55 protein-coding genes (2 of these 55 running past the window's edge) are annotated in these 57671 nt (G+C 53.3%); 11 read left to right on the top strand and 44 right to left on the bottom strand.

Annotated elements, in window-relative coordinates; all coding sequences use genetic code 11:
• Nucleotides 1-609, top strand: partial view of a hypothetical protein gene (locus tag EIO64_RS04830; protein ID WP_249390807.1) — the 3' portion only. 486 nt of this gene lie to the left of the window's left edge; only the last 609 of its 1095 coding nucleotides appear in the window; the start codon falls outside the window, past its left edge; it ends in the stop codon at nt 607-609.
• Nucleotides 610-904: 295 nt separating this feature from the next.
• On the opposite strand, the gene EIO64_RS04825 is transcribed toward EIO64_RS04830, so the two are convergent.
• The 8 genes from EIO64_RS04825 to EIO64_RS04790 all read right to left on the bottom strand — a co-directional run bounded on the left by EIO64_RS04825 (nt 905) and on the right by EIO64_RS04790 (nt 6404).
• Entirely contained in the window at nt 905-2401 is a 1497-nt protein-coding gene (locus tag EIO64_RS04825) for a tyrosine-type recombinase/integrase (RefSeq protein ID WP_136890903.1), read from the bottom strand.
• On the bottom strand, nt 2365-3567 hold the full coding sequence (locus tag EIO64_RS04820) for a tyrosine-type recombinase/integrase (protein WP_136890902.1): 1203 nt from the start codon (nt 3565-3567) through the stop codon (nt 2365-2367). Before EIO64_RS04820 ends, EIO64_RS04825 begins: the two co-directional genes overlap by 37 nt.
• Nucleotides 3568-3663: 96 nt before the next feature.
• Nucleotides 3664-4635: a relaxase/mobilization nuclease domain-containing protein gene (locus tag EIO64_RS04815; protein WP_136890901.1), complete on the bottom strand. Its 972-nt coding sequence runs from the start codon at nt 4633-4635 to the stop codon at nt 3664-3666.
• Nucleotides 4596-4904, bottom strand: a complete 309-nt coding sequence (locus EIO64_RS04810) for a plasmid mobilization protein (protein WP_136890900.1) — start codon at nt 4902-4904, stop codon at nt 4596-4598. Before EIO64_RS04810 ends, EIO64_RS04815 begins: the two co-directional genes overlap by 40 nt.
• Complete coding sequence (locus EIO64_RS04805) at nt 4897-5202, bottom strand: hypothetical protein (protein ID WP_136890899.1); 306 nt, start codon at nt 5200-5202, stop codon at nt 4897-4899. Before EIO64_RS04805 ends, EIO64_RS04810 begins: the two co-directional genes overlap by 8 nt.
• Before the next feature lie 193 nt (nt 5203-5395).
• Nucleotides 5396-5758 (bottom strand): hypothetical protein, encoded by a 363-nt coding sequence (locus tag EIO64_RS04800; RefSeq protein WP_136890898.1) that lies wholly within the window; start codon nt 5756-5758, stop codon nt 5396-5398.
• Nucleotides 5755-6195 (bottom strand): helix-turn-helix domain-containing protein, encoded by a 441-nt coding sequence (locus EIO64_RS04795; RefSeq protein WP_249390806.1) that lies wholly within the window; start codon nt 6193-6195, stop codon nt 5755-5757. The genes EIO64_RS04800 and EIO64_RS04795 overlap by 4 nt, the downstream gene beginning before the upstream one ends.
• Complete coding sequence (locus EIO64_RS04790) at nt 6195-6404, bottom strand: helix-turn-helix domain-containing protein (protein WP_136890896.1); 210 nt, start codon at nt 6402-6404, stop codon at nt 6195-6197. The genes EIO64_RS04795 and EIO64_RS04790 overlap by 1 nt, the downstream gene beginning before the upstream one ends.
• A gap of 127 nt (nt 6405-6531) precedes the next feature.
• Here EIO64_RS04790 and EIO64_RS04785 point away from each other — a divergent pair, with 127 nt between their 5' ends.
• Together EIO64_RS04785 and EIO64_RS04780 are read left to right on the top strand one after the other, a co-directional pair.
• Nucleotides 6532-9612 (top strand): RNA dependent RNA polymerase, encoded by a 3081-nt coding sequence (locus EIO64_RS04785; RefSeq protein WP_249390805.1) that lies wholly within the window; start codon nt 6532-6534, stop codon nt 9610-9612.
• Nucleotides 9605-10474 carry a hypothetical protein gene (locus tag EIO64_RS04780; RefSeq protein WP_136890895.1) on the top strand — a complete coding sequence of 290 codons (870 nt, stop codon included), beginning with the start codon at nt 9605-9607 and terminating at the stop codon, nt 10472-10474. The genes EIO64_RS04785 and EIO64_RS04780 overlap by 8 nt, the downstream gene beginning before the upstream one ends.
• Nucleotides 10475-10585: 111 nt before the next feature.
• On the opposite strand, the gene EIO64_RS04775 is transcribed toward EIO64_RS04780, so the two are convergent.
• The 12 genes from EIO64_RS04775 to EIO64_RS04720 form a co-directional block, all read right to left on the bottom strand.
• Nucleotides 10586-10762 carry a hypothetical protein gene (locus EIO64_RS04775; protein WP_170180087.1) on the bottom strand — a complete coding sequence of 59 codons (177 nt, stop codon included), beginning with the start codon at nt 10760-10762 and terminating at the stop codon, nt 10586-10588.
• Between the two features lie 17 nt (nt 10763-10779).
• On the bottom strand, nt 10780-11001 hold the full coding sequence (locus EIO64_RS04770; protein ID WP_136890894.1) for a hypothetical protein: 222 nt from the start codon (nt 10999-11001) through the stop codon (nt 10780-10782).
• Nucleotides 11002-11367: 366 nt separating this feature from the next.
• Nucleotides 11368-11583, bottom strand: a complete 216-nt coding sequence (locus tag EIO64_RS04765; RefSeq protein WP_136890893.1) for a hypothetical protein — start codon at nt 11581-11583, stop codon at nt 11368-11370.
• A gap of 30 nt (nt 11584-11613) precedes the next feature.
• Nucleotides 11614-11892 (bottom strand): DUF6550 family protein, encoded by a 279-nt coding sequence (locus EIO64_RS04760; protein ID WP_207754068.1) that lies wholly within the window; start codon nt 11890-11892, stop codon nt 11614-11616.
• Between the two features lie 134 nt (nt 11893-12026).
• Nucleotides 12027-12350 (bottom strand): DUF6809 family protein, encoded by a 324-nt coding sequence (locus tag EIO64_RS04755; RefSeq protein ID WP_249390804.1) that lies wholly within the window; start codon nt 12348-12350, stop codon nt 12027-12029.
• A gap of 279 nt (nt 12351-12629) precedes the next feature.
• The gene (locus tag EIO64_RS04750) at nt 12630-13013 is read right to left on the bottom strand and encodes a very short patch repair endonuclease (protein WP_333635469.1); all 384 of its coding nucleotides are present in this window, start codon (nt 13011-13013) and stop codon (nt 12630-12632) included.
• 31 nt (nt 13014-13044) lie between these two features.
• Nucleotides 13045-14661 (bottom strand): DNA cytosine methyltransferase, encoded by a 1617-nt coding sequence (locus EIO64_RS04745; RefSeq protein WP_136890891.1) that lies wholly within the window; start codon nt 14659-14661, stop codon nt 13045-13047.
• 3 nt (nt 14662-14664) lie between these two features.
• Nucleotides 14665-16437, bottom strand: a complete 1773-nt coding sequence (locus EIO64_RS04740; RefSeq protein WP_136890890.1) for an AIPR family protein — start codon at nt 16435-16437, stop codon at nt 14665-14667.
• Nucleotides 16427-17446, bottom strand: coding sequence for a PD-(D/E)XK motif protein (locus EIO64_RS04735; RefSeq protein ID WP_136890889.1), 1020 nt, complete (start codon nt 17444-17446; stop codon nt 16427-16429). The genes EIO64_RS04740 and EIO64_RS04735 overlap by 11 nt, the downstream gene beginning before the upstream one ends.
• The gene (locus EIO64_RS04730) at nt 17430-20249 is read right to left on the bottom strand and encodes a Z1 domain-containing protein (protein WP_136890888.1); all 2820 of its coding nucleotides are present in this window, start codon (nt 20247-20249) and stop codon (nt 17430-17432) included. The genes EIO64_RS04735 and EIO64_RS04730 overlap by 17 nt, the downstream gene beginning before the upstream one ends.
• Nucleotides 20246-21718: an ATP-binding protein gene (locus tag EIO64_RS04725; protein WP_136890887.1), complete on the bottom strand. Its 1473-nt coding sequence runs from the start codon at nt 21716-21718 to the stop codon at nt 20246-20248. Before EIO64_RS04725 ends, EIO64_RS04730 begins: the two co-directional genes overlap by 4 nt.
• A gap of 34 nt (nt 21719-21752) precedes the next feature.
• Nucleotides 21753-21971 carry a helix-turn-helix domain-containing protein gene (locus EIO64_RS04720; RefSeq protein WP_136890886.1) on the bottom strand — a complete coding sequence of 73 codons (219 nt, stop codon included), beginning with the start codon at nt 21969-21971 and terminating at the stop codon, nt 21753-21755.
• Nucleotides 21972-22247: 276 nt separating this feature from the next.
• Here EIO64_RS04720 and EIO64_RS04715 point away from each other — a divergent pair, with 276 nt between their 5' ends.
• A complete protein-coding gene (locus EIO64_RS04715; RefSeq protein WP_136890885.1) occupies nt 22248-22865 on the top strand; it encodes an LIM domain-containing protein in 618 nt (205 codons plus the stop codon).
• Nucleotides 22866-23011: 146 nt separating this feature from the next.
• Here the strand turns inward: EIO64_RS04715 and EIO64_RS04710 are convergent, their stop codons facing one another.
• Complete coding sequence (locus EIO64_RS04710) at nt 23012-24058, bottom strand: Fic family protein (RefSeq protein WP_136890884.1); 1047 nt, start codon at nt 24056-24058, stop codon at nt 23012-23014.
• A gap of 1123 nt (nt 24059-25181) precedes the next feature.
• Here EIO64_RS04710 and EIO64_RS04705 point away from each other — a divergent pair.
• From EIO64_RS04705 to EIO64_RS04700, 3 genes are read left to right on the top strand one after another with little or no spacing between them, the layout of a single operon-like run.
• Nucleotides 25182-25970 carry a CaiB/BaiF CoA transferase family protein gene (locus tag EIO64_RS04705; RefSeq protein WP_346730078.1) on the top strand — a complete coding sequence of 263 codons (789 nt, stop codon included), beginning with the start codon at nt 25182-25184 and terminating at the stop codon, nt 25968-25970.
• Nucleotides 25895-26380 (top strand): CoA transferase, encoded by a 486-nt coding sequence (locus tag EIO64_RS18980; RefSeq protein WP_346730077.1) that lies wholly within the window; start codon nt 25895-25897, stop codon nt 26378-26380. Before EIO64_RS04705 ends, EIO64_RS18980 begins: the two co-directional genes overlap by 76 nt.
• Nucleotides 26381-26402: 22 nt before the next feature.
• Nucleotides 26403-27317 (top strand): hydroxymethylglutaryl-CoA lyase, encoded by a 915-nt coding sequence (locus tag EIO64_RS04700; protein ID WP_119311485.1) that lies wholly within the window; start codon nt 26403-26405, stop codon nt 27315-27317.
• A 404-nt stretch (nt 27318-27721) separates the two neighbouring features.
• Here EIO64_RS04700 and EIO64_RS04695 read toward each other — a convergent pair whose 3' ends face one another.
• From EIO64_RS04695 to EIO64_RS04675, 5 genes are all read right to left on the bottom strand, one after another.
• Entirely contained in the window at nt 27722-29167 is a 1446-nt protein-coding gene (locus tag EIO64_RS04695; RefSeq protein WP_119311484.1) for an SLC13 family permease, read from the bottom strand.
• Nucleotides 29168-29483: 316 nt separating this feature from the next.
• A complete protein-coding gene (locus tag EIO64_RS04690) occupies nt 29484-31337 on the bottom strand; it encodes a sigma 54-interacting transcriptional regulator (protein WP_158629701.1) in 1854 nt (617 codons plus the stop codon).
• Nucleotides 31338-31631: 294 nt separating this feature from the next.
• The gene (locus EIO64_RS04685) at nt 31632-32546 is read right to left on the bottom strand and encodes a hydroxymethylglutaryl-CoA lyase (RefSeq protein ID WP_158629700.1); all 915 of its coding nucleotides are present in this window, start codon (nt 32544-32546) and stop codon (nt 31632-31634) included.
• A 150-nt stretch (nt 32547-32696) separates the two neighbouring features.
• Nucleotides 32697-33695: an AEC family transporter gene (locus EIO64_RS04680; protein WP_207754067.1), complete on the bottom strand. Its 999-nt coding sequence runs from the start codon at nt 33693-33695 to the stop codon at nt 32697-32699.
• A gap of 17 nt (nt 33696-33712) precedes the next feature.
• Nucleotides 33713-35122, bottom strand: a complete 1410-nt coding sequence (locus EIO64_RS04675; protein ID WP_158629698.1) for a sigma-54 interaction domain-containing protein — start codon at nt 35120-35122, stop codon at nt 33713-33715.
• A gap of 309 nt (nt 35123-35431) precedes the next feature.
• Here EIO64_RS04675 and EIO64_RS04670 point away from each other — a divergent pair, with 309 nt between their 5' ends.
• Genes EIO64_RS04670 through EIO64_RS04655 form a run of 4 tightly spaced genes read left to right on the top strand, consistent with a single transcriptional unit; the run spans nt 35432 to nt 38232 of the window.
• On the top strand, nt 35432-35788 hold the full coding sequence (locus EIO64_RS04670) for a DUF997 family protein (RefSeq protein WP_025543856.1): 357 nt from the start codon (nt 35432-35434) through the stop codon (nt 35786-35788).
• 47 nt (nt 35789-35835) lie between these two features.
• A complete protein-coding gene (locus EIO64_RS04665) occupies nt 35836-37368 on the top strand; it encodes a sodium:solute symporter family transporter (RefSeq protein WP_249390803.1) in 1533 nt (510 codons plus the stop codon).
• Between the two features lie 16 nt (nt 37369-37384).
• A complete protein-coding gene (locus tag EIO64_RS04660; protein WP_136890879.1) occupies nt 37385-38116 on the top strand; it encodes an alpha/beta fold hydrolase in 732 nt (243 codons plus the stop codon).
• Nucleotides 38117-38142: 26 nt separating this feature from the next.
• On the top strand, nt 38143-38232 hold the full coding sequence (locus EIO64_RS04655; protein WP_207754066.1) for an alpha/beta hydrolase: 90 nt from the start codon (nt 38143-38145) through the stop codon (nt 38230-38232).
• 101 nt (nt 38233-38333) lie between these two features.
• On the opposite strand, the gene EIO64_RS04650 is transcribed toward EIO64_RS04655, so the two are convergent.
• The 18 genes from EIO64_RS04650 to EIO64_RS04560 form a co-directional block, all read right to left on the bottom strand.
• On the bottom strand, nt 38334-40124 hold the full coding sequence (locus EIO64_RS04650) for an aconitase/3-isopropylmalate dehydratase large subunit family protein (RefSeq protein ID WP_158629697.1): 1791 nt from the start codon (nt 40122-40124) through the stop codon (nt 38334-38336).
• A 13-nt stretch (nt 40125-40137) separates the two neighbouring features.
• Nucleotides 40138-41238, bottom strand: a complete 1101-nt coding sequence (locus tag EIO64_RS04640) for an aconitase family protein (protein ID WP_136890876.1) — start codon at nt 41236-41238, stop codon at nt 40138-40140.
• Nucleotides 41239-41293: 55 nt separating this feature from the next.
• Entirely contained in the window at nt 41294-41914 is a 621-nt protein-coding gene (locus tag EIO64_RS04635; protein WP_136890875.1) for an RraA family protein, read from the bottom strand.
• Between the two features lie 170 nt (nt 41915-42084).
• Entirely contained in the window at nt 42085-42387 is a 303-nt protein-coding gene (locus tag EIO64_RS04630) for a hypothetical protein (protein WP_136890874.1), read from the bottom strand.
• 15 nt (nt 42388-42402) lie between these two features.
• Nucleotides 42403-42783 carry a hypothetical protein gene (locus EIO64_RS04625; RefSeq protein ID WP_136890873.1) on the bottom strand — a complete coding sequence of 127 codons (381 nt, stop codon included), beginning with the start codon at nt 42781-42783 and terminating at the stop codon, nt 42403-42405.
• Nucleotides 42780-43235, bottom strand: a complete 456-nt coding sequence (locus tag EIO64_RS04620) for a hypothetical protein (RefSeq protein ID WP_136890872.1) — start codon at nt 43233-43235, stop codon at nt 42780-42782. Before EIO64_RS04620 ends, EIO64_RS04625 begins: the two co-directional genes overlap by 4 nt.
• Nucleotides 43236-43255: 20 nt before the next feature.
• On the bottom strand, nt 43256-43396 hold the full coding sequence (locus EIO64_RS04615; RefSeq protein WP_170180085.1) for a hypothetical protein: 141 nt from the start codon (nt 43394-43396) through the stop codon (nt 43256-43258).
• 22 nt (nt 43397-43418) lie between these two features.
• Nucleotides 43419-43796 (bottom strand): hypothetical protein, encoded by a 378-nt coding sequence (locus tag EIO64_RS04610; protein ID WP_136890871.1) that lies wholly within the window; start codon nt 43794-43796, stop codon nt 43419-43421.
• Between the two features lie 15 nt (nt 43797-43811).
• Nucleotides 43812-44987 carry an RNA-dependent RNA polymerase family protein gene (locus EIO64_RS04605; RefSeq protein ID WP_136890870.1) on the bottom strand — a complete coding sequence of 392 codons (1176 nt, stop codon included), beginning with the start codon at nt 44985-44987 and terminating at the stop codon, nt 43812-43814.
• Nucleotides 44988-45448: 461 nt separating this feature from the next.
• A complete protein-coding gene (locus tag EIO64_RS04600; protein WP_136890869.1) occupies nt 45449-48178 on the bottom strand; it encodes a bacterial Ig-like domain-containing protein in 2730 nt (909 codons plus the stop codon).
• Nucleotides 48171-48557 (bottom strand): hypothetical protein, encoded by a 387-nt coding sequence (locus tag EIO64_RS04595; RefSeq protein WP_136890868.1) that lies wholly within the window; start codon nt 48555-48557, stop codon nt 48171-48173. The genes EIO64_RS04600 and EIO64_RS04595 overlap by 8 nt, the downstream gene beginning before the upstream one ends.
• A 71-nt stretch (nt 48558-48628) precedes the next feature.
• Nucleotides 48629-49459, bottom strand: a complete 831-nt coding sequence (locus EIO64_RS04590) for a hypothetical protein (protein WP_136890867.1) — start codon at nt 49457-49459, stop codon at nt 48629-48631.
• A 28-nt stretch (nt 49460-49487) separates the two neighbouring features.
• Nucleotides 49488-50087 carry a hypothetical protein gene (locus EIO64_RS04585; protein ID WP_136890866.1) on the bottom strand — a complete coding sequence of 200 codons (600 nt, stop codon included), beginning with the start codon at nt 50085-50087 and terminating at the stop codon, nt 49488-49490.
• A gap of 1 nt (nt 50088) precedes the next feature.
• A complete protein-coding gene (locus EIO64_RS04580; RefSeq protein ID WP_136890865.1) occupies nt 50089-51381 on the bottom strand; it encodes a cell envelope integrity TolA family protein in 1293 nt (430 codons plus the stop codon).
• Between the two features lie 16 nt (nt 51382-51397).
• Nucleotides 51398-51775, bottom strand: a complete 378-nt coding sequence (locus tag EIO64_RS04575) for a hypothetical protein (RefSeq protein ID WP_158629696.1) — start codon at nt 51773-51775, stop codon at nt 51398-51400.
• A gap of 2 nt (nt 51776-51777) precedes the next feature.
• The gene (locus tag EIO64_RS04570; RefSeq protein ID WP_136890863.1) at nt 51778-54435 is read right to left on the bottom strand and encodes a phage tail protein; all 2658 of its coding nucleotides are present in this window, start codon (nt 54433-54435) and stop codon (nt 51778-51780) included.
• A 3-nt stretch (nt 54436-54438) separates the two neighbouring features.
• Nucleotides 54439-55200, bottom strand: a complete 762-nt coding sequence (locus EIO64_RS04565; RefSeq protein WP_136890862.1) for a phage tail family protein — start codon at nt 55198-55200, stop codon at nt 54439-54441.
• A gap of 1 nt (nt 55201) precedes the next feature.
• Nucleotides 55202-57671, bottom strand: partial view of a tape measure protein gene (locus EIO64_RS04560; protein WP_136890861.1) — the end only. The gene runs 4718 nt beyond the window's last position; 2470 of the gene's 7188 nt are visible here — the last part of the coding sequence; its start codon lies off the right edge, out of view — the gene reads right to left on this strand; its stop codon occupies nt 55202-55204.

Here is a 57671-nt window from a genome sequence, read left to right as displayed (position 1 = left end):
AATGATGATGGGCATTTTCAAAAAGAGAGTTTTCTCCATAATATCATTTATCCAATGAGAACAACCTCTGCGGATACTCCTTATAGCAATCATAATTTGTGGTTGCTGGATGAGAAGCTCGCCTATTGCAGTTATATTTCCTCCGATATTCCGTTTAATAACAATCCGAAAGAAGACCGAACAGACATAATGATCTTGGATTCTCCAGTCGCTGTTTCTGATGAAGAAAATGACGGTCGAGAATACGAGAATATTGTCTTGTTTGAACTCAAACGTCCGATGCGAGATGACTATAATAGCAGTAATAATCCTGTCAATCAGTTATATGAATATGTTTCACAGTTGAGGAGCAACAAAAAAAGGGATAAAGATGGACGTGTAATCAGAGTCGGACAAAACACCAAATTCTACTTATATGCCGTGTGTGACATCACAACCACATTAGAGCAGATTTTGGATTTCCACGATTTTTCACAAACACCTGATAAACTTGGGTATTATAAGTATAATGATAAGATGAATGCATATATCGAAATCTTATCTTATGACAAAATTATAAATGACGCAAAGAAGCGCAATAGAATCCTCTTTGATAAACTGGGGATATAATTTTCTGTAATTCTGTCATACATGAAATACCAATTCACAGTCATATTCCGCAACCAAAGTGGTTGCGGAATACGCTCTTTGCTCATGCCGAGCTGAAACCAGCGTCCCCCCATTATTTCCGAAGTGCCCTAACACACAATCAAGTGTGTTAGGGCACTTGTTTATCAGTTAGGTCGTATTCATAACCAGAATCATAAACAGTTCTCTATCATTGTTTTATTGCGGTGTAGAATTTGAGACATTGTGTTGTAAAGTAAATAGTGTACCAATCACTTCACACTCTTACCGGTGTTTTTTATGTCTTCTTTCCCCGCTTTTTCTGCTCTTCTGGCGGACTTCCATTACCTTCGTCTATATCCCTCAGCCGCTGTGCTTCCGCAATTTCCGTTTTCATCTCCACGATCAACACCTTCAACTTCTCTTCACATTCCTCGCGGGTACGGGCGTAGATGTTGCGGGCGTGTTTCTTGCCGTCGGGCCATTTGGGGGAATAGCGTCCCTCGAAGAGGTGGTCGTTGATCTCGCTGACGCAGCCGGTGCCGGACCTGCGCTTGCGGCCCACGTAGGGCTTAAAATCGGTCATACTCGGCTTTTCCGCCTGGGCCGGGGCAGTTTCCTCCCCCGACTCTGAAGCGTCCTCCTGCGGCGCTGCTTTGCCGATGCCACGGTCAATGTTGGCGGCAGCCGTGAGCCGCATATCGTCGGTGATGTGGGTGTAGATGTCCAGCGTGGTGGCCGCCGACACATGACCCAGCATAGCGGAGAGCGTTTTCACATCCATGCCGTTCTCCAGCGCCAAGGTCGCGAACGTATGGCGCAGATCATGAAAGCGTACATGCTTGCACCCAGCGTGTTCCAGGATGAGCTGCAACCTGCGCCGCACCACGCCGGGCGTGATGGGACAGTCCTCCTTCACCGGCGACGGGAACATCCAGCGGGAGTTCACCGTCTTTTTGTACTCCCGCAGCACCGCCACCACAGCAGGCGGCAGGACGATCTTGCGGACGGAGTTCTTCGTCTTGGGCGTGCTGATCTGAAGCTGGCCACGCACATCGTAGACCTGCTTATTCACATTCAACACACCGGTTTTGAAGTTCAGGTCGTCCCATTGCAGCGCCATCAGCTCACCCCGGCGCAGGCCGGTGGCTAAGTCCAGGAGGAACACTTCATAGTAGCCCTCAAACTTCGCTTGGATGAGAAACCGTTGCAACTCCTCCCGCGTCAGCACCTGCATCTCCCTCGCCTTCTTCGGCGGCAGCTTGCAGCCGAGGGCCGGGTTCACACGGATCAGCCCATCCTGCACCGCTTTCTCCAGCGCCGAGCGGCAGGTGGCGTGGCACATACGCACCATTCGGTCGGACAGCCCTTCGCCGTACTTGTCGGTGAAGCGCTTCCGGCCACTTTTCTTGAGCCGACCGTAGAACTGCTGCAGGTCGTTCTGCGTCAGCTTATTCAGCGGGATGTCCCCAATCTCCGGAATGATATGCAGGCGGATGCGGCTCTCGTAGGTCTCCTGCGTAGTTGGGCGGATCTTAGGCTTGGAGTGATTCTCATACCAGTATGTCAGCCAGTCCCCGAAGGGCATCTCAGACCGTACTTTTTCGGGCTTCAGCCCGCCGCAATCCACCTTGAGCTTCTGGAGCTTCTCGACGCATTCCTTCTTCGTTTTGGCAAGGACATTTTTCGTCTTGGGATAGCCGTTATCGTCATAGCCGATGACGATGCGGCCTTCCCACCGACCGTCCTTGCGCTGCCTTACTGTTCCGTCTCCGGCTTTTCGTTTTCTTGCCACGGTTTCAACTCCTTTCCGAAAATATCCTCCATGAAGCCGCCTACGATGCCGCAAGCCTGCTTTTGCATATCTGAGGTGACATGGGTGTAGGTATCCAGCGTGAAGGAGGCGTTGGTGTGGCCCAGGATACCGGACAGTGTCTTGGCGTCCACGCCGCTGGTGAGGGCATGGGTGGCGAAGGTGTGGCGCAGATCGTGGAAGCGAATACTGGGCAGCCCCGTCCGCTGGAGCAGCGTCTTCATGTGGCGATACGCCGCGTTGGGATCGACGGGATCTTCCGGCTTCACCGGATCAGGGAATATCCATTGGCTGATGGCATCCGCTTTTCGCCGCCGCAGGATGTCCACCACGCTGTGCGGCAGAATGATGGTACGCATACCTTGATTGGTCTTTGTCTCACCGACGGTATACTCGCCCTTCCGCTGGCTGTGGAGAGTGCGGCCCACCTTCAGCGTACCGGTATTCCCATCGAAGTCGCTCCATTGTAGGCCGCAGATCTCGCCGCGGCGCAGGCCGGTCATCAGCTCCGTCTGGAAGAAGTCCCGCCACACCTCGTCCCGCTCCACCACCGCGCGGAAGGCATCCAGCTCCTCGCCGGTCAGGATGCGCTTGGGCTTGTAGTTGGGTTTGGGCGCCGTTGTACCTTCGGTGGGATTTCTGGGAATGACATGCGCCTGCACCGCGTCTTTCAGTGCGGCGTGAAGCGTGGAGTGGATGTGGCGCACCATGGAGTCGGAGAGCTGATGCCCCATCTCGGGATGCTCGTGGATGCGCCCCTCCGTTTTCAGGCGGCGGTACATCCGCTGGATGTCCTGCTGGGAGAGGAGGGAGATCTGCTTGTCGCCCAGCTGCGGCTTGATGTAGTATTCGATGTAGCGGCGGTAGCCCTCGAGGGTACCGGGGCGCACCGTACCCGCCTTGTACTCTGTGAGCCAGCGATCCAGCCACTGGCTCAGCGTCATGCGGCTGTCCTCGGTCAGCTCCACATCACGGTAGCACTCGATGTTCTGATGGAGTTTGTCCAGCAGCGCCTTTTGCGTCTTGGCGTAGATGTGACGGAACAGCGGTTCGCCATTTTCCTTGTGGCCGATGACGATGCGGCCCTCCCAGCGGCCGTCGTCACGCCTTCGCACCATGCCGTCGCCGGCCGGTCTTCGTTTTGCCATGCATTTCACTTCCTTTGAATTCGTTTTCTTTTTGCAACACAAACAACTACCACACTTTTGCGGAAATAGCTATCAGAACTTTGGAATTGTTCGTCATTACATCCGCATAGAAAACCCGTGGTACTGCTCGTATTGTTCCTCTTCATTATCTACAGCGTATTCCACCGTGCGGTCGATCTTGCCGCCGCGTTCCAGAATACGCCGGATCTCCTGCTTGCTGTGATGCAGTGTTTCCAGATGGAAGCGGTCATTGTCGCCGGTGTTCATCGCATCCAGAATGGAGATCAAACCGCAGACGGCATCGTCCACCGTAGGCAGGAGTTCACCGTACTCGGTGGCATCGATGCGGCTTTCCAGATACTCACAGCCGCCCATATCGAAGTAGGCTTCCATGCTGCTGCGCAGAAGCGTCTGGTCGAAGAGCTTATTGTCTCTGCATCGGACATTCTCCGGTGTGGTGTAGGTGATGTATTTTTGATTCGGCTCCCATCGCACCTTGTAGCCGTACTCCGCCATGAATGCGATGAACTCCTTACGGGTAGCACAGTTCTCCATAGCTTCCTTAATGGTACGGCACAGCCGTTTCTTCCAAGCAGGAATACGGAACGGATCCGCCTTGCTCTCGGTGAAGGACAAGCCATACTCCCGGCAGAGTTGGTTGCTGTACTCCTTTGCCTGCTGCATCTCCCTGGCGCTCTGATGAAACTTCTGACCGGTTTCAAAATTTACCGAGTTCATGATGATGTGATTGTGGATGTGCGCTGTATTCATATGCGTGACCACCACGCACTGGTAGCCCTTGAAGTATTCCGCAAACTTCAACCCGATCTCATGCGCTGTATCAAAATCCAGCGGATCGTCCGGGGCGAAGGCTTGGACGATGTGGTAGTAGCTGCGGCCATCTGTTTTGCGGAACTGTTTCTTTACCGCTTCGAATTCATCCTGAGCTGTTTGAGCCATGCAGTTGACACCGGATATGAGACGCTCCACCGTTTTCTCACGGTTTGTAACATAGTCCAGGATACCGCTCAGACTGCGTGAGACAGCAATGAATTTAATGTTTGCCATGCGTTCCGGTACACCTCCGTAAAGGGTTCATAGTTCACCTGCGTGATACGCCCCTGCCGAGCCATGACCGTGAGCTGGTTCAGGTTATTTCCCTGATAGCGCAGCTCCCGCAGAAGTTCATCCATACCTTCAATGACCGTGACCTCACGATCCATAGCCGCCCGGCGCACAAACTCGCTCTCGGTCATATGAGCTGCATCCGCCTTACGGCGGATGCAGTCCTTTTCCCACCCGGCAACGCGGGCGCGGATAAATTGATTCTTAGCCATGGTGCTCGTTACCTCTGCTTGCCAGCATAGTCATCGTCTCGATCTGCTTAGCCAGAGTCTCGTCCCGCGCATGCACATAATAGAACTCCAGCATCTTTTCGACTGCAAAGCACTGCTGCCACTCCGCACAGCCAGATAGTGCGGCTTTGCCCTTGCCGGTGAAAAAGTGATTCAACTCTTCACAGGAGACATCCACGCCGAGTTGATAGAGCATGGCTTCCCGTACATCGCTGAGCATCTCTTCCTTATCGTACTTGTCCATCATAATTTCATAGGGATTATAGGTGTTCTTCGTCATAATCTTTATCTCCTTTAAATTCATTTTTCTTTGTGTTGATAGGGGTGTGGGCTTAGCCCGCCTGCCGAAGGGGTCGGAACGGGGCAATCGCCCCGTTCCGTACCACGAAGGCGAAACTTGTCATTCTCGAAGCGAGAATTTTCGGCGCTGACGCGCACTTCAGCCGCTCTGCGGCGCTTTGCGGAAAAGGCAGTCATCCCGCTTGGTCAAGCATCCATGGCGCATCACCCCCTTCCGGGCAAAACACGCTGCGGTAGGTACCGCTGTCCGGCACCATGCCACGCTCCAGCATGATCTCACTTTGCAGCAAGCGCACACACAGCTCCGCATAGACACTTCGCATCTCGTCCCGGCTCCGACGGGCAACGGCTTTTTGCTCATCGGTCAGATCACCGTAGTGCTCATCGCAGAGGAACAGGCGAAGCTCTTCTTCGTCGATGGGGTCGGCATGATCCTTGTTCCACGCCCACCGAATGTAGTGCATCGTGTCGTGCGTGCGACGGAGAACCATCATCGGGTCATGGTCTACAATGAAGTTCGCAAGTTGCTGCATCATGCGCTTTCCTCCTTTTTGTTCTGCTGATTCAACTCGACCAGCCGCTTCTCTGCCTGTGCCCGCTCCATATCACGCTCCGCCTGCAGAAATTGCCGCTGGTAGTTCAGCTCCAGCGCTTCCTGAATGGGACGGATGGTATAGATGAGACTGCCGTTGCGCACGCGGCCGTCCTTCGTGGTGATGGTGCTGGGCTCCGTGCGGATGAGGCCCTTCTCTTCCAGCCCGGCCACATATTTTCGCACGGTGTTTTCGCTCAGCTGCACCGACCGACCGATGGTGCGGTAGCTGGGATGGCACTGATAGGTCCTGCGATCCTCGCAGCGCAGAAGGTAATTGTAGACGGCAATCTCGTGAGAAGTGAGACCGAGATTGAAGACTTCGTTTGGGACGAGATAGTAGTGCTTGTTCGGATCCCGCTTAGGCCAGCGCTGGAACATCAGGCATCACCTCCTGTCTGCGCATCGACCCATCGGCGGAATTTTTCTTTTGGTACCACGATGCGGCTGCCGATCCGCAGTGCGGGGAAGCCCGTCTCGTGCATGAGTTCGTAGGCGCTGGAGATGGACACGCCCAGCACCTGCGCCACCGTGTTCGCGTTGAGGAACAGCGGCAGCTGGTCATAGTTGGTGAATGTGGATTCTTGCATTGGATTCCTCCTTTATAATTTTTATTGAGAGCTGCAAGCAAAAAGCTCCCACTGAAAAAGTGGGAGCAGTATCCATATTGCAAATTTGGAACCTCATGATAGAATAGAAGCATCAGGAGGTGAGCCGATGCCGTTGATGAAATACAGGATCTACGAGCTGTCCGCCAGAGCCGTGATCAGCTATGGCAGGCAGCAGGACGGGACATATACCTTCCATCTCAGCGCCGCCGAGACAGAGAAATGCAAATCACTTTCCGCGCCCCATGAGCAGGACGATAACGCACTGTTCTATCAGACCATGTGCGTGCTGCACGGCGACGCTTTCACCGGAGCACCTGAAGGGCAGCTGGTGACCGACCTTTCGGATGTCATTTTCTATATGGACTTCTCCGGCATATTCGACCGGAGCGGTGCCAGAAAGAAACACCTGATTCGACAGGAGAAGGCCAAGGCCCTGTTCCGTCCCGAGGGCGTGAGCCTTGATTTTGGCTCCGACCCGCATCGATATCTCGCCTTTGAGCGGTCAGGCAGCATGAGCCGGCAGGCGCGGCTGTCCTTCATTCGGGAAGATTTTTTTGACGCCGTGCGTCGACGCATCATGATGGATATGACCATCGGTGACTGTCAGCTCAGCAAACTCTACGCCTACAACGGACTGATGCTGTCCAGCGGTATCCGCATTGACGGCATCGGCATTGACCGGCCCCACCGGGTGGTGGTCATCGACAATCCTACGCGCACAGAGCGGAATGTCAGCGTCATCACCGTAGAGGACGACGGAACGCAGAGCAGTACCCGCAAATATCACCGGGTGGAGAAAAAAGAGGACATCGAAATCACCTGCTTCGACGGCGAGGGGCTGATCTCAAAAGAATATGCCCGCGTCGTGGACGAGAAGCTGTGCGGGAAGAAAGTCCACACCTCATTCCAGATCCGTATGCCCTATGTCAAGGGTATGCTGCACGAGGTGGACTTCAAAGACTTCCTGACCCTCTGCGGGACGGACACCATCACCGATCTGTGGGGCATGGAGCATTCCGTCCGGGATGTGGACGTCATCCTCACCAAGAGCATGTTCAAGGGATACGGCTGGCTCACTGCCAGTGGCATGAACTGGGAGGACTACCGGGCGGTGTTTCGCAAGTACCGCCATGCGCTGTACATCACCAATGTGAGCAAGGAGAAACCGGAACAGACCACCGAGCTGAACTATCAGTTTCTGACCACCGTTTCCATTCAGGGTGACGAGTTCCGCCCCGCCGATCTGCCGGACGGCTGGGATCACAGCCCGGAGACGGACGAGCGAAATTGGCTCACCAAGCAGACGGAGCTACGGTACTATAACCTCTGCGCAAACCCGCAATTTCGGCAGAACTACTTTCTGGAGAAAGCGGATTGGATCAGCTGGTGGGAACGGCATCAGGGCAAAGACCAGATTCTTGCCGCCGTGCTGAAAAAGAATCCGCATTTCATCAACGAACCGGTCTATGCCAGGCGGCTGGAGGACGAAGCGGACAAGATCGTGGAGCAGTACGCCGTCGGCCGCCTGATCGTGGCGGGAGACAACCGTTATCTTTCCGGTGATCTTCTGGACTTTCTGGCATTTCTGCTCCCGACTGTTCCGCCGCGCAAACGCAGGCAACGGATGTTTTACAGCACCGTCATGACCGACCACTTCCCGGAGAGTTCCTTCTATGCACCCCAAGCGGCCTATGCCCATGACGACGCCTGCACGCTGCTACGCAATCCGCACATTGCCCGCAACGAGGAGCTACAGCTTTCCTTCTACGACGCGAAGGAAGAGAGAAAGCAGATGCGGCATTACTATTTCGGGCACCTGACGGATGTGGTGATGGTGGATTCCAATATGCTGGCTGCGGAGCGGCTGGGCGGCGCTGACTACGACGGTGATATGATCAAGACCATATCTGATCCAATCCTGAATGCCTGCGTCCGCCGCAACTACAACCTCTACCGCTACGAGAAACACAAATCCCTCACCAACACAGAGAACATTCCTCTGCTGATGATCCCTACGGCCCAGCCCCAGATCCGCAGTGCCGACGACTGGGAGGCACGCTTTGAGACCGTTCGCAGCACCTTTTCCTCCCGCGTCGGTCAGATCTGCAATGCCGCGCTGGATCGCAGCATCATTGCCTACAACGAAAACTCCGACGCCGAGGAGCGGGAGCGCTGCCGGGAGGAGACGGAAACATTAGCCATCCTTACCGGGCTGGAGATCGACTCGGCTAAGAGCGGCATCCGCCCCGATCTGGATGAGTACCTGACCCACAAGACCGTCAAGCGCAGTGCCTTCCTCAAATATAAGACGCTGGTAGAGGAGGCGGAGACCCGGCGCGCCTGGTACGAGCCTACCCATGCGGCCAAGGTAAAGGCGTTTTTCAAAAAGGTGGATTGGGACGAGGTGGACTCCAATGTGGAGCGCCTGCCGTATCTGGCACAGCAGCTGAAAAAGAACACGCCGCGCATCAAGGCAAAGCCCGCCAAGGACGAAGAATTGTTTTCCTTCGCTCGGCAGCCGGACTGGAAGGAACAGTTAAACTCCGATAAGCTGGCGGCAGTGGATGCGCTGCTGCGGGATTACGATGCCTGCCTCTCCCGCATCCGGGCCTGCCGCGTTCCGTTGAAGGAGAAAAAGCGGAAGAGCGATGTGGAGCGCATTCTATATGCCAGAGGGCAGGAGGATGCATACGATCCTGACGAGCTGTACGCTCTGTTCGGCAGCCTGCCGCCGGAAAAGGTGTCCGCCCTGCTGTATGCCATGCGGGAGCAGGCCTGGCACCTCATGGACGAGGATGCACGGGAGCGTTTCCTGCGGGAATGGCTGCCGGTGCCGGAGTTTGAGGATATTTACGATCTGCTGACCGATTTCCGCTTCGGCGGCTACCGCATCCTCGGAGACATTGTCTGTGATATAGAGGAAGAGAACACCGGCAGGGAGAAAAAGCAGCTGTTCCGCGAAAGCGACTCGAAAGCCTTCACCGCCATGATGAGCGCCTTCGCGGACAAATCCGCCTCCCAGAGCTACCGTGATGCGGTGACGGCTAAGTGCCGGGAGTTATTGACCGCGATTGTAAGACCGGCTCTGGCCGTGCGCTATGTGGTCGCTCTCGGCAGACGTGACCTGCTGTGGGATCTACTGCCGGAGTATATCGAGAAAAATGTTCTGGAGGTGCGGGATGATTAACGAACGGGAGGAATTCTGCGCATATACCGGAACGGTTTCCTATACCGCCAGCAGGAAGAGCGATACGACATGGCTGGGCCGTTTCACCTTTGCCACGATCCTGGAGTTTGAGGGAATGGCTCGGATTCTGACCATCCTGGCCCGCGGATACCTGTTCCACGGGGAGGATGGAGCAATCCTTTCGGGTGATTCGCATAATCGGATCGACCACGCCCGCCGTGCGCTCTGCGCCTGGTGCAGTGTGCCAGAGGACGGAAAGCGTGTGCAGGACAAGGAGTGGCAGTTCCAGACGGACTTTTCGGAGCTGCATACAGAGTTCCCGGAGCTGGTGGATGCGGATGGGGTCGGCTGGTTCCTCCGTCATGTTCTCCGTGCGGCGGACTTCATGCTGACGCACCCGGAAAAGGTGCGCAGCACCTCGCTCAAGTATGTGGAGGTCATTCGCTCAAAGTTTGCCGCCGCATGGCGAAGCAAGGTGATGCAATATCAGATCCCGATTTTTGCGTCCCAAACCAAGGGCGCCTGGACACTGCGCTTTGATGATGTCCTTGCCGATGCGTTGGAGCTGGGACCGCTGCGCAGAGAGGAGCCGGAGCTGCCGCCTGAACTGACAGAGAAAGTGAAAGCGGCGCTTCCGAAGGAAATTCCAGCCGAGGTCGTCTGTACGCTGATCCGCTATTACCTCGCCAACCGTCAGGATGATAGCGAATGGGTCGTCCTGCCGGTGGCAAGCTTTGACGCCTACTTCGGGGACACCAGCTTCAGCAAGAAATATCTGCCCAAGATCCCGCCGGAGATCGTGGAGCGGAGCAGCGCCTTCGGCATGAGCCGGTATCGGATCACAGAAGAATATCTGCCATAGGATACAGACAGCGGGACAAGCCTTTACGGCCTGTCCCGCTGCTTTCTCTGCCCGGATTGAAAGTGTTTTCCTTGTCTATGGCGGCTCAATCGCTGAGCTGCCGCCTATGCTCTACTCCTCGTCATCATCGGGCCACGAGGAGATCATGTGAATATCCCCGGTGTCCATGTCCATCGCCATGTGATCTCCCATGCGCATCATGAGATTCCCATCGGAGTCCATCGCCATGCTGTCAGAAATGCTCATGGCGAAGTCGCCGTCATCGTAGTCGAAAATGTACTTTGACATACCGTGCACCTCCAATTTTAATCATCGTATTCCGGATAGTCAGGCGCCCACTCGGGCATCCAATGCGCTTTGTTTCTGCGGTTTGCATTGTGAGTTCTCTGGTACGATCTGTGGTTCGGATTCATCTGATTGGCCCGATTGTCAGCGTCAGCTTGATATGCCTTGTTATTGGGATTATGCAGATTTGCCCAGTGATCCAGTTGTGCTTTGGTATGTGTTTTTCCTGATACCTTTCCCATAATCAGCCTCCTTTCTGAACCGAAAAAAGCCCACGCACTTTGCTTCGTGCGTGGACTGCGATCATCCGGAAGACCGCTTTGCACGCAACAAAACAAACCCGACGAAAGAACACTTTCTCCGGTTCGATTTTGTGGTGCAAAGCATCGAAACAACAGGGGGACAACGACAGTCAACCAGCAAACTGCTTTCTCAATTCCATAATGAGAATTTGATTGGAATCAATAGTTTCGAGGATTTACTCATTTGTCCGCTAAATTGTCTATATCACTACATAGGTTCAATATGATTCGTACTCTCATGATACGAATGGTTGAAGCTTAGGATAGTCCAACAATTCAGCATTAACATGGTAACATAAATCGAAATCAAATGCAATAGGCAACTGCAAATTGAGAAACGATACTGCCGATTTCCGCGGTTTCTATTACAAATCCCCACACTATCGCCCCGCAAGCAGGTGCGCACATGAGTTCTTTCATCGTGCGCCGGATGGCGCTTTTCAATTCCACACCGACAAAAAAAGTGGTTGGTATCACATTTTGATACCAACCACTTTTCGGTGCAGCAACTTTCGTAATCAAGCAGCTTAACCGCTCCCAGCAGCTCCTGTTTCAGCCCATGCTCCCGATTTTATTGCCATTTTCGTACATATCCGCGGCATACTCGCGGTGATTCGGCCCCTCGTATGGTACCCAACCAAAGCCCGGAATATAGACCTCGTCGCCGGGCTGCAGCTCTATGGTCGGCTGCGGTGCGGGAGGCGCAGGCTCCGGCTGCGGCGTTTCGACCGCAGGTGTCGGCTCTGCCGGTGTGGGGACAGGAACGGCGCCAAGCTCCTCGTCCGGCTCTGCCCGCGGCGTTTCCGTATTTTTCCTTTCTGCCGTTGTCACAGCATCCGTTTTCGGAGCAGCTGCGGCGTGCGTTGGTATTGGGGCGGGTCGTTCCTCCCGTGTGTCTGGCTGCGGCCACACAGCGGCACACAGGGCCAAGCAAGCGGTAATCACAGCTGTCACGATGCGCTTCTTCATTGTTCATCATCCTCCTTTTTGAACGTAAAACGAGCGCCCGGTTTCTCTGCCGCTTGGCAGCGCGCCGGACGCTCATCGTCATAGTGATTCAATTCTGCGGACAGCCGCCACGCCAGCCGAAATCCGGAGATGAAGCTGTCGAGCGAAGTGTCCTCCGAAATATGATCCTTGGCATCGATGATCTTCAGCACCAATCGGCGCTCCGGCTTGCCCAGCGCCTCAATGAGCGCGCGGTGGCATTCTTCGATTTCCCGCTTCGTCGCCGCCAGCTCCGGCGGGGTGTAGAAGCAGTCGTACAGATCCTTCAGCAGTTTGTTCATGTGCTCGCCTCCTTGCAGCACAAACATATACCACAGGTCAGCAGGAATAGCTACTGAAATTTTTAAGAAAAATAGCGACTGAAGCATTGCATTTCAGTCGCTATTTGGGATGTGGGGTACTCATGATGCGGGCTCCCATCTGAGCTATACCCCCATATGGAAGAGAATGTAAATATTGAGTTTTAAGTGCGGGGGTTGTTTACCGCTTCAACCGGGCTCGCAGGTTAACTATGCCCCTTCAAGAAGCAAGATTTCAGAATCAAAACATTTCTCTGTTTGTTAGCTTTTACTCTGTTGGATTTTTGTTATAAGCAGATTTAAGTTTTCTTCTCGCACAGCTCTTTTCAGTTCACATTCCCAAACTGTAATGACATTCCACCCTAAGGCCTTCAATTCTTCGGTATTCTTTTTATCGCGCTCAACATTCCGCAGGATTTTAGGTCTCCAGTAGTCTTGATTTGAACTCGGCCACACAAATCTGGAGCAATCATGTCTATGCCAAAAGCACCCGTTAACAAAAATGACAGTATGATATTTAGGCAGCACTATATCCGGACACCCTGGGAGCTTCTTCACATTTTTTCGATATCTGAGCCCTTGTGAAAAAAGATATTTCCTCACAATTTCTTCCGGTTTTGAATTTGTGCTGCGAATATGGGACATATTCATGCTCCGGACTTCTTTAGAGTGATTATCAGCCATTTCTTTCACGACCAGCTAAATTCTTTTCCAAAATCTGAGCGAGTTTTTCTGCTATCGACTTAGCCATAATTGGAGGAACAGCGTTGCCAACTTGTTGATACTGCTTATCCTTTGACCCACAGAACACAAAACTATCTGGGAATGTCTGCAATCGCGCGGCTTCTCTAACACTTATCGCCCGATCCTGCGTTGGATGAATCCACATTGACTTTCTAACGTTGACCACTGTCCCGCTTGGTTCATCATAATTTAGTCTAAGGTAGATTGTATTCTGAGTCCGTGCAGCATCTGTATAGGTATTCGTTTTCATAGAGTCTTTAAGTGAATGAAAATTCTGCCCTTGTTTAAGAGCACGAAAGCGCTCCATCGCAGTATCAGTTGTTTTCGTGACCATGTGATTTCTTAGGATTAAGGAGTTACGCAAAGATGAAGCAAGTTCACTAAGGTTTTCCTTGGGCTGTAGTACAATGCCATTTTGGTCATCAGCAAGATCAATAACCGGCTTGACATCTTCCAGGTCGCTAATTGCATCCCTTACTGTACGATATTCATCTGCGTCAAAATGCCCCTTGGGCAAAGCAATTTTTGCAGAAATACTACGTTTTATTCCTATAACAACAAAACGCATTCTTTTTTGAGGTGCACCATAATCAGCAGCGCAAAGAACATCGCTATAAATCACGTAATCATTTTCTGGAGCTTCGAGGATTTTTTTCAGGTAATCATAAACTGCGAATGAACGTATTTGGGCGGCTAAGCCATTATCTTGAACATATTTGTCTACAACAATGTTATTCTCAAATATTTCTTGAGCCTTGCTCAGCATTCGCTGGATCATTATGGACGGTTCAATCTTATCTTTTATTCTATCAATAGCCAGTCTTCCCTCATAGAAGTCCACTACCGCCTGAAATGCTGTTTTTGCTTCTGCAAAAACATGATCATTCTCTGCAATCGTTAAATACCGCTCTGCTCTTTTAAGTAATTTTTTCTTATGTTTATCCAATGCTTTTTGCATTTTAGCGGCGCTTCTTGATGCCTTGTAAATAACATTCAACAGGTAATAATCTTCTTCTGCCCAAAGATACTTCGAAATTTCTTTTTCCGACTGCACAATAGTCAGTGCTTTTTCGAACATAAACTTCGCATCCAGCAAATGCAGAAGAGTATCCTTTACTGGGATGTTGCAGCGCTCAATGGTCTCTTCATCGCGCTTTTCCATATAAAATCGATGTACTTCGGAACTCAACATGCTTACATTTTCCATAACAAAAGCCTTTGGTTGCAGTTCCAAAATTGCACGTAAATATTGCTTCACAAGCATATTATTTTGGCTAATCGCATGGTTTTTCTGGCGATTAGCATTGGAAAATCCCTGACATGGAGGGCCACCAATTACAACATCAATAGCGCCATATTTGCGCATAATGTCACTATAGTTGGCCGAGCATACATCACCTAAAACTTCTACGCCTGGATGATTCAAGCGATATGTATCTTGCATATAGGGACTATTCTCAAAAGCCACTTTAATATCATATTTTCCTGTTTGCATGAACCCAAGACTGAGTCCCCCCGCTCCGGCAAACAGATCTACCGCTGTGTACATATCTTATCTTGCTCCTGCTTTATCTTTTTGTGCTTCAAAGCGCTTTTGCAGCAGTTCCCAACAATCCTCTTTTTTACACCATTGACCGATATTCACACCGGGTACACTGGGATTTTGGAAATGCTCCCATACAAAATAAGCCAAGGTTTCGATTATCTTCGCTGTTTCTGCATTAATATCTTGATTGTTCCAAATTTCCTGAGGATTTATAAGATCCGAATAGTATTTCCCGATAAGCGCAACAGTATAGTAATCTTGCTGAGCCTTGAAACCACCGAATTTCAAGCTTTTTATAATATCATCACATCGATTAAATAAAATCACTCTTGAAATCATTTCGATGTAACTCTGTTCAGACGGTTCTGGAAATTCGCCTTTGGAAACCATATCTGAGAAAAACACAAAGTTTGTTTCCAGCCCTTTGCTTACGATATATGGATATCCAGACCACGCCATGACGCACTTTGCGGCAACAGTTTTTGAAATACAGCGATTCTTGGGGCATCGACTTTTGAATTGATCTTTTGCCGCTTTGGTTGGCTGTCTGCTCAGTTCAACAAGGTACTGACCTCGGGCACGCTCATAAAACCACTGATCGGTAGGCTTACCTTTTGCTACTGGAATATAGGTACTTCTGGACAGCCGTTCCATTTTCACATGATAGACATCATTTGCATTAAAGTCAGACATATTGATTTTATTCTGACTATTGGCATATTTAGATATATTCTGAATAATACCATCCGCTTGCTCTTTCTGTTTAATGACAGATAGCTTTATTTGAACATGCACTTTTTCCAGAGGCAGTTTTGCTTGAAATGCATTATAAATAGACGCCGTTGTTTGTCCGCCGTTTACTATCTGCCACCCAGTAATTTCGGTGATGGTCACTAAATCGTCATGGCTGCTTGCTTCGTCAATAACAATACTATCTGCAACTGTAGAAATACCGTTGTTATATGCCATAAACATTTCGGGACTACTTGCCAAGGACATTTTAATACCCTTATTGACCTTGCCAGTTGCTTGCAGAAACGAACGAACATTCTTTTGAATTAGTTCTTGCCCTTCATCCTTGTAAATGCGAGCCAGTAGTTCCCCGGAAATGACACCAATATAGCAGTCATAGATATCATTGCTCCCATTTACTTTAATTAGATGCAACGGAGCAGCATACTTCTTCTTTAGCTTTATAACAAGCTGACGTTCTACTGCTGTTCCGCTGAATATACTCTGATAAAGGCGTTCAATATCCCAGACATCAAACTTAATGGAAATCTTTCCGTAAGAAATATCCTCTGGAACGAATTGTACCACTTCGTCATTCGTCAGAAAAATAATATTCACTGTCTCAATATCCGCTCTATGTGCCTTAATAAACTCATAGGCTTGATACCCATCACTGGACTCTTCTAATTCCTCGAAATAATTCGTTTGGCAGGTCTTATAGAATTTTACTGCTTTTCGCATCAGTTTATCAAGCTCTGTTTTTTTGATTTTATCTGGTATGGCTTTAGCCTGATACTTGCTGACGAGTAGCGTCAATGAACGAAAATACTCACTGAAGGCATAACCGTCCAAACGCATATTCTCAGAATCTTTTTTGAAATCAACGAGAGTGCAGTCCGAAACAAGTGTTTCTCCGGTTTCAGTCAGATATGACAAGAAAAGTGTCTTAAACGCTGTGTTAACAGAGACGGGGCCGTTGGTTTTCACATAATCTTGCACTTCCTCGCGCAGTTCGCTGTAAAACTCCAATATTTTATCATTCAACATTGTTAACCCCTCCCTTCAACTTTGCAAACACGCTATTTTTGTTGACCGCAAATGGCATGCACTGAGCAACACTAATCGTATAAGTTAGATCTGTTACACCTGTGGGCACCGCAGCTTTTGTGATTCGTGCAAATCCATCTTTAACAGTAAAATAGTATTGATCACGGACAAAATAACCGGCACCATAATAATCCGCAGCCGCATCATAGTACCCATACTTTTGAATTTTTTCTGTGAAGGTCTGTGCTGTCTGTGGAATATGTGAAATTGCCCGACGGATCCGCTCTATAATGTCTGGCAGCTTATCCCCTGCACTTTGACTTTTTCGAAACGCATAAAAACGCAGGAATAACTTTCCGGGAATATCATTGTTGTCAAGTTGATATTCACTGCTGATATGTGCATAGTACGGAGCCTGAGAAGAAGTTGTTTTCACCTCAACCGCATTAGACGAGAAGTAGAAATCATGAGTCTCGTCATTACTGCCAGCCCATTGAGAAACAGCCATTGGTCCAAATACTTCAAGGCATTCTTCTAAAAACAGCAGTTCTCCATACAGCCCTTGCTGGCGTTCTTCAGACATAATAAGATCTTTATCTGTCTTGAAGAATTCTCTCCATTTGGTCAAAACCGCAGCAATAACTGCAAAGGAGTCTTCTGCAACGGAGCATTTCTCCAGTTCGCTTCGCAAGTTCTCAATGACAATTTCGAAAATATCAGTTGCACTTCCTGGTAACTGCATTACATTTACATACTCCTGATCAGTACCATAGGCAGGAAGTTTAGCGATGACGATGTCAACGCCTTTCCAGCGAGGGAATTGATTTGCCGTTGCTTTAGCGTCAACTGAGAAAAACGCTCCCCGCATGTATGTAAGTGTATTAATAGAGAATGCAATATTAATTCCGTTGGAGAGTTTCAACATTCTCATGGCGTAAACAGAATTAGGCCGAGAGTTTTTTGCAATATCCGTACATATTTCTTTATAGATGTCAGCCGTAAAACTCATCGTTATCTTTCTCCAGTGCTATATCGTTCATCCGATAAGACTTTAGATTACCTTTTCCTTTTCTATCAGGAAACACAGCTGCGAAGCCAAATGGGGTATTGTGATCTTCTTTCTGAGCAGTTAGTTTTCCTGCATCTGCAATTGGATAGAGGATTAACAATCCTTGATCAAAAGACCGCGTTTCCTTTCGAATTTTTTCGTTGACCCGATTAATGGATGGATCAGCCGAGTACATTTCTCGGAGCTCATGTTCCTTGTCGAGCTGTGCCTGACTGTAATCAAAATACTCGTGCCCAGCGGATGTCATGGTGTGTATTGAACAGGTTGTCTCAAAAGAAGATACACCAGCACCTTCTTTTCTGAGAATACCCGCACCAACATCAAGTCCCGCAATAGAAAATGGCTCTCCGTTTCCGCTGACATTTATAAGGCAGACGGTCCAATTTTTTACTCCGCCAAGACCATCTACATTCATCGCACGCACATAGTCTGCCATATACTTACTATTGGCGCGAGTAGCCGTTTTCGATGTTTCATAGCCTTCGAAGAAATTAGCAACATCATAAGCCGATACATCCATCCAAAAATAATGATCACCTGGGTGCGTTCTCTTAAGACGAGCTTCATACTGTTCACTTGAAACTCTGCATCCCGCTATGGAATACAGCAGATTCTCAACTGTTGCAAAATTGCGGTCATATTGGGAACCGTCAATATCGAAAACGCGTGTCTGGCTAAGCTTGCAGCTGAAGTCTCTTTTTACCTCAAGACCCGTCTTTAGTTTGTTTTTACTTGTAATCTCTAAAGAGGGATGACTTGCGACACGCAGGCCAAAATCTGCTGGAGTCTGATCTACATCATTCATAAAATCAAACTGTCCAGCCAAGTCCTCGGTTGCCATAGAAATGTGAGAAAAAAGTCCTCTTAGCCCTGGCGTTGTATATAGGCGACACGCATCCAAATAGCCAGGACGGAAGCCAAACCAGCGCCCCATTTGCATAAGAGTATCATAAGTATTAGAGCTTCTCGTGAAGTAACTGATAGTTAATCCCTCAAGCGTCAGGCCTCGGGACAGTTTGTCCCCGCCAATGACAATAACATTAAATGGCTTTCCTTCGTTGTTTTTGTATAGCAGAGCATCCTCGCTTTTTCCGTTGACACTGTATATTTTAATTTCTTTCTTTGCTACGATTCTCCTAATTTCATCCCAAATATCATCCCATTCAATATCTGCACAATCAGACATATATTTACTGAATTGAGAACGTAATGCAGCTGTTGTCTCAAGGTAATCATTTTCCCAAATCGTCTTCAGTTCATCATAGATACCTGAGTCGCCATATCGGATGAAGTTGGCAAGTTCATCTTGGTAGTATGCAGCAACTTTCTTTTTTACTGCATTTTGCTGAGAAACGAAACGCACAATGTGAATCAACATCGTATTGGGTTTATTAATTTGTCCTCTGCAATTACGAAGCGCGGTGGATATCAAGAAACATTTCACTGCTTTTTTTAGCTCTTCTGGTATGTTGCCAACAGGATCTCCTGCTTTAGTACCCTTACCAAGGTAAGAAGCTCCCGCGATAATATCTCTGCACAAAGGCATTACCGGCGTATTTTCATCGCCGCTTAATCCAAAAAACTCTCGGGCACCGATATACTGATCCGCCCGCGGTGTTCTGAAAACAAAGTTGCGAGGGAAGAGATCTGTTCCATATCGCTCAGAGTTAATATGCGGTGGTATAAAAATGTTGGCGAACGGAGTAGCTGTATATCCAACATAAGATCTGCACTCAAATGTTTTAAGAATTTCTCGAATCAGTCCATTTATTGTTGTAGGATTATAATCATCAAGAAGATTACCCTTCTCATCATAACTATCGTTTGTATTAATGGAGGCCTGGTCTGCTTCATCATCAATTATGAGCGCCGGATATTTAGCTGTTATAATTTTTTTGCCGTCAATTACTTCGGCACATTGGTTTTTTCGGAAAAAGCGCAGGATACGACGCAAAACCGTTGCATTTTTCTTTGTAACAATAATAAACGGCGGAACCATGGAGACGCCTTCTGTAGTTTTATTTACATCGCCTTTTTCATCACGGGTTGTAATGGACTGCACTATCGTTTTCACGCGGTTGTGCGCACCTATCCCAACACCAATAACATTCGGTTCCCTAATCATATCGGCCAAGTTTTCCAAGCTTGTCTCATAGCCCAAAACTTCTTCATCAATACGTGATTGCGTCTGGCTGCGTAGGCTATTATGAATGCCAGTCAACACTACTACAATTCTATACCCCGCATCAACCGCTTTATTGATCAGCCCAATGTAATGTGCGGTCTTACCAGATTGTATATAACCAAAGACCATGCCCATGCGATCACATGCTCTACCACTTCGTGGGTTTGCAAGTGCGTTCATTATCTCGTCAGTGGACGAATCAATATCCTGCACTGCAGTTAAACTCCAAGAAGGTTTTCTATTTAAGTAGTCATAATATCGCTGCCAATACTCAGGTATGAATTTTTCCGTTTTTTTAAGTTTACTCCACCAAGTTTTATCATCAAGTTCTGGGGACACAACACCTATTGATGGCTCGGTATATGCAGTGATTTCTCTAAAAAGAAACTGTGCAAATAACTCTTTATCCGAAATAATAAAGCTGTATTTCTCCGTTGTCTCTGTTACTGCAGCGCCAATATCAGTATTCTGTTCCTGAATTAACTTTTCGCAAAACTTGAAGGCACTTATGTAAAGATCAACTTCATGCGGGGCTAAGCCCTTAGGCACGTTTATCATTCGGCTTCCTCCAACAACTCAATAATCTCATTACGGAGATGACGGTAATTCACCATATCCAGTAAGGTGGACCTTGTTTCTTCTTTTGTAAATCCTTGAGACAGAAACAACGCGATGTATTCTTTTAATTCGGATATCTCCACTTGATATTCAAGTGAGGCTTTATTTACTGCAGTTTCAGTCGATTTTTGCAGCGAGTCTGTTACACCAGACAGCATAAACGGTGCAAAATTTTCTACCAGAGTTAAATACGCTGACAACGCAGCTGCGCCATCTGTGTCAAGATGCTTTTTGACCTCGGTGAGCAAGGCATGTTTACGGTTAATATGGAAGGAATAGCGCCCATTCTTTTTTCGCTGTTCCCAAACATAACTTAGGTTCGGTGCACTTATATTAGATTTTGAGTATGTCCCACGGGAGTTATAGACACGAGCGGACGCCTCCGTACAAATATCAATAGCCCGTTCCACAGTGTCTCGAACATACCCAGGTAAAGAGGCTGTTGATTTTTTAATGTCAATTTTCCACTCTTCATCACTAACAGAAGATATATCAACTTTAATCCTTGCAAGATTGTATGCTGGCTCTTTCTTGATATAATCAAACCATGTACCACAAATTATAAGTCTACGATTTCTATAGACATACACACCCTGATGATAGTTCCACCCTTTTGCACCGCCCGCAGCTTGATAGTCATCATCCGAGGCAAACTTGGTTCTATGGGGAAGAACATATGGCTGAATTACAACTTCAGATGCACCATCGTCTGACCATATAGTTTCATCTGCAAGCTCTTGAGTGGCATTATTATTGATAACGAACGGGTTCCATGGTTGAATCTCTGTTCCATTGATGCGAATAACAAGGCCATCTTCCTCAATGAACCGATGAAAAATAAGGGCGAGATGCTTTTCAACTTTTTCCGCTGTTTTGCAAAACTTCTTTTTGGCCTTCGCTTCATCTAAAGAACCGATTACTCGATCAAGATTCTCAATACAAACAACAGTACCTTGCGCTCCAAGCCTGGATGAAATCTCGGCTATTGAGTCACTTTCCTCGATAATAAGATTCCACCCAATATCAGGTATTTTGTCTAAATCCCATGCAGCGTTACTGGTAGATTCCTCAAATCTGGTTACAACAGTAAGCCTTTTCCCCAATGAAAAGGCGGCAGTTTTCATGCCCATACCAAATCGCCCAAGATCAGTATCATCCCGCTGTTTCGACGGATCAGAAGACCCAATTCTCATATTCTCTATTAGGGCTTGTGCTGTCATACCAATACCATCATCAAGAATTAGAATTCGCATTTTCTCAGTCTCAAAGATAATATCAATATGCTTGGCTTTAGCAGAAATACAATTATCAACAATATCCGCAATTGCGGTTTCCTCTGTATATCCAACGGAGCGTAAAGAGGCCAATAGAAGCTTTGCTTCCGGAATCGACTGAATGATGTTTCCCATATGTATCCCTTTGTTATCAAGAATATTCTACTATTTAACGACTCTTATCAGGATCCGGCACAATCTCCACGATATCTTCTATCCGGCAATCCAGCGCAGCGCAAATCTTCGCAAGAATCTCCGTGGTAACATGCCCGTTCCGCCCCATCTTAGTGACGGATGCTGGGCTGATACCCGCCTTTTCATATAAGTCTTTTTTCTTCATGTCCTTATCGATGAGCAGTTTCCAGAGTTTTTTATAACTCACAGACATAAATATCTCCTCCGTACCGATATGCGAAAAATGCTCTGCCACTTGGCAGAGCATTCGGTCTATTGCAGCCATACTGCCAAGGCCTATTCCAACACTTGACAGCGTTGTTTATAATGATAGCACATTTGGGCAGGAAAAGCAAGAAAATGATAAATCCGCACGAATTCCGACCCTATTGGATTTCTTTTCGAGCTGCAAAAGAAACGGTTGAACCTCCGGGCAGTCAGAGCTACAATGCCAACACCTCATCGTGAGGACAAACTGATTGGAGGTTAAATGATGAATTATGAAGTAAACCCGTTTCAGGACTACGAATCGATCACCATTGATGAGCTGAAGGATCAAGCTAACAGTCTACTGAATCTGGTAACGGAAGAACAGCGGCCGCTGCGCGTATGCATGAATAATGGCAAGGAGTTTCTGCTGTTCCCTCAGGATCTGCTCGCCCCAATCTGCGACTCTGACTTTCGCTTGATTCTGCTGTCGGCAATGCGGTATGCGATGGGCAGGAATACTTGTATGCCCATGGTAGTCGCTGATTATATCAAGCGTCACACTCAGCTTCTGGATGATAAGTTTCTCGTACTGGCTGCCGATGAGATTAGGCGGCATCTTGAAGATTACGCAGAACACGAGCCGAATCCGAATCTTTGGCATGACCTTTTAGATGCACTTGAGACAGAACAGAGAGAGCGTGCCACTCGTAAGGCAAGGAAAATCAGACTATGTCCAGCCTGCGGAAAACCATTGGAGATCATGAGCATTACCGACAACTGGCATTCACCCGGCGGCTTCGATGTGATTGCTCACTGCCGAAATTGTCTCTCTAATTATGAATGGTTCTGCGATAAGGATGGCGCTGTCTCAGATATGAAGCAGTATTTCTTCGGGTAAGGCAAGTGTGTGTTCCGGCAGGAGACTTTGGTGTATTCCTTGTTTATAGCGGCTCAACCCTTAAACTGTGCGCCAACTACTATAAAGCGACTAAAAGGGCCGCACCTGCTCGTATGAACAGGTGCGGCCCTCTAATTGACGGAAATTTAATTCAGTCTGAAATAGCAGGTGTTTTTACCTTTTCCTTCTTTTTTCAGTTCACCAACGGCGACTAACTTCCGCAGAGCACCCTCAATGGAACTGTCGCTGAGCGTCGGGCAGAGCTCCCGGATGTCCTGCTTATTAAACCGCCCGATTCTATTCTTGCTTGCTCTGCGCACCATTTCCAGTGCGGGCAGCTTGGTTTCCACAAGCGCCATGCGATCCTCAAAGTCCTTATACGCCGCAAGAATTGTCCCGAGCAGATACTTGATGAAAGGCACTACATCCTCTGTGCCTTCGTGCCAGCCGGTTTGCGCCTGTGCAAGCGCATCATAGTACAAATCCTTGTTTTTGGCGATTTTGGCTTCAAGTGAGATATACTTGCCGACATAAAATCCGCTCCGGTACAAAAGCAGCGTTGTGAGCAATCTGCTCATTCTTCCGTTGCCGTCATTAAACGGATGAATGCACAGGAAGTCATGGATGAAAACCGGGATTGCAATCAACGGCTCCAGCTCCATATTTCCAATCACACGGTTGTATTCCTCGCAGATTCTGTCCAGCGCTTCCGGCGTTTCATAAGGGGCAAGCGGCGTGAACAGCGTTTTCACATGACCGTCCGGATAGGTGGCAGTGATATAATTCTGCACGCTTTTTGTGCGGCCCGCAAGCGGGTTATTCATGTGGCTGTACAGGATTTTGTGAAGCTGCAGGATATAGTTCTGCGTAATTGGTATCGCGTCAAAGCTCTCATGAATGATACTCAGCACATCGCGGTATCCAGCGATCTCCTGCTCATCTCGGTTCCTCGGCGTGGTTTTCTCCTCGACGAGCTGCCGGATTCGGGTACTCGTGGTGACGATGCCCTCGATGGCATTCGATGCCTCAGTGCTCTGTATCTTGGCAATCTCCACGAGCTTTTCAAGTTCCTCCGGACGCTGCTTCAAATACAATTCTTGCTTTCCGGCTTCCTTGTATATGGCCGCAATTAGGCCAAGAACATCCGAGTCCCACTTCTGTTCCTTAATTGCAGAGTAATTGAAGGTTCTCATTCCCTCACCTCCATTCGCTTTCCCTTAAATAGTAATACGAAATAAGGGAATAGTCAATAGACTGTGCCATAAATCCCTTACTATTATGCCTGTATTAAGGAATTTATACTCAGGGAGCACGAAAAGTACCTCGCTTATCTTCCTGCCTATTCTTTGTCTATAGCGGCTCAACCTTTGAGCCGCACCCTTGCAGAAACCACTTGCATAACACCCTCCGCAGAGTTACAATGCAGACGATTTGAAACACAAAACGCTTCCCGTCCGGCCCCGGTGACAGTTCACCGGAAACCGGGCGGGAAGCGTTTTTGACCACATAGATTACCACATACGGCTCCGGAACACTCGGAAACAGCGGAGATAAGAGCGTCAAAGAGTAAGTGAAACAAATTAAAAAGCGCCGAAAACCGCTATAAACGAGCGGAAAAAGTATTCCCGATAAGTTTGGGAAATGAGGGCAAGGGCTCGCCCATCTCAGCGGGAAAAGTTTGTCAAAAATGCAGTTGTATGTTGCCGGCAGCAGGCTGCAAATTGAGAGGAGCTGTGTGAAGAACCTGTCGACACTGATAGCTCATTCAGCCAGAGAGATCAATGTCTGGCACCACATAATTCCAGGAATGATCAAGGAAGAGCCGCAGGTTGGTGGGGGAGAAGGCGGATGAGGCGCTATTTTCTTCATTTCAATATCTACTGTAAAATAAAGGAGCAGCATTCTATCGACCGGAACATTGCTCAGATATCGGCATGACTGCCAATAGAACCAGATGGGAGCGAATGTGGCATTTCCCAGGCGCATGAACGCCATGCTCTCAGGAGTTGAAAGCTGCGGACGATAGGCGCATCCGACCGGAAAATTTGGCTCCGCAGTAGGTCTTCTTGAAGTGTTACGGGATGTAACAATATGTTACGGTACATTTAATACTTACTGATACAAATTAGCAGCTTGATAGCGGACGGTTCAAAAAAACAGACCGATATCTGTGGTATTACGACGTCTGGGCTGCTCCAAAATGTTGGCACAAAAATTGCTTAATATCCCGATAGGATAAGGCCCTCCTCTGGTCTCGCCCCCAGAGCGATAGGCCAATTCTGAAGGCATATTATTGACGGAAAAGGAAGGTTTATCATGGAGCACGAAAAAGGCCTGCTGGAAGGCATTGTTATTCTGGATCTGACCCGCGTGTTGGCAGGGCCCTACTGCGGTGCGCTGCTGGCGGATATGGGCGCTACGGTTATCAAGGTCGAGCAGCCTGGCAAGGGTGATGACAGTCGGAGCATGGGCCCCTTTATCAATGATCAAAGCGTTTACTTTGCCAACTTTAACCGCAGTAAGATGGGCGTCACCCTGAACCTGAAAGCCCCCGAGGCCAAGGAGATCTTCAAGGAGATGGTGAAGAAGGCCGACGTGGTGATCGAGAACTACCGTCCCGGCACCATGGAGAAGCTGGGCCTGGGATATGATGTGCTGAAGGAGATCAACCCCGGCATCATCTATGGCGCTTGCTCCGGCTTCGGCCACACAGGCCCATACAGCAAGCGTGCGGGTTATGATATTGTAGGTCAGGCCATGGGCGGACTGATGAGCACCACCGGCTGGCCTGGCGGCCCTGCCACCCGCTGCGGCACCCCCATGGGCGACGTGCTGGGAGGGCTGAACCTGACCGTCGGCGTGCTGGCGGCCCTGGTGAACAAGCAGAGGACAGGTCTGGGTGAAAAGGTCGACGTGGCACTGGTGGACTCTGTGGCCTCCGCTATGGAGAATATCACCATGATCTATCAGTCTACCGGCCGTATCCCCAGCGGATCGGCAACCGTTATGAGTCCACCTATCCCTATGATGTGTTCCCGGCCAGTGACGGCGACGTGGTCATCGCCGCCGGAAACGCCAAGCTTTGGAAGATCCTGTGCAGTGTGATGGGCAGCCCCGAGCTGGCTGATGCCCCCAAGTTTGCAGGCATCCAGGAGCGCATCGCAAATCACGAGGAGCTGCGGGAGATCATCAGCAGTTGGACCAGAAACCATACCATTGACGAAATCGACAAGATGCTCAATGACGCCGGCTGCCCGGCCTGTCCGGTGAACACTATTGACCGTCTGGTGAAGGACCCCCAGATCGCCGGCGACCGCGGAATGTTCCCGGAGATCGACCAGCCCGGCATGGGCAAGCTGCAGATCACGGCCATGGCCCAGAAGCTGACCCGCACCAAGTCCTGCCCCAGAAAGGGGGCGCCCCTGCTTGGCGAGGACAATGCCGCGATCTACGGTGAGATGCTGGACTTCGACGAGGCCAAACTGACCGAGCTGAAGGAGAAAGGCGTTATCTGATTTTAGAGGAGGATTTCCTGTCATGAGCAAGCAAGTTGAAGTCATCGAAGTGGGGCCCCGGGACGGATTCCAGAGTGTCAAATGCACCCCGATCACCACGGAGCAGAAGCTGACCGTCATCGATCAACTGGTGGCTGCCGGAGTGAAGCACATCGAGTATACCTCCTTCGTCAGCCCCAAGGCCATTCCCCAGCTGGCAGACGCGGCTGACGTGACCCGGGTGGTGCTGGAGAAATATCCAGACATGGATCTGTTCGCACTGATCCCCAACCTGCGGGGCGCACAGAACGCCTATGAGCTGGGCTTGCGGCGGGTGTGCTATGTGGTCTCTCTCAGCAAGAGCCATAACAAGGCCAACATCAACCGCACCCACGAGCAGTCTCTGGAGGCGTACAAGGAAATCCGGGCTGCCTATCCCGACCTGGACATCATCGTGGATCTGGCCACCACCTTTGGCTGTCCCTTTGAGGGGAAATACGACAATCCCTCCGCCGCGGTAAATTTTCTGAAAGACTATGTGGACGCCGGTATGAAGACCTGCTGCCTGTGCGATACTATCGGCATTGCCGATCCCGCCCAGGTGCGCGCAGTGATCGGCGCCGTGAAGAACGCATATCCCGGTCTGGATCTGATGGTCCACTTCCATGATACCCGCGGCCTGGGCATGGCCAACACCCTGGCGGCCATGGATATGGGGGTTACCAAGGTGCAGGCTGCTCTGGGTGGTCTGGGAGGCTGCCCCTTTGCCCCCGGTGCCTCTGGAAATCTGTCCACAGAGGATGTGGTGTGGACTCTCAATGAGATGGGCTGCGACACTGGCATTTCCTTCTCCAAGCTGCTGGCTGCTGCGAAGGCCCAGATGCAGGCCATCCCTGGTACATACAGCGGCCACCATATCCATGTAGAAAAAGAGACTCCCTGCAAGCCTGAGCGATAAGTCATCTAACACACACTCCTTCCCGCCCCCTTCCCAAATGGAAGGGGGCGGGGTTTTTCTGCAGGGCTGGGCGAAGAAGATGCAGGCGGGGATTCTGCGGCGGCTTACGCAGAGCCCGTACAGAGAGAAGAACACAGGGGGATCGCACGAGAAAGGGCTGACGCACAGGGCTTTGGACGGGCTGGCCCTGGGGATTACAGACTCTGTACTCGGGGTGTATGTACCCTATGATTCTCCTGAGGCCGCCTGTGAGACAGCTGGAAGAGACGGTGTGGATCGGTCCGCACACCTGTGCTGTGCCTGTGAACTCCAGCAGCTGGATCGCTGGAGCGGAGGAGCGGGGGGACAGGAAAGGGCTCCGCACATACTGTGCGGAGCCCTTGTGACAGATGTACCAGGGACGGTCAAACCGTGCCGACACCGAAGATGCCCATGGTGATGAAATACAGAACGATGGGGAAGATGATCAGAGCGATGAGCTTCAGGCCAAGGCCGCATTTCAACATATCTTTCAGCTCGATTTCGCCGGAGCCATAAGCAATGGCGTTGGGGGGCGTTCCGGGAGGCAGCATGAAAGCAAAGTTGCAGGCCAACATGCAGGCGATCATCATGGCAAAGGGACTGACTCCGATAGCCTCGCCCACACCGGCCAGGACCGGGATAAAGGCGGCCACGACCACGGCGTTGGTAGTCAGTTCAGTGAGAACAGCGGTGACAATACCAACCAGAATTACAATCAGGATGGAGTTCATGCCCGCCAAGCCGGAGAGCATATTGGCGATCCACTCCGCGCAACCGGCATCCCGGAAGGCGTTGCCCATGACCATGGAGCCGCCCAGCAGAATAACGGCGTTCCAGGGGATGTCATTGAAGCCGGTCTTCCAGTCGCAGACGTACTCACCTTTCTTATAATCCATAGGTGCAATCATAACCAAGATTGCACCGAACATGGCGATAGTTTCATCCGTGGCATAGGGGAACCAGTCACCCCAGACCAGAGAACGGGTGACCCACAGGATGACACACAGAACGAAGATGGCGGCAACCCACTTCTCGCCCTTGTTCATGGGCCCCAGTTCCTCATACTGCCTGCGGGCGATGGAGATGTCAGTAGGGGGCATCTTGTCGACCTTGAAGAACTTCACCATATAGAGCCAGAAGAAGGGGATCAGGATGACGGTGAAAGGCAGGCCGATCTTCATCCAGTCCAGAAAGTCGATGTCGATGCCAATGGTCTCACGGATCAGGCCGATGCCGGTGGGGTTGGTGGTGGTGCCGATGACAGTTGCCATGCCGCCGATGGTGGCGGCGTAGGGGATGGCCAGGACCATGGCTTTCTTTAGACCGGCGGCATTATCGCCCAAGGTGCTGGAAATAGCCAGAGCTACAGGCAGCATCATGACAGTGGCGGTCGTGTTGGACATCCACATGGACACAAAGCCTACGGCAATGATGAATCCCAGGATCAGAGTGGTGGGCTTCTTGCCGACCTTGCTGACGATGCCCAGAGCAATACGCTTGTGCAGGCCGTGCTTCACCATGGCGCCGGACAGGAAGCCCACGCCCACCAGCAGGTAGCAGGTGGAGTAGGCATAGTGCGCGAACAGCGTGATGTCATTCTGTCCCTTGGAGCCGGTGATTTGCATTACCGGGAACAGGAAGATCGGCAACAGCGCTGTGAACGGGATCGGCATGGCCTCAGTGATCCAAAAGACCACCATCAGTACGGTGACGGCCAGCACCCGCTGCCCCACCAGCGACAGCCCTTCAGGCGTCGGCATGAAGCCGATGACCAGCATGGCAACGATGCCGACAAGGAAGCCGATCTTTTGGACTTTTGTTTTACCCATGGAATCTCCTCCTAAAAGATAGTAGAGTCTTGCCACAGGATCCCCTGTGACCTGCCCAGACGCAGCTCGCCCACGACGTCAAAAGCTATTATTACAGATATAGCAAAAAATGTGCCAATCCTTCGGGGAAAATTCATATATTTGACTAAATGTTTGAAAAAGCTGTAGAAAATTTACAAAAAGGGGGTAAAAATGCACAAAAAACGCCTTGCCCGCGAATGAAAATAGGCAGACAAGGCGTTTGGCCGGGGGAGTGTAACGCGATTTGTTAAACGTGTGTTGCAAACGGTTAAAGGCGCAGCAGAAAATGAAACGATCACCGTTGGATGCCGTATTTTTTCATCTTCCGCCATAGAGTTTGTCGACTGCAGCCAAGGCTTCTGGCGGCATCCGCCATAGAGCCGGGGTGGTTGTGCAGAGCGGCCTCGATGGCGCGGCGGTCACGTGATTCCGTTTCCTGGCAGGGTTCCGGCGCAGGCTCAGCGCGGCGGCGCAGAATATCCGACACCGTCACGGAGGAGGCTCCGGCGTTCCTCATCAGAATATTGGCCCGCTCCACAAAGTTTTGTAGCTCCCGGATATTGCCGTACCACTGATAGGGACCGGCCTGTTCAAGCAGATACAAGAACTGGCTCTGCATGATGGGGTCCTTGCCGCCGGGCAGCTGGCGGAACAGATGGAGGCCTAAGATCTTCACATCGTCACCCCGCTCCCGCAGAGGCGGGAGCTTCAGGTCCAGCACGTCCAGACGGTAATACAGGTCCTCCCGGAAGCGGCCTTCCACGGTCTCCTGCAGCAGATCCTTGTTGGTGGCGGCGATGATGCGCACGTCCACAGGGATCACCCGGCTTCCGCCCACCCGGCGGATCTCTTTTTCCTGCAGGACCCGCAGCAGCTCCACCTGGGTCTCCCGGGGGATCTCGCCGATCTCGTCCAGAAACAGGGTACCGCCGTGGGCCAGTTCAAACACGCCCTCCCGGCCGCCCCGGGAGGCGCCGGTAAAGGACCCGGCCTCATAGCCGAACAGCTCGCTCTCCAGCAGGCTGTTGCTGATAGCGGCGCAGTTGATGGCCACAAAGGGGCCGTCCCGGCGGTCACTGGCGTTGTGGATGGACTGGGCGAACAGCTCCTTGCCGGTGCCGGTCTCCCCCAGAATCAGCACGGAGGCACGGGAGGCGGCATAGCTCCGGGCAATCTGGATGGTGCTGCGGATGGCTGGGGAGTCCCCCAGGATATCGTTGAAGGCGTACTTGGCCACCAAGCCCTTTTCGTGCAACTTGAGGCGGATCTTCTGTTCGCTGTTCTGCAGCTGCTTCACGTCCTGAAAGGTGGCCACTACGCCCCGGCGCTGGCCGTCCACCAGGATAGGGATCCGGTTGGTGTTGCACAGGGTCTGGTGGATCTGCATGATCTGGTCCAGCTGCTTCTCGCCGCTCTCCAGCACATCCGGCAGAAGGGTATTGGGCAGGACCGCCTCCACCGGCTGTCCCACGGAATCCGCGGCCCGGCAGCCCATGATCCGCTCTGCCGGAGGATTGAGGACCTGAATCCGGCCGTTTTCATCAATGGCCAGGATGGCGTCATGCGTGAAGTCCAGTACTGCCTGATACATCTCTGATTGAGTCTTAAAGAGGCACTGTTTTTCTGCTTCCTCCACCTGGACACGGCGCAACTGAGTGGCACTCTCCAGTGCATTGAGAATGGTCTCCACGGAATTTTCCACGATCACATGGGGAAGTCCCAACCTTTTGGCCCACGGATCGGTCCAGGCACCGCCCACACTAAACACCGCGCCGTCTTTCAGGGCACGCTCCACGCAGCCCCGGCAGTCGGCAAAGCTTTTGAAGATGTAGTTCTTTGTCTGCACCTCCAGCATCTCACACATCTGCAGAATATCAGAACTCATGGGATCATAGGAAAAAAAAGCAATCAGTCCAGGTGTGTGCAGACCACGCTCCTTCAGCATCCAAAGATAGTCAGAGAGGGAGTTGTTCAGGCTCACGACTTTCAGGTTGGTGACCTCTTCCACGATCCGGCGGGTCCCTTTGCGGGTGATAATGATTTCGGCACCCGCAGCTGCCAGCGTCTGTGCACACTTGACCGTCTCCTGGCGGCCGCTGGCGGCCACCACTACATCAATGTTCTGATAATTCTCCTGTTTGATCAGCATCTCAGCTTTTTCCGCCAACTGTAGGGTCGGGGCCATAACACAGATATCGTTGACATGCTGAACGTCTTTCCAATTCAATATCTCCACATATATACCTCTCTGCTCTACGTTTTGAACGCAGATACGGATGGACCGACTGAAATCTGTCCGCACTACGCGCCAGCGAAGGGATGCACCAGAAAAACGTTGCACTGGGATGGGAGTGATTTTCCCTAAAAGGCTCCCAAGTCCGGGGAAGGACCGGCGTCAGCAGCGAGTGAAACGCCGCTGGTGCCATTCTGTGCCGCTGATCCCTTAGACGCAGGGCTTCGTCTTGTACAGGGACATCAGATGGCTGACGATAGGGGCGTGGACATACTGTTGGAGCAGCAGCACCGCCTCATGGAGTGCATCGTTGTCGATGCCGGTCTCAATGCCCATCTCATGCATCATGTTCAGGGTATCCTCTGTGGCAACATTACCGGCTGCGCCGGGGGCGAAGGGACAGCCGCCCAGGCCGCCGGCCGCGGTTTCAAACTTGTGGACGCCCAGTTGCATGGCGGCCAGGGTGTTGGCCAGAGCCAGGCCCCGGGTGTCGTGGAGATGCATGACGAACTTGTCCGCTCCGAACTGGGCGGTGAGCGCATTCATCAGGTCATAGGTGCGCTTGGGATTGGACATGCCTACCGTGTCGGCAATGGAGATTTCCTTGCAGCCCAGATCCAGGCCGAACTGCACCATTTCCGCCACCCGCTCGGTGCGGATCTCCTCTCCAAAAGGACAGCCCAGAGCGGTAGCCAGAGCCAGGCGGAAGTCGATCTTGTGGCCGTACTCCTGAATCAGGGTCTTGAACTGTTCCATGGATTCCTCCGGCGTCCGGCGGACATTGGCTATGTTGTGAGAGCGGCTGACACTGATGACATAGGTCAGTTCGTTGATGCCGCACTCCACGGCGGTCTCCACGCCCTGGGCGTTGGGGACCAGCGCTACCGTGCGGACGCCGTGCGCCTTCAGCGTATCCCGCACAGCGGCCACAACCTCCTTGGCGTCGGCCATCTGGGGGATGGCTTTGGGGCTGACGAAGGAGACAACCTCCAGCCGCTTGAAGCCGGCCTCTGCCAGCTTCTTGATAATAGCGACCTTGCCCTCAAAGGGAATGATATCATGGACGTTCTGGAAGCCGTCTCTGGGGCAGACTTCGATCAGCTCAATGCGTTTCGGTAGATCCATTGTGAAAAACTCCTTTCCATATTTGCTGATTGGCATGATATTTGTTCGACCTGCGGATATAGTCCGCAGAGGATACGCTTGACCACCGGAGAGTTGCATGGCGTGTCTTATGTAACAGAGACAATGTTTCAAAACGTTACGGCGTACGCCCTATATGAGCCGCGCTGTGCGCATGGCAAAGATGATGGCTGTCATGGTGAACAGAGACATCAAGTGGGTCACTACTACGGCGCTGCAGGCCAGGGCTCCGTCGCCGCCCATCTTGTCTGTGATGATGTAGACATTGACGGCGGCCGGCATGGCGCCGACGATGATCAGGGTGACCAGCTGCTCCGCCGGAAGGCCGGCGGCGATCCCCATGGCAGCCCAGATGGCCGGCATCAGCAACAGCTTGACACCGCAGAGACGCATGAGCAGCGGCAGATCGTTCTTCAGGGCACTGAGACGGATGCTTCCGCCCACCACCAGCAGCGCCATGGTATTGGTGGCGGCCTGGAAATAGCCCAGGCTCTCAGAGACCACGAAGGGCAGCTGGATCTTGAAATAGGCGAAGGGGATGGCTGCAAGCACAGCCAGGATCATGGGGTTTTTCAGAACGTTCAGAAGCACGGTGGACAGGCGGAACCGGCCCTGGCGCTCCTTGACAGTCATCAGAACAACGCCCTGAATATTGTAAAGGGGGATCACCAGCGCCAGGATCAGCGTTGCGCTGGGCACATGGGAGACTCCATAGATATTTCGCAGAAGAGCCGTGCCCAGATAGACGAAATTGCCCCGGTAGGCGGCATGGGAAAAGGCGCTCTGCTTGCTGCGGTCCGGACACAGCAGCCAGCCGGCTGCCCAGGCCAGCGCGAACTGCAGCACCACGCCGCCCGTTGCCACCGCGACATATCTGATGTCAAAGGCGGTGCTGAGATCGCTGGTGGCGATGTCCAGAAACATTTTTCCAGGCAGCAGTACGTAGTACACCAGATTGGTGGTATGGGCAATGTAATTCTCTGTGAAAAACCCCTTGTGGGTGAGAATACAGCCCAGCCCCATGACGATGAAGAGGGGCAGGCTCATATTGAGGCTGAACAGCAGATTCTCCAGCAAAATCGGTTCCTTCTCTCCCGCGGTGTTCAACACCGCGTCAAAATTATTAAGCAATTTTCATGCCGGCTTTTTCAGTGGAGCGGTTCTTCTCCGGGGCCCTGGCAGTTCCCGGATGTCCGGGGTGGCTTCAAACCCAGCTTCTCCAGCTTCCGGTACAGGGTGGAAAGGTGGAGCTCCATCTTTCCGGCGGCTTTTCGAAGGTCCCCGCCGCAGGATGCCACCATGGCGGAGAGGTATTCCCGCTCATAGATATTCATGGCCTGCTGATAGGGCAGAAGGTCCGGGACTGGGCATTCGCTGGTTTTTGGAGAGGATATGCCCGGTGGGATTTCCCGGAAGGCCGCCGCATCGATGATGGAATCCCGGCTCTCCACCATCATCCGCTCCACGGTGTTGCGAAGCTCTCGGACATTGCCCGGCCAGGACCACTGTTCCAGAGCCCGAATCAGAGCGGGCATCAGATGTTTTGTAAAGCCATACTTTTTGTTGAAAAGCTGGACAAAGTACCGGGTCAGTGGGGCGATATCCGCCACTCGTTCCCGCAGAGGCGGCACGTGGATGGTCAATACGTTCAATCGGTAATACAGGTCTGCCCGGAATGCCTTTTCCTCTACCATCTCCCGCAGATTCCGATTGGTGGCGGCAATGATCCGTACGTCGCATTTCTGGATTCGGTTGCTGCCCAGACGCTTGACTTCGCCGGTCTCGATGATCCGCAGCAGTTTGGCCTGGAGTTCCAGAGACATTTCGCCGATCTCATCCAAAAAGATAGTGCCCTTGTCGGCGAACTCGAACAGGCCGATCCTGCCGTCCTTGGAACCGCCGGTAAAGGTGCCCCGTTCGTAACCGAACATCTCCTCTTCCAGTAAAGAGGGGGGGAGAGAGGCGCAGTTGATCGGGATGAAAACCTGATCGGCTCGGTCACTGCGGGCATGGATGTATTTGGCGAACATCTCCTTGCCGCTGCCGGACTCGCCGTACAGAATGACGGTGCTGTCCACCGCGGCTACATGATCGGCATACTCCAGCAGTTTCACCATGGCATCACTCTCCGCGATGATCATGGATGGAGTTTTGTCAGTGCCCTGCATGAAGCGAATGACGTTGCGGACGTTGTCCCGCTCCTGGTCGAACTTCTCCAGCAAGGTGTACAGCTCCTCCTCATCCCAGCTGTATGTAGGGACGTATTGCAGCTCCCCGTCCGGGCCGAAGTGAGGCCGGGACAGGGCAAGCACCTGTCGGCCGGAGGCGGTCAGCGTGTGGTTGCTGAGACACTCCTGCTTTGTTTCCAACGTCTTGATGGAAGAAGCGCTGGTGGCAAAGCAGTAGCCCTTGAGGGTATCATAGATCGAGAGCTGCAGCAGCGTCTCACGGTCGACACCCAAAAGGCGACAGGTGCCGTCGCTGACATAGAGAAAACGGCCCCGGTCATCCGTGACCAGCATGCTGCCGAAGTAGTGCTCCGCCAAGATCTTCAACAACTCATATTCCTTCTGAGCTGCGGGGGTTGAAGCCAGATCCCCGGCCAGATGTGTTTCCGGTCTCTGTACCATGCTGTGGTCAATTCCTTTCTGAAAAATTTGCATTTCGCCGAAATGCGAAAAACAAATTCGCGAATCAGAGAAAATCAGAGGGCATTTTTTCTAATATATCTTGGAAAACGACAAAATTGCAAGGACAATTTAGGCAAAACGGACAATAAATGAATGGCATATCTTTTGCTAAAAAGAAGAGCAGCAAGCCGGACCGGAATCTGCCGGCCGGAAGAGAATTTTAAAGGAGTGAGAATCATGGAAAACAAAAAACTGTCAAATGTCGATCTGGAGAGTACCGACTATGACCCCGCCCAGGTGGGCAATCTGGACCGCCGCCTGGAGGTGGGCAAAAAAGACGCCGTGTTCTTTCACGTGCTGGGGGTGGTGGCCACAGTGATCGCCACCATCTGGATGTACGCCTTCGGAACCGGCGATCCCGCAGAGATGAGGTACTTTCTGGGCATGCCCATGTGGGTGTCTGGCGCAATCGTGATTTATCTGGCCATGTTTGTGGTGGGCATGATCTGGCTGGTCAAATGGGAGGAGTTTCCGCTGACCGCAAGGTTTAAGAAAGACAGTATGAACAAGAAAGAGGGAGGGGAACAAGCATGAGTTATGATCTGGGCGGATTCTCTGTAACCGCGTCCACATCTCGGGTCATGTTGATCATCTTTGCCGTTTACAGCGTTGTTATCGTGGGCTTCGGCTTCTACATCAAATATCAATCCAAAAAGGGCGGTAAAGACGGCCTGGCCTCCTTTCTGACGGGCGGCGGCGGGCTGGGAGCCTTTGCCATCGCCATGATCGCCGCTACAAATTCCATGGCCGGCGGCACCATGGTGGCCGCGCCCGGCCTTGGGTATTCCGTTGGATTCACAGCTGCATTGGTCTATTACGCCGGTTTCCTGACTGCTGCCTATGGCCTGGGCAGCGTGGGGCGCAAAGTGGCGATCCTGCGTGACCGCACCGGTGCCGTCACGTTCCAGCAGCTTTTGGGGCTGCGGTTCCAGTCTAAAAAGGTCGTGGGGGCGCTGGCTATCACCGGAGCTTTCGGCCTGACTTTTTTCGCCGTGGGTCAGATCACCTCCGGCGCCAAGGTCTTCGCCGCTGTCACCGGCTCCAACTCCTACTACTTGGGCATCCTGCTGACCATCGTCATCACTGTGATCTACACCGTCTCCGGAGGGATCAAGTCCATGGCCAAGGTGGCCAGCATTCAAGGTGTCATCATGCTGATTGCCACGTTCTCCATCATCGGTGTTCTGATTGCCGACAACGTGGAAAAGTACGGCAGTGTCCAGGCCGCCATGGAGTATCTGGGCACAGCCTTCCCCGGCGCGATCCAGGCGGACACAGGCTTCACCTTCTGGAACGCTATGGGCACTGCGTTGTTTGCCGGCGTGGGCCTGGGCGCTGTACCCCACGCCCTGTCGGTCACGATGACCTACAACAACCATAAGAAGTTGAAGCAGGGCGTCATCATTTCCTGCTGTGTATTTACTCTGATCCAGGGCATCATGTGCTTCACCGGCCCCCTGACCCGGGCCATTAACCCCGGCCTGGAGACTGCGGACTATACGACCATCTTCAACGCCACCAATCTCCTGCCCTCCTGGATGGGCGGCATCATTTTCTGCGGGATCTTTGCTGCGATCCAGTCCTCTCTCGCGGGGCTGGCCATGGCCGGTGCGTCCATACTGGCCAAGGACTTCGTGGTGGACTGCTGGAAGCCAAACACGCCTCCCAAGACCCAGAGCACCATCAACACCGCATTTGTATTGGGCATCTCCCTGGTGGCGACGTTGATCGCCCTGAAGCCCTCTACCCTGACCCAGTACATGATCAACTTCGCCCTGGCAGCCCTTGCAGCGGCCTGGTACTTCCCTGTTCTGGTGGGCATGTACTGGAAGAAAGCCACAGCAAAGGGAATGTTCGCCTCTACGGTGGGCGGTTTTGCCGCATACGTCATTCTTTATTTCATCTCCGGCGTGATCCCATCCACAAAGGAGTGGTGGGCTGCGGCGCTGGGGGGTGTCCACGCTTTCCTGCCTGCCTGGCTGATCTCTCTGGTGCTGTTGGTGGCTGTCAGCTATGCCACGCAGAAAGAACGGGTCAAGCTGGGATATTTCCAGGTGTTCTTCTGTGAGGACTATGATGAGAAGTATGCCAAGATCGATACATTGAAAGACTAAGAAAGGAAGTAGAGGTATGATCAGGAGCAAGGACAATTTCCTTCAGGTCAGCGACGGCGCCTGGATCTATTTTGAGGACTACGGCAAGGACAAGGGGGAGCCGATCATGATCCTCCATGGCTTTCTCTGCTCGTCCAAATTTTTCTATAAAAATATTGATGCCCTCTCCGCCGATCACCGGCTGGTGCTGATAGACTGGCGGGGGCACGGTTCTTCGTCAAAAACGCTTCAAAATCTCACTATGGACCGCTGTGCCAAGGATGTTCATGAACTCATTGAGTATTTGGGCCTGGAGGATGTGACACTGCTGGGCTGGTCTATGGGCAGCAGTGTGGTGATGGAGTACTACGAGCAGTTCGGCGACGAGCATCTGAAGAAGATCGGCGTCATCGACTCTGCCTTGTACCCTTTTTCGCCGGAGTCCTGGAACAGCCATTCTTTGGCGGGCTTCAACATGGACGCCATGACTGCCACCTTGGAGAACGCGCTCTCCCACCACGATGATTACGCCCGGACGTTTACCCGGCTCTGCTTCCATACACCGCCTTGTCAGGAGGACGAGGACTGGGTCAGTACGGAAATGAAGAAGCTGCCGGTATATATCGCCTTTGCTCTGTATAACGATTTTTTGTTCAAGGATTATACAGAGACTCTCTCCAAGATCGACATTCCCCTCCTGCTGTGCTGTGCGGACAGCCCGGCCATCCCCCGGGGATCGAAATGGGGCGGCACTATCGGGATTTGGTGAATGGTAATTGCTGCTTCCACGAATTCTTGGATCTGGGACATGTGATGTTCCTGGAGGACCCGGAGCAGTTCAACAAGACCATCCTGAACTTTGTGGAGAATTACACCTGGACATAAAGCCCGCTCACCCGACCCTCACAGAACACAGGCTCCCGGCTACACCAGACAGCCGGGGGCCTGTGTTGGGGTACCCCGGAAGCGGGCCTGATCTGGGACCGTCACAAATAGGGCGCGGGGTCGGCGATGCGTCCCTCCAGCGCGGAGGCCGCGGCCACTGCGGGACTGGCCAGAAAAGTCCGGGCGGCAGGGCTGCCCATACGGCCGATGAAGTTGCGGTTGTGGGTGCCGATGACCACCTGCGCTCCGCTGACCAGACCGCCGCTGCGGCCCTGGCACAGAGAGCAGTATGGATGGGTCACCATGGCGCCTGCCTCCACCAGCGTCTTCAGGTATCCCAGCCGGGCGGCCTCCCGGTAGACAGCTCTGGAGGCCGGCGTCACGATCAGCCGGACAAAGGGGGCGATGGCGTGTCCTTTCAGCACTGCCGCCGCCGCGGCCAGATCCTCCAGACGGCCATTGGTGCAGCTGCCGATGAACACCTGATCCACCGGCGTGCCCGCTACATCCTCGATGGGGTGTACGTTGTCCACCCCGTAGGGGCAGGAGAGATAAGGCCGGAAAGTGCCTGCGTCATAGGTCAGGACCCGTTCGTACCGGGCATCCCCGTCAAAGCGAAGCCAGTCACAGTCCGCCAGGTCCACGCCGCAGAAGGCGGCGGTCTTTTCGTCCGGGGCGAACAGGGCCGCCTTGGCCCCGCACTCCACTGCCATGTTGGCGATGGCGGCCCGGCCGGAGATGCTGAGCTGCTGAATGGTAGAGCCTGTGAATTCCAGGGACTTGTAGATGGCACCGGCGGCAGTCAGGTCTCCCAGTACCCGCAGGATGATGTCCTTGGGAAAGACACCTTTGGGCAGGGTCCCGTTCACCACCACCTTGATGGCGGAGGGGACCCGGACCCACAGCTGCCCGCAGCCGATGATGGAGGCCATCTCCGTATAGCCGACGCCGGAGGCGAAGGCGCCCACGGCACCGTAGGTGGTGGTGTGGCTGTCCGTGCCGAAGATGATCTTGCCGGGGGCGGCCAGACGCTCCTCCAGCGCCAGCTGATGGCTGATGCCGTCCGCCACATAGAGGCGCTTCACGCCATACTCGTCCTGGAAGCGGCGGCTGTACCGGAAGCATCGGGGGTCATCATCCAGACAGGTGGGGTACAGATGGTCCACCATGACGGAGATCCGGTCCGGGTCATACACATGATAGAATCCCATGTCCCGGAACTGCTGGAAGATATAAGGGGTGTAGATATCATGGAGGACCGCCTCGTCCACCCGGACCGTCACCACGTCTCCGGGGCGTAGGTCCTGTGCGCCGGTGTTGTGGATGAGGAGCTGCTCCGCCAGGGTATGGCCTGGACGGTGGACGTCCCGCAGCGTGTCCCGTGGAGCGGGAGCGGCCGGGAGAGATTTGTCCAGCGCCCGCATCCGGGACACCAGGCCGCCGTAACGGAGGATATCCAGTACCTCCGTGCTCATACCGGGGACAGGGTAGGCCGTGCCGTTGCAGATGATCTGCCGGCCTACCTCCACCTTCACAGTGTCGCCTTCCCGGCAGCGGTCATACAGGTCCCGGCACTCGATCAGCAGCAGGCCGTTGTTGATGGCATTGCGGAAAAAGATCTTGGCAAAGCTCTTGGCGATGATGCAGCGGATGCCCGCGGTTTTGAGGACGGAGGCAGCCATCTCCCGGGAGGAGCCGCAGCCGAAGTTCTCCCCGGCCACGATGGCATCCCCGGGCCGCAGCCGGGCGGCCAGCTCTGGCCGCAGGGGCTCGAACAGATGGGGGACCATCTCCCGGAGGGAGGGCTTGGCCAGATACTTGCTCATGATGATGATATCAGTATCGATATTGTCGCTCAGCCGCCAGATGCGGCTGCAAAACGTCTGTTCCATGGCGGACCTCCTCTCAGGAACCATAGAGACTGCCGGACAGCGCCGCCTGGGCGGCCCGGCGGACCGTGGTCAGGCAGATGCCGCTGTGGGCTCTGCCCGCCCAGCCGGCACAGTTGATGGAGCCAGTGGAGACGAACACCTCCGCCTGATCGCACCGCCCCTGGCTCTGGGCCCAGCAGGCGGAACAGCCCTGGTTCATCACCAACGCCCCGGCATCCAGAAAAACATCCAGAAGCCCTTCCTCTAGTGCCTGGACATAGACAGAGGAAGTGGCGGGCGCCACCATGACCCGCACATAGGGGCATACGGTCCGGCCCCGCCAGAGGTCCGCTGTCTCCCGCAGGGCCTCCAGGCTCCCGCCGCCGCAGCCGCCGATGAACACCTGATTCACCCGCAGTCCGTCGGTTTCTCCGGCGGGAACGACCCGCGCGGCGTCCCCGGGCGGCGTTGCCATGGGCTGAAGGGCAGTCAGATCCACCGTCTCATCTGCCGGGAAGTCCTCCCGCACACAGAGCGCGGTCACAGCTCCGGCGGCGCCCAGCAGGCCGCACAGGTCCATGGCCTGGGCGGCGGTCAGCTGCGGCGCCCGGATGACCACGGCTTTTCCGCTGCACTGGCCGCTCCGGATCAGGGTCCAGGCCAGATCCCGGACGGAGAGATAGGGAGAGAGCGGGCCGGTCACCGCCAGCCGCAGCGGCGGAGCCGGGGACAGGGAGATCTGCCCGCTCTCCAGCGCGCCGGCCAGCTCCGCCGGAGGCAGGGACAGGCCCACCGCGCCGGCGGCTCCCACCGCCGCGGCATGGGCTCCGCCGGAGAGGACGATCTCGCCCTCCCGCAGCCCGGACTCCAGCAGCAGGGCATACCCGATGCCCCGGCCGGAGCGGAAGACGGCGCCGGTCTGCCGGGCCCAGTCCAGCAGGGCTTTCTGTTTTTCCGCCACCGCCACGGAGCCGGCGGGAGTGTCGTGATCAATGACCACCCAGACCCGGTCCGGCGCGGCGGGGGAGACAGCGGTGATCTGCTCCACTGCCTCCGGGGACAGGCCGTCCGTCACCAGGAGACGGTCCCACGTCACGGTCCCGCCGGACAAAAGGCGTTCCAGTTTGGAGATCATGCTGCCCCTCCTCACAGTCCCAGCTTTTCCAGCTTGCCCAGCACAGCGGCGGAGGTCAGCTGCCCCTGTCGGATCTCCGCCATGCGGCGGGCCTCGGACTGATGCCGCTTTTCACAGCCCTCCAGCACCCACTCCACCCATGTGGGGGGATGACGGCGACGCCGTTGTCATCCGCCAGGATGATATCTCCCGGATGGACCGGCACACCGCCGCAGCTGATGGGGTGATTCAGCTGGCCGGGGCCATCGCTGTCCGCGGCGCAGGGAACCACGGCGGCGGCGAACACCGGCCAGCCGTGGGCGCGGAGCTCCTCCACATCCCGGACGGCGCCATCCACCACCAAGCCGCCGATGCCTTTGCCGAAAGCGGCCCCGGACATGATTCCGCCGATGACGGCCCTGCGATAGCTGCTGTTGGTGTCCAGCACCAGAATGTCCCCGGGCTGGGCGGACTCAATGGCCTTATGGAGCAACAAATTGTCTCCGGGGTGCAGACGCACGGTTACCGCACAACCGCATATGCATTTGCCCGGTACCACCGGCTGAATAGAGCCGTTCATGGCGTTAAAGCCCTTCAGGGCATCTGCCACCACGCAGACACCATAGGATTTCAAGCGGTTCAACAGTTCTCGGGGCTGCTGGGGAAAACTGGGTCCCATCCAAAATTCTCTGTCCATCACAGGGCAGTCCTCCTTTTTTGAATTCCGCAGAGCGGCGGTTGACTTTATTTTAGCACGTATTTTATAATAGAAGCATCAAATCCAGTCCCCACGCCACTTTTAGGCCATAGGTGTAGGAGTAGTCAAGAAATAACCGGCTCTCCTACACCTTTTTCGACCTCTAATCACTACTTATGGATCTGCCCGAGGGCTTCTTTCAGCTTGTCAAATCCGAACATTGCCGCATAAGCCACCATGAACGCGAGGACCACCGCGGCAAACACCATATACCACACAACAGCGATCCCCTTGATGGAACAATATGCAAAGAAAGCGCCGAGCGTCAGCACCAGCGAAACGATCATCGCCAGAGCATTCGTCGGCAGCTTGTCCCAGGTTACTTTCTTGAGTACCTGTACCACAATGTTCGTCAGCACCACCAGCACGCCAATGATGCTGATGATGACAGACCAGTTCAGTACACTCTCCATATTCTTTTCCTCCTGTTATCCCGCTCCGTCTTCGGGCGGAGTAGAGTTTCCCTTGTCAGGCCACGAGTTGTTCTTGCTCAGGTTTTCAAACAGCGCCTTGAGACCGTAGATCAGCACCACGCCGATGATCTCCTTGAGCGCGACCTGTGACAAGGCCTCTGCGATCTGCTCCCGTCCGAGCAATGCAAGGATATAGCTGCACCATACCCATGCAAGTCCGTTGAGAATGCAGACCCACACGATAATCTTCATCGTGGTGACCTTGAACCCTGCTTTGGAAGAAGACGGGGGGTCCTTTTCAGGAACACCCCCATCCCCCTCCAAAATATCAGTGAACGGTTCCGCTTCTTTGCAGGCTTTCATTTGCTCGGAAAGGCCGATGCCCCACCTGCTCACAGCGTCGCCACCTCCTTCTTATCCTCGTCCTGAAGGAAGTCTCGTTTCTTCAGCCGGACCTTATACACCTCTCGAATGTTCTCAATGGCAATTTCCGCTCGGCTGTTTGGATACTCAGGGTTCTTTTCGCAATAATGCTCGTACTTGTCGATATACCCAAGTACCTCTACGAATTCTTCCTTCGTATGACGGATCGGACGAAGCAGCTCATTGTTAAATCGGAGTATCGCCGCTCGCCAGTCATCGGCCCGGCCTTGATCATCCGTTTTGATATGTGAGTCCAGCTTTTTCTCAATCTCGTCGAGGCGCTTTGAAATGTCAGCATTGATCGCCTTGCCAATGGCTTTGGCGAGTGCTGACCAGGGGTTGATTTTGACGGGGGCGATTTGCACCAGGGTCATAAGGATCAGGAGCAGACCGCCCCCGCCGGCTAAAATCTCTTGAATAGTCACATCTCAATCCTCCGGTGCGTTCATTCTGCCTTGAGCATGGCGATGAGCTCCTGATACTCGCTTTCGGTCAGCTTGCCGGCTGCGAAGAAAATGTCGATCTTTTCCTCAAGGCCGTTGGTCTGGCCGCGCTCGATCATGCGCTTCAGAGTGCGATACAGCATAGTCGTTTTCCTCCTTTCTCAATTATTCCGAGAGACCCAGCTCAAGCAGGGTCAGTCGGTATTCGTGATCCACGCTCATCGCGTCCGTATCCTGGACGATGGAGTCTGTGTTTTTCTGAGCGCGGAACAACGCATAGTTACTGCGGTCGACCTCATTGTCCTTACCCTTTGCAAGGTAGGTGTCGTAGTTCTCCCGCACGCTGGCAGCAAGTCCGGGCCAACTCTCGACCTCAACGCAGTATTCGTCATACTGGAACCCGTCAAGGCCTTCCTTGTCCTCGGCATCCTTAGCGATCTTGCACGCCTCCACATTCTGGTAGAGACGGACAAGACTTCGTTTGGTACCGGGGATCTCTTCCACAGTAAAGCTGCCGGGGTTGACCATTCCCTGTACTTTCATGAAAATCACTCCTTTTTATGCCGCCTGGTATGGCGGATATAATGCCTGAAGTCTTCTGCACTCCTTTCGGACGACTTTCTTCAGTGCAAACATCGTCTTGGGCTGATAATGCCTGTCCAAAACCTGCTGATGATTGCATTTGCGAAGCTGTCCGAGCCGTGAGATCAGTCCCGAAGCCCTCTTGAATGAGATGACGCGGTTCCTGTCTCGCCGGTAGTAGTAAAGATGAAGCGATTGCTTGAGCCGGAATAGATTATGCTTTCGCAAGATCGTGTAACCGTGTCCGAATCGGTATCCAAGAGCCGATGGTAAGCGCGGGCGGCGGTGCCGTTGCTTTTTCTTCGGCAAAGCCTGATGTGCTCTCTCGACTTTTGGCGTAAACCCGACGCGGAAGATCTGCCAGTTACCTTTGATCTTCATTCCGATCTCGGCAAGCCACTTCTTGATATCCTCCAGCAGCCTCCTCAGCTTTCGCTTGTTGGAGCCGAAGATCGTGAAGTTGTCCATCTGCCGCAGATAGTGTGATACGCCATACTGCTTTTTATGGATCATCAGATCCAAGGGCTGGAGTGTCAAATGGAGAAACCATGCGGAGAAGAATGCGCCGATGAGGACTCCGTATTCCATAATGGCGTCGCACAGCCAGAGCGTTTCGGTGTCCTTGAACACCCGCTTCAAGGCTTCAATGACATACGGCGGATCAAGCTCCTCAAAGCAGTGGTAAATGTCGCACTCGCAGCAATACTTCGTGCCCTCCACATCGTTCTTCATCCACTTCTTCAATGCCTTGACGCCGTAGGAGTTCCCTCGGCCGGGGACGCTTGCGATGCAGTACCGGTCCATGCTCCGCATAATGTGCGGGATCATCGGCTGCACAACAGCGTGGTGAACATATTGGTCCGGCCACAGAAGCGGCTCGTTGATGTCTCTCCATTTGCCTTTGCCGCTGTCCGCGTTGCGGTCCCAGCGCCGTCGCTTAAGGGGAGGGTGCATGTGCTCGTCTCCGTCGACCAGACCTTGGATGAATGCTCGGAGCTTCTCCACATATTCATCCATATTATTTTCGATCTCAATGACCTTTTTGTTCAGGCTGTGATTGCCGTTTCGCCGATGGCCGGCGTTCACTTCCCGAATTGCCAGACGAAGGTTTTCGTCTGATATGATCTCTTTGTAAACTCGAACTCGTTTCATCAGGGATGTTTTTCCTCCTTGTAGCCTCACAACCGTTCCAGCGCCGCGGGGTGTTCCAAGGCGAGACCTGGCCCGAAGTGTACTAAGCTGTGTCCTGTCGGCTTTTCTTCAGCAAGTGCTGTGCGGTCAACCGTGCGATATAGAAAGGGTGAGGAACCCCTACTACCAAATGGAGGGTTAGCCTGTGGCTCAGCAAGGATGCGACAGCCGATGTTGTCGTTCGTGTTCGACGCGTTGTTGTAGTTGATGTAGAACGGACCGTGATTCTGGTTCTGGTTATAGTTACCGCCATGGTACAGGCACGGATATCTACCATTGAAGTTCCAGTTATCCGGGACCATCGTCTGCTGCACAGTTGACCCCATGTTAAATTGTTGTTTTTCTTAAAAATATCAGTGAAATGCAAGGGGAAGGGGCTGCGGCCCCCTCACCCCTGCACCCCTACCTCTTCAGGGGAACAGTCACGCCGCCTTTGGCGGGCGTTCCTGGAGGCGACAGCCGATGTTGTCGTTCGTGACCGACGCGCTGTTGAAGTAGATGATGAAGAACGGACCGTGATACTGGTCCTGGTTATAGCTACCGCCATGGTACAGGCACGGATATCTACCACTGAAGAACCAGTCATCCGGGACATAAGTCGTTTGACTGCCGTTTGCCGCGCTCGGGAACAGTGCCCATTCAAGACCGCTTGCTGTCGGAATGGTGAAGTCGGACGGATAGCCCGAAGAGGGCGTGCCGACCAGCGTGCCATTCGCGCTGTCGCTGAAGTTGTTGGGATTGCTGATGACATTCAGGCCGTTATTGTTGTAATAGCAGCCGTCCATCCAGTCATAAACATTGTCCCACCAGCCTTCGATGTTGCGATACTGCGTGAAGCCGTAGCTGTCGCGGCTTGCCGCGGTCGTACCGGTGTGATAACCCATCGCGTCGGTCTGACCGTTGTTCATCTTGGAACCGTTCGTAGAGCAGCCTCTGCCGATGCGCTCGCCGTTCCAGTCGGCAAATTCCACGAGAAACAACATATTCACATACCAGAACTGAGCGAAATCCATCTGCCAGAAGTTAGCACCGAGGTTATGGATGCCGGTTCTCGCCTGGCTTCTCGTGATGTTTACCTGCTGTGCGGCGCCCGTGGTGGACTTATAACCGCTGGCGCAGTGATAACGGCCGATGTAGGAGTAGTCCAGCTCGCCAAGGCCGTCCCCGCGATCCCTGTTTACAGGGTCGACGGAGAAGCCCTCGACATAACCGTCCGCGATCTGGAGCTTCAGCTTCTTGCCGGTCTTCGTCCACTTGAACCAATACTTTGGCTCCTTGACCTCAACGCCGCCGCTGCGGGTCTCCTTCACCATGCCGGACCACGGCATCAGGTTGTCAAATGGAGAAGAGCCACTGCCGTTGTTCACCGCCGGAGACGGGTCACCGAAGCCTGCCGCCGCGTCTGTGCGCGTGCCCTTGGTCTGGCCGCTGCTCGTCCAATCCCACTCAACGCCGTAGATCGTGACGAAAGTGGCCGTCACATTGACCGTCGTATCAGAAGCCGCCTTGTAGTTCGTCCCCTCGGCGACCTTGACGGTGATCTTGGCCGTGCCGGTCGTGTCGTTCACGCTCTCAACGGTCACAACGCCGGTGCTTTGATTGATGGATTTGATCTTCGCGACGCTCGTGTTGTTCGAGGTGGCTGTGATCGTACCGTTGCCCTTGCGGTTCACCGTAAAGGTTGCGGTCTTGGCACTGCTCTTCAGCATGATGGAGCTCGGCGAATTGGTCACGCTGTTCACGGCCTTGCCGATCGTCCACGATACTGTCTTGCCTCCGGTGCTGCCGTCGGACCACTTGTAGTTGGAAGTCGGCGTAAAGGTGGCGCTGTAAGTGCCTGCGTTGGTAGCGGCCGTCACGGAAACGGTCATCTTTGCCGAGTCATAGGCGGTATTCCACGAAGGAGTCTTCGGGTTGCCGTCATAGACAAGCGTGCCGTTCTGGGCGGGGACCGCCGCGATGGTAGCTCTGCCGATGGTCCACTTGATGGTCTTTGCCGCGGTCGTACCGTCCGTCCACATACCCTTCTTCAAGGTAAAGGTCGCCATGTACTCGCCGGCATTCGTCTTGGCAGATACGCTCACAGAGGAGTTCTCATTGTCGAAATTCTGCCACTTCGGCGTCTGGGCGCTGCCGTTGTAGGTCAGCGTACCGCTCTGCGAAGGAATGGAAACGAGCACCGAGATGATCGTCCACTTCACTTCCTTGGCGCCTGTGCTGCCGTCGGACCACTTGTAGTTGGAAGTCGGTGTAAAGGTCGCCGTGTACTCACCGGCAGCCGTACCGGAGGTATCGCCGCCAATGGTCATCTTGTTGGTGTCATAGCCGTTCCAGCTCGGTGTCTTGCTCGTGCCGTCGGCAACAAGCGTTCCCGTCTGCGTCGGCAAAGCCGAGATGACAGCGCGGTCGATCGTCCACTTTACGCGGGCCTCATCCGTGCCGTCCGGGAACAGATAGCCGTAGGACAGCTTGAAGATCGCCGTGTAACCACCTGCGTCAGAGGCGCTCGTAACGCCGGAGATCTCCATTTTGAGTGGATCGTAGCCGTTCCAGCTCGGCGTCTTATCCGAACCGTTGTAGGTCGGGATGTTCGTCTGCGTCGGAACGGCAATGGTCTTGCCCTGCACCGTAACGACAAGGTCTGTGCTCTTCGTCACGCCTTCGTAGGTGTATTCAAGCTTCATGACCTGACGCCCCAGTGTAGAGAAGTTCGTCGTCGGATAGGTGTAATCCAGTACCGCCGCCGTGCTCCCGTCCGAGAAGGTCGCGGTCACGACCATGCCCGTCGGATCAAGGCTCTCCTGATACTGGTAGACCGTCTTGGCTGGCTGCGTGGTGATGGCGATGCTGACAAGCACCTTTTTCACCGTCACAGAAACAGTCGCGGTCTTCGTGATGCGACCCTCGGTGTAGGTGATGACAACTTCGCTCACCCCGTCCGTAAGAACGGAGGGAGAGACGGTGTAACCCGTCACATTTGCCATCAGACCTTCGCCGTAGTTTGCCACAACGACCATGCCGGTGGGGTCGAAAGTTTCACCGGACTTATAGACCGTCTTGTTGGGCGGGGTGGCGATAGTCAGACTTTCCATCTTCGGAGAGCCGCTGCCACCGCCGCCGGAAAGGTTGAATACCTTGCCAACATTACTCATCTGTTCCGACCTCCAGTCGAATGATAAAGACGGACAAGTCAACGGTCGGCGTTGTATCGCACCGGAAAGTCATCTGCCCGCTTGTGGTTACATTGTCTGCGCTCACGCCATAACTGTCGTACACATTACGGGTACCGGCGTCTGCGCCTACAAGATAAATATAGTTGCTGTCAGCTAAGAGGGAAGCATGTGCAACAGTCTGCGCTCCGCCGCTCCAATTCGCGGCCGGCAGAGTAACAGAGATGCCGATATGCTGGAGATCCTCCAGTCCGGCGGCAACAAGCTCCGCCAATTCAGCTACCTGCTTGGCGGAATCCCTCTTCCCCGCAAGTGCCAGCTTTTTGAGCTGGTCAAATGTGGAAAGCTTATGCTCTGCCATGTGTTGTTACCTTCCTTTCAAAAGGTGGAACGGGGGACAGGAAGCCCCATCCCCCGTTCGCATATGCTGGATCAGACGGTAGCCTGAGCGCCGAAGACTTCGGTCAGCATGGCGTCGACTTCCTCGTCGGTAGCCATCACGATGTCCGTCTTCTTGACAAAGGTTTCGTCGACCTGGGTCTTGGTGTAGTAAGACTCCAGGGCGGTGTTGATCGCGGCAGTCACCTCGGTCGTCTTGGCGTAATCGCCGATGCTCAGAGCATTGATCGCCTCGGTGATGTAGGCGACAACGGTGGTAGAGGTCGCACCATCGGGCAGCGTGCCGACAAGAGTCTTCAGGTCGGCGATAGCGGTCTTGTTCTCGCTGATGCCGCCGGCCATCTTGGTCGCCTCAGGTCCGTGCTTAGCAACCCAGTCGATCAGCTCTTTGTAGCTGTTGACCACATTGTCATCGGTCACATCGGTGGCGAACTTGTTGATAGCCTTGTCGATCATCTTGCTGATGGAGCCTTCGCCGTCGCCGGTCAGGGTATCCAGGTCAGCCTGCTTCGCCTTGGCGTCGATGATGGCCTTCAGAGCGGCAGCCAGATCGCTCTCAGCAACCTCGGACTTGTAGGCCAGAGCCGCCAGACCGTGAACGGGAATATCAACGCCGTTGGCGGAGATGGTGCCGTTGGTCTTGCCCTCAGCGATGAGAATGTCGGCGATCTTATCGGTCAGGGCCAGCAGAGTGCCGTTGAGCTTGATGCCTTCCAGCTTGTTAGGCTCGCCGCCGGCAGTCACCAGGTCATTGACCTTAGTGGTCAGGCCGGCAACCTTAGCGTCGACAAGGCCAATCTCGCTCTTTGTGCGCAGCGCCAGTTTCTTGAGCTGTTCAATAGTAGTGTGCTTGGTAGTAGACATATTGCATGTCCCCCTTAAATATATTTGTTCACGGCTGTTCGCCGAAAACATCATTGAGTAGGTCATCCACTTCTTTGTCAGAAGCGGTGTTGTCGGGTGTGCTTCCGCCCGGGTCGCTCGAAGCAAAGGCGTCGTTCAGCATATCGTCGACCTCTTTATCCGAGGCCGTTCCGGAAATGCTTCTCTGGATCTCAACGATCACCTCGGTCAGCGTCTTGTTTCCAAAACCCGCCGTTGATGGGTCTCCGATGATTCCCATGATCTGCTTGTAGGCTTCATCGCCCATCGGGTCTCCGGAGCCGCCTGTGCCAACGCTGATATTGGCCGGGAAGAGGATCTTGCTGGTCACATGCCAGCCAGTCGACTTTCGTTCCTCGCCCTTGACGCCATAAACGGCGATCTTCAGCGGGATACCGCCTTTCTTCAGGCATTCGCCCGGAATGTCGCACTTGTCTTCGCTAAGCACCACAGCCATGCTGACGCCGCCTGCCTCAAAGAGCGCAGTCTTTGCGAACCCGTCCCAATCCTTGCTGAAGGCGAATTCGACCGGATAAGGCGTCGCTGCGTTCTGGATCAGTGTAGTGTCCTCCACCAGCGTGGTGAAGCAGCTTTTGATCGCGATTTTCAAATCATTCGCCTCCTTCTTCGGCATTGACCGACAGTTCAAGACGCACGATGTTCACCGTGATGTCTTTGATCGGGTCGGTATCGTTCACAAATGTAATGAAGCCGGTAGTGGAGATGTCTTTCGGACGCACACTGCATTCGAGGTATTCTTCACGGCTGGCTTCATATGCATCAATGAGGTATTTGTACTTGGCAGCGGCCACAAGGCGGCTCTCCGCCACAGTGATGGAACCGTTCGACCATCCGGAGGCAGGCAGCACCAGATCGAAATGGATGCCGAGCACATCGCCCGTACCCGTTCCGTTCAGGCCGTTGTAGACGGCGATGTTGTACTTGCTTCCGTCTGTCATCGTAACGGTGTAAATATCAGTCGAGCCTGGCGTATGATTGCCCTGCGTCAACTGAATGCTCTGGATACCGTTGCCGGTCGGGCCGGTCAGCTCGCAGCTGATGTTGGTGTTTACATAGGTGCCCTTTTCAGCGTCCCAGATCCACCAGGTACCGTTCTCCGGCTTAGGCGGCTTTCCGCTGTACTGCTGTGCGGTTGCGGCGCTCTCTGCGGCAGACTCCTTGTAAGTCTTGGCGTTTGCCTCAGAGTTCTCGGCGGACTCCCGCGCGTTCTCGGCGGCCGTTTTAGCGGTCTGCGCCTTGTCACGGGCATCCACAGCAGCCGTTTTAGCGGCTTCGGCGTCCGTCTTCGATACAGCAGCGGCATCTTCCGATGCTTTTGCTCCATTTTGACTCTTCACCGCCGCGTCTCTTGCAGCTTCCGCAGCAGCACGAGCCTCTTCCGCTGCGTTGCGGTCAGCAGTAGCCTGTGCGCCAAGCGTCTCAGCCTCCGAGCGGATGGTTCTCACGCGCTCCTCGGCAGCCTTGACCTCTCCCTCGGCAAGCATCGCCGCTGTCTTGGCGTCCGTGGCCTCCTGTGCCTTCTGCTTGGCGATCTCTTCCGAGTTCTTCGCCTCTGTCTCAGACGCCTTAGCACCGGCGGCAGCTTCTTTTGCGTCTGCGGCCTGCTTGTTGACATTTTCCTCAGAGGTCTTGATGCTCCCCTCGGAGAGTGCAGCCGCCGCAGCGGATTCAGAGGCGCTTGTCGCCTTTTTCTCGGCATCTTCGGCGGACTTCTTGGCAGCCGCGGCATTTGCCTGTGCAGAATCCTTGGCGGTGGAGGCAAACTCCATCGCGCTGCTGGACTCCGTGTTCATCGCCGCCAGAGCATCATGGATGGAGCCGCGAACCTCTTCGCCATAAATGGCGCTGAGGATTTTTTTCAGAAAGCTGCTGATATCAGCCATCTAAATCACTCCTTCCTTAGTCCTCCAGCATCCAGTCGAGCAGCAGAATCTCCTCGCCGCTAAGACAACCGATCGTATCTTCATACTTGGCGGTCATCAGCTCGACCTCATGCTCCATCTCGTTGAACGGGGCAAGCTCGTCGCAGAAGGCCTTAAAATTAGGAGAGCCAACCTTGATGGAAATGGTTCCGGTCTCGTTGCCACTTTCATCCTTGTCGGGCTCTCCGTATTTGTTGATGAGGTCGTGTTTGAATGCTTCATACTCGGTCAGAGCAGTAGAAAGCATCCGGAAGTTCCTCGCGGCGATATAGCCGATCTTGTTGCGGAGCTGAAGAAGCGGCCGCAGGTTCTGGACCATCACGACCATTTCTGAATTTTTAAGCTGTTTCTTCAACATTATCCCTCCTTTTGCTGAAGCAGTTCTTCGACCATTTGATAGAGTTTCTGGATCATGTGCGTATTGAGCGCGATAAGTTCACCGTATCGGATGCTGTAACGATAGTCTATGATGCCATCCGAAAGGATCTCTTTGACAGGATCTTTGACAAGTGCCGCAAGTTGATCCGACGTCAGTCCGGTGTCAAGCATTGCCTGTTCTACATCCTGCGCGATGAAGCCGAAATGTTTCCGCCCGGAAGTACCTTTGTTGTACTTGAAGGTGGATGGCTTCAGCGCCAGGAAGAACGCCTCATAAGAGGCAAGATCATAGTCGATGCTGTTCTTGATCCTTAAGTCGGAACCGTAACTTGGCTCTTCACTCATGGTGATGCCGCCGGAAACTACAAGGTCTGCTCCGGTTCCGGAGATACGGGCGCCGGCATTGGTAACGATAATATAAGGCTCCCAACCAGGACCGTTAGAACCATACATCATCGCGCCATAAGTCGTATGCTGACCGTCAGAGCCATGCCCTTTGCAGAATCCACCATAATCGCATGATAGGTCGATATAATCGGCATTGATTGTGCCGGAGCGAATATAATCGGCATTGATGTAAAGCCGTCCGCTGTACGAGTCGCTGAAAATACCGAACTTCGTACCACCTGAGGTGAGCACATCAAACACATTCTGGTCGGTGCACCGATCCTGATAGGCCTTATTTGCTCTCGACCATGCAGCAGAAGCCTCATCGTAAGCATCATCTGCTGCGCTCTTTGCAGTGGCCGCGTTTGCATTCGCCGTGCTTGCCAGCGAGTAGGCTGGGTTGGAGGTGAGATTCTGGTTCGTCACGGACGCCCAGTTGATCGTGCTTCCGGCGGACAGCGTCACCTTACCATCTATGGTAACGGAACCGCTGGAATCAACAGCAAAGGTCGTGCGGACACCGTTGGTAACGGTAAGCCCGTAGACGCTCAGATATTTGGACTTGAATCGCTCGTCATCCATCATGCTGTTGCCCGCTCGGTCAAGGAAGTCAGAGGCCTGAACCACGCCCTTGAAGTTTCCGTCCACACCGACCAGCGTACCGCTGAAGGTGCCTTTCGCCGCAGCCAGAGTACCCGCAAAGGTGCCTCGGCGTGCGGTAAGGTTGCCTTCCTCGTCAACAGTGAAGTTTCCGTCTCCAATGTCGATGGAGCCTTTCTTCATCGTCAGCTTGCCGCTCTCGAAGTCAAGCGAGAAGTTTCCGCCATAATCTTTCAGCGTACCGGCACGGATTACATCAGCATTGAGAACACCGGTCGTGATATAGTCTGCCACAATAGAACCATCCATTGTAATGGCAAGCCCAAAGGTCTTTCCGTAATCCTTTGAGTAGCCAAGGCCGTTCATGTTCCATTTCCAGAGCTTGTCGGCTTTGGTATAGTCGCGGATATTGGAAATATAAAGCGTGTCAGAACCGTATTCGTCCCGTGTGATCGTGATGTAGCCGGTCGTGGCCGCTGTCATGATCTGTGTGGCGTTTTCTTTTGCCTCTTTCAGGATGTTGTGCGCCTTGGGGAGACCCTCGATTTTCTCAAGGATAGCGGCGCTGATCTGGTTGTTCACACTGGTAAGGCTTGTCTGCACCGTGTCGCCGAGCGTAAACTGGGTATTCTCCGGGCTGTCCAGAGGGATCTCCAGCTTCGTGACAGGAAATACACGGTCAAGACCATGCGGTCGCGAGATCACGCGGATCTCGTCCAGCAGTTTCACTGCCTCCACATTCGCATTAAGATAATGGAGGTCAAGGGCACTCACTTCCAGTTCCATATTGTCGAACTGTAAGTCGGCAAGATATGCCTTCGCCTTTTCCAGCAGCGCTTCAGGATCAGAAACGCTGTCCCATGTCACTGTTTTCTCGATCCAGCCATAGGTTTTCACAGCCTCGGAGGACTGGACATAAAGGCTGCCCTCATTCACACTCTCCACAGTCAGATAGGCGTCCAATGCCTCGATCTCGCTCTTGTCAAGCCTGTTGCCAAGCGGAACGATGACCGTTGCGAACTCCGTCATATCCCATCCCTTGGTGTGTTCGATGAGGTTGGAGCCGAACTGGATCGTCTGGCTGCAAGTGTCGGGGTAATCAGCCAAATAGTCGAGATAGCGGATGCCGTCTTCCTTACGCACCCGCAGATGACCGCCGTACTGCGCCACCAACGCATTCAAGATCGTGATGGTCTTTTCATAGTTGGTGTAATAAGTCGGAAAATCTTCATCCACCACAGTAACAATGCCGATGGTGAACTTCCGGTTGTCTCCGACCTTTGCGTTGTGAATGGCGATCATCGCCTCAAGGTACTCACGAATCGTCCCTCCGGCGTACTCCGCAGGCGGCTGTGTGCTGTCGTTGAAGAATGCAAGCTCGCCCTCGCAAGTAAGCACCCGGTTTCTGTAAAAGTCCTCGTTTTCAGAGAGGACGCGCCCCGCCCAGATCTCTTTTCCGTCCTTGTGGACGGCGATGTCAGTCACCATACGGATGATGGTGCTGTATCCGAGATTGGAGGGCGGAACCGTCATCACGAAGGAACCGGCCGCATTGTCTTCCAGCGTCAGCTTGGGGCTTGCAAGCTTCATGTTGTCCAACGCGAAGGCATCATTGTAGATGCAGACGCCATCGGCATAAACAGAATACATCGCTTACAACCTCCCTTGTCTGAAATCAACGGACACGGTCCCCGTTCCCTCGTCGACCCAAAGATAGATCGTTCCGCCATAGTCGCCAAACAGAATAAACTCAGGGATCTGAATGGTTCCATCCGGCAAAAGCTTTGTTAGGTCGATGCTGAGCTGACGGTTGACAAATCGGACATGAACGCCGCGCCCTTCACTACTTTGCACAATGAATCTGGGGCATACCGGAGCCCGTCCGTACATCACCGCGTCCAGCTCGATCTCTTTCATCTCTGTCGTCACCGCAATATTGCGGAACAAAGCTGCCTGAATGACTCCATTTTGAAAGTTGAACGGGTCCCATAGCCAGTTGTCGATGGAGGAAAGGTTTTTCCACTTGTACGGGCCGACATCGTAGTCGATGACGAGCCGCGACCAGTCCTTTTCCGACTTCCAGGCGTTCACTGTGAAGCGACCTTCGTAGAAATATTCAGGATCGTCCTCAAGGATCGCCCGCATGGTCTGTCCATGCAGATAGTCCATGATGTCCGAGTACGCCATGTGCCATGGTTTGAAATCATTCATGACAATAAACTCGATAGACCCTGTCCGGTTCTGATACACCGGATACCCGGTGAGGGCTTGCGACAGATCAATGACGCCGTCCCCACCGGGAATGTCCAGAGTCTTTACCTTTTGCGCAGGTGGATTGAATAGCGGACGGGAAGCGGGGGCAAGCCGCCAATCGTCCCATGTGTTCTTATCGCCAAATGTGATCGAATGGTACAACTTAAATCCCCCTTCCTCTTTGTGTAGACCGCTGCCCGAGCGCCACATCCATCGGTTCAGCAAGTTCGCCGACGAGCGCACCGGTGTTCAGCACAACACGCAGCTTCTCCATGCGTTCCAGCATCGAAGCCATCTCACCTCGAAGCGTACGGAGTTCAGCCACAACATCATCATTGTCGACGGAAATGGTTGTCTGGCTGCTTCCGCCGCGCTGTGCCTCAAATGCAACGGCAGCCTGCCCGACAAGGCCGACCGCTCGCTGCGAATAGAATAGGTTGTTCAAGGCGTCTGCTCCAGCCGATACGGCGGAGAGATCCAGAACAGGACGGATCACTGGCTCCATGTCGAACCCGCCGCTCACAATGTCGGCAATGGTCTGGAGCACACCGGAAAGACCGCCCTCGGCCGACTCCGCCATCTCAGAACCGGCCGCATAAGATCGGTCAACATAGTCCTGAAGACCTTTCACGAAACCAAGGCCGGTGTAGTTACCGATCTCACGGAATACCCTCGATGGAGAGTGGATGTCCAGTGTCGATTTCGCCGCCTGTACGCCTGCAAGAGCCAGTTGCGTGATCTCATCAACAAAGCTGGACTTCTCAGACTGAATGCCTTCAGTAAGCCCCTTGACGATCTGCTTGCCGGTCTCATCCCAGCCAGCTTCCGTCAGAACCTTCTGCGCCGTGTCGGCCATCTCCTGAAGCTCATCCTCAGTATTGTTCTTGATAAGACCAACCTTTTCCTCAAAGCTTCTGCGGAGCTGTTCCAACTGAGCGTTGGCATCTTCCGTAACCTGGTTCATCTTCTCCTGCCAGAGAGCACGATACTCGGTGAGCTCCTGATCGGCCTCCTCGCGGAGTTTTGCAATATTCTGCTGGGTCTCTTCACGCAGCCCCTCTAATTCGCCGACCGCCTGCTCGCGAGCCATTGCGTGCTTGACCTTCCAGAGGTCAGCATACTTCTCAAGCTCGGAGTCGCTCATGTTGTTCAGCGCCTTGATCTGGGCGATCGCGTCAGGACCCATATCCTGAAGTTCCTCGATAAGGTCACTGTCAAGTCCTCTGCCGGCAAGAGACTCTAAAATATCCTGCCATTCGCCAAATTCCTTGACCTGACCCTCAAGATTCTTCATCAGGGTGTCGCCGCTGACCTCATCACGCTCCTTCACAGCGTCAAAGAGGCCATAGGACTTATAGAGGGAATCCTCGCGGGATTTCAGAGCATTCTCGTACTTGTCGTTCTCAGCCTGAATATCGCTCGCCAGTTGCGCGTTGATCGACTTTACCTTATCGGCGTACTCTTCCTCCAGGTCGAGCCGCTTCTGGTTCGCCTCGCTCTGCACAGACTGCACATCAGAGATATACTGTTTCTGCGCGTCGCTGATCTCTTTCTCCAACTGGTAAACTTGCAGGTCGAGCTTCTTCCGCAGCTCTGTCCCCTTGGCATATCGGCTCTGAACACGCTTATAGGCAGCCAGTTCCTCCGCAAGGGTCAGCTTGTTATACGATTTCTGCTCTTCGATCCAGTTCATCGAATACTGATAAGTGGCCGTAACCAACTCATTTTGAACACGATAGACCTCGCGGTCGATCTGCTTTCGTTCCTCACTGCCCTCGCGGTATTTCTTCTGGAGCGTTTCCCATCCGGCAAGCTCCTCTTTCAAGCTGAGCTCGCTGTAATATTTCCGCTCTTCCGCCCAATCCTTAAAGGAGTCGAGTCCCTTCTGCGCGACCTTGATGGCTTCATCGCTCATCTTTGCCGCAGCCGAAGAAACCGGAACGATCGCGTTGTTGATACCGATGGTCATACCCTCGCCAATGTTTTTACCAAGCTCGATAAACTCACGGGAGGGAGAATGGCTGTCCAACGCCTTCTTTGCCGCATTCAGCGCCGCAAGGCCCAGATCACGGCCCGCCTGAGAGGCGCCGCTCAGCTTCGAGCGGATGCCGTTGATAAAGCCCTGCGAAACATTCCTGCCGGCTTCATTGAACTGGTCCTTGTAGTTGTTCACTTCTGCCACAACGACCAGCATGACAGACTGCATCGCCGTCCGCACGGAAGCACCGTTGCTGCGGATCGTGGTGCTGAAGCCGACCATCATCTGCACGACCGCGGTATTCATGCTCGTGGTATGTGCTTTCACAGTCGCGGCCATCGCAAGCATCAGCTCAGCCATCGCCACATTAACGATCGTCTGGTTCTGCCGGATGGTCGTGCCTGCGGAATTGAGCATATAGATGATTGCCGTGCTCACGGTAGCTCCACTGTTATAGAAGGCGTCGGTAAAGTTTTGGATACTTGTGTTTGCCAGCAGAATCAGCGCATTCGTAAAGTTCACAAATGCATACTGATCCATATTCTTCACCATATCGGAAAGCGCCACCAGCTTCTCGACCTGTGTGATCGCGCTGGAGAGCTTGCTCATGTTGATACCCTCGATAGAGGCGGAGTAAGCCGCAAGACCATTGCCG

This window comes from Dysosmobacter welbionis (assembly GCF_005121165.3).
Taxonomy (GTDB): domain Bacteria; phylum Bacillota; class Clostridia; order Oscillospirales; family Oscillospiraceae; genus Oscillibacter; species Oscillibacter welbionis.
This window is presented reverse-complemented; position numbering and strand designations above follow the sequence as displayed.

Excerpts from the sequence above, each read along its gene's own strand:
- EIO64_RS04580 (WP_136890865.1), bottom strand. The coding sequence starts at position 51,381 with ATGGCTGATATCAGCAGCTTTCTGAAAAAAATCCTCAGCGCCATTTAT.
- EIO64_RS04770 (WP_136890894.1), bottom strand. The coding sequence starts at position 11,001 with ATGGGAAAGGTATCAGGAAAAACACATACCAAAGCACAACTGGATCAC.
- EIO64_RS04775 (WP_170180087.1), bottom strand. The coding sequence starts at position 10,762 with ATGTCAAAGTACATTTTCGACTACGATGACGGCGACTTCGCCATGAGC.
- EIO64_RS04790 (WP_136890896.1), bottom strand. The coding sequence starts at position 6,404 with ATGCAAGAATCCACATTCACCAACTATGACCAGCTGCCGCTGTTCCTC.
- EIO64_RS04615 (WP_170180085.1), bottom strand. The coding sequence starts at position 43,396 with ATGCTGTATCGCACTCTGAAGCGCATGATCGAGCGCGGCCAGACCAAC.
- EIO64_RS04780 (WP_136890895.1), top strand. The coding sequence starts at position 9,605 with ATGATTAACGAACGGGAGGAATTCTGCGCATATACCGGAACGGTTTCC.
- EIO64_RS04630 (WP_136890874.1), bottom strand. The coding sequence starts at position 42,387 with ATGGAGAGTGTACTGAACTGGTCTGTCATCATCAGCATCATTGGCGTG.
- EIO64_RS04800 (WP_136890898.1), bottom strand. The coding sequence starts at position 5,758 with ATGATGCAGCAACTTGCGAACTTCATTGTAGACCATGACCCGATGATG.
- EIO64_RS04595 (WP_136890868.1), bottom strand. The coding sequence starts at position 48,557 with ATGGCAGAGCATAAGCTTTCCACATTTGACCAGCTCAAAAAGCTGGCA.
- EIO64_RS04640 (WP_136890876.1), bottom strand. The coding sequence starts at position 41,238 with ATGATCTCCAAACTGGAACGCCTTTTGTCCGGCGGGACCGTGACGTGG.
- EIO64_RS04720 (WP_136890886.1), bottom strand. The coding sequence starts at position 21,971 with ATGTCTGTGAGTTATAAAAAACTCTGGAAACTGCTCATCGATAAGGAC.
- EIO64_RS04670 (WP_025543856.1), top strand. The coding sequence starts at position 35,432 with ATGGAAAACAAAAAACTGTCAAATGTCGATCTGGAGAGTACCGACTAT.
- EIO64_RS04785 (WP_249390805.1), top strand. The coding sequence starts at position 6,532 with ATGCCGTTGATGAAATACAGGATCTACGAGCTGTCCGCCAGAGCCGTG.
- EIO64_RS04820 (WP_136890902.1), bottom strand. The coding sequence starts at position 3,567 with ATGGCAAAACGAAGACCGGCCGGCGACGGCATGGTGCGAAGGCGTGAC.
- EIO64_RS04700 (WP_119311485.1), top strand. The coding sequence starts at position 26,403 with ATGAGCAAGCAAGTTGAAGTCATCGAAGTGGGGCCCCGGGACGGATTC.
- EIO64_RS04725 (WP_136890887.1), bottom strand. The coding sequence starts at position 21,718 with ATGGGAAACATCATTCAGTCGATTCCGGAAGCAAAGCTTCTATTGGCC.
- EIO64_RS04810 (WP_136890900.1), bottom strand. The coding sequence starts at position 4,904 with ATGGCTAAGAATCAATTTATCCGCGCCCGCGTTGCCGGGTGGGAAAAG.
- EIO64_RS04715 (WP_136890885.1), top strand. The coding sequence starts at position 22,248 with ATGATGAATTATGAAGTAAACCCGTTTCAGGACTACGAATCGATCACC.
- EIO64_RS04635 (WP_136890875.1), bottom strand. The coding sequence starts at position 41,914 with ATGGACAGAGAATTTTGGATGGGACCCAGTTTTCCCCAGCAGCCCCGA.
- EIO64_RS04710 (WP_136890884.1), bottom strand. The coding sequence starts at position 24,058 with ATGAGAACCTTCAATTACTCTGCAATTAAGGAACAGAAGTGGGACTCG.
- EIO64_RS04660 (WP_136890879.1), top strand. The coding sequence starts at position 37,385 with ATGATCAGGAGCAAGGACAATTTCCTTCAGGTCAGCGACGGCGCCTGG.
- EIO64_RS04690 (WP_158629701.1), bottom strand. The coding sequence starts at position 31,337 with ATGCTGATCAAACAGGAGAATTATCAGAACATTGATGTAGTGGTGGCC.
- EIO64_RS04750 (WP_333635469.1), bottom strand. The coding sequence starts at position 13,013 with ATGTCCCATATTCGCAGCACAAATTCAAAACCGGAAGAAATTGTGAGG.
- EIO64_RS04745 (WP_136890891.1), bottom strand. The coding sequence starts at position 14,661 with ATGTACACAGCGGTAGATCTGTTTGCCGGAGCGGGGGGACTCAGTCTT.
- EIO64_RS04740 (WP_136890890.1), bottom strand. The coding sequence starts at position 16,437 with ATGTTGAATGATAAAATATTGGAGTTTTACAGCGAACTGCGCGAGGAA.
- EIO64_RS04605 (WP_136890870.1), bottom strand. The coding sequence starts at position 44,987 with ATGAAACGAGTTCGAGTTTACAAAGAGATCATATCAGACGAAAACCTT.
- EIO64_RS04570 (WP_136890863.1), bottom strand. The coding sequence starts at position 54,435 with ATGTATTCTGTTTATGCCGATGGCGTCTGCATCTACAATGATGCCTTC.
- EIO64_RS04695 (WP_119311484.1), bottom strand. The coding sequence starts at position 29,167 with ATGGGTAAAACAAAAGTCCAAAAGATCGGCTTCCTTGTCGGCATCGTT.
- EIO64_RS04815 (WP_136890901.1), bottom strand. The coding sequence starts at position 4,635 with ATGGCAAACATTAAATTCATTGCTGTCTCACGCAGTCTGAGCGGTATC.
- EIO64_RS04665 (WP_249390803.1), top strand. The coding sequence starts at position 35,836 with ATGTTGATCATCTTTGCCGTTTACAGCGTTGTTATCGTGGGCTTCGGC.
- EIO64_RS04590 (WP_136890867.1), bottom strand. The coding sequence starts at position 49,459 with ATGTCTACTACCAAGCACACTACTATTGAACAGCTCAAGAAACTGGCG.
- EIO64_RS04730 (WP_136890888.1), bottom strand. The coding sequence starts at position 20,249 with ATGATAAACGTGCCTAAGGGCTTAGCCCCGCATGAAGTTGATCTTTAC.
- EIO64_RS04805 (WP_136890899.1), bottom strand. The coding sequence starts at position 5,202 with ATGACGAAGAACACCTATAATCCCTATGAAATTATGATGGACAAGTAC.
- EIO64_RS04650 (WP_158629697.1), bottom strand. The coding sequence starts at position 40,124 with ATGGAACAGACGTTTTGCAGCCGCATCTGGCGGCTGAGCGACAATATC.
- EIO64_RS04705 (WP_346730078.1), top strand. The coding sequence starts at position 25,182 with ATGGAGCACGAAAAAGGCCTGCTGGAAGGCATTGTTATTCTGGATCTG.
- EIO64_RS04685 (WP_158629700.1), bottom strand. The coding sequence starts at position 32,546 with ATGGATCTACCGAAACGCATTGAGCTGATCGAAGTCTGCCCCAGAGAC.
- EIO64_RS04795 (WP_249390806.1), bottom strand. The coding sequence starts at position 6,195 with ATGTTCCAGCGCTGGCCTAAGCGGGATCCGAACAAGCACTACTATCTC.
- EIO64_RS04755 (WP_249390804.1), bottom strand. The coding sequence starts at position 12,350 with ATGAACAAACTGCTGAAGGATCTGTACGACTGCTTCTACACCCCGCCG.
- EIO64_RS04600 (WP_136890869.1), bottom strand. The coding sequence starts at position 48,178 with ATGAGTAATGTTGGCAAGGTATTCAACCTTTCCGGCGGCGGTGGCAGC.
- EIO64_RS04610 (WP_136890871.1), bottom strand. The coding sequence starts at position 43,796 with ATGAAAGTACAGGGAATGGTCAACCCCGGCAGCTTTACTGTGGAAGAG.
- EIO64_RS04735 (WP_136890889.1), bottom strand. The coding sequence starts at position 17,446 with ATGAGTTTTACGGCTGACATCTATAAAGAAATATGTACGGATATTGCA.